General features: G+C 58.8%; 55 protein-coding genes and 7 pseudogenes (1 of these 62 only partly in view). 26 read left to right on the top strand and 36 right to left on the bottom strand.

The window, feature by feature from the left end; translation table 11 throughout:
* Positions 1-64: 64 nt before the first annotated feature.
* From R6X40_RS30175 to R6X40_RS30185, 3 genes are all read right to left on the bottom strand, one after another.
* Positions 65-802, bottom strand: a complete 738-nt coding sequence (locus R6X40_RS30175; protein ID WP_318418739.1) for a hypothetical protein — start codon at positions 800-802, stop codon at positions 65-67.
* Positions 803-839: 37 nt separating this feature from the next.
* Complete coding sequence (locus R6X40_RS30180; protein WP_318418741.1) at positions 840-1,583, bottom strand: response regulator transcription factor; 744 nt, start codon at positions 1,581-1,583, stop codon at positions 840-842.
* Positions 1,584-1,820: 237 nt separating this feature from the next.
* The gene (locus R6X40_RS30185; protein ID WP_318418877.1) at positions 1,821-2,654 is read right to left on the bottom strand and encodes an autoinducer binding domain-containing protein; all 834 of its coding nucleotides are present in this window, start codon (positions 2,652-2,654) and stop codon (positions 1,821-1,823) included.
* 240 nt (positions 2,655-2,894) lie between these two features.
* On the opposite strand from R6X40_RS30185, the gene R6X40_RS30190 reads away from it, so the two are divergent.
* Positions 2,895-3,230, top strand: a complete 336-nt coding sequence (locus tag R6X40_RS30190; protein ID WP_318418743.1) for a transcriptional repressor TraM — start codon at positions 2,895-2,897, stop codon at positions 3,228-3,230.
* 141 nt (positions 3,231-3,371) lie between these two features.
* Here the strand turns inward: R6X40_RS30190 and R6X40_RS30195 are convergent, their stop codons facing one another.
* The 14 genes and pseudogenes from R6X40_RS30195 to traI form a co-directional block, all read right to left on the bottom strand.
* Positions 3,372-4,568, bottom strand: coding sequence for an IS256 family transposase (locus R6X40_RS30195; protein WP_318418744.1), 1,197 nt, complete (start codon positions 4,566-4,568; stop codon positions 3,372-3,374).
* Between the two features lie 219 nt (positions 4,569-4,787).
* Positions 4,788-5,429, bottom strand: a complete 642-nt coding sequence (locus tag R6X40_RS30200; protein WP_318418746.1) for an autoinducer binding domain-containing protein — start codon at positions 5,427-5,429, stop codon at positions 4,788-4,790.
* Between the two features lie 410 nt (positions 5,430-5,839).
* Complete coding sequence (gene trbI / locus R6X40_RS30205) at positions 5,840-7,144, bottom strand: IncP-type conjugal transfer protein TrbI (protein ID WP_318418748.1); 1,305 nt, start codon at positions 7,142-7,144, stop codon at positions 5,840-5,842.
* Entirely contained in the window at positions 7,144-7,593 is a 450-nt protein-coding gene (gene trbH / locus R6X40_RS30210; RefSeq protein ID WP_318418749.1) for a conjugal transfer protein TrbH, read from the bottom strand. The genes trbI and trbH overlap by 1 nt, the downstream gene beginning before the upstream one ends.
* 2 nt (positions 7,594-7,595) lie before the next feature.
* Positions 7,596-8,387: a P-type conjugative transfer protein TrbG gene (trbG, locus tag R6X40_RS30215; RefSeq protein ID WP_318418879.1), complete on the bottom strand. Its 792-nt coding sequence runs from the start codon at positions 8,385-8,387 to the stop codon at positions 7,596-7,598.
* A gap of 68 nt (positions 8,388-8,455) precedes the next feature.
* A complete protein-coding gene (locus R6X40_RS30220) occupies positions 8,456-9,118 on the bottom strand; it encodes a conjugal transfer protein TrbF (protein ID WP_318418751.1) in 663 nt (220 codons plus the stop codon).
* Positions 9,119-9,129: 11 nt separating this feature from the next.
* Positions 9,130-10,320, bottom strand: coding sequence for a P-type conjugative transfer protein TrbL (gene trbL, locus R6X40_RS30225; protein ID WP_318418753.1), 1,191 nt, complete (start codon positions 10,318-10,320; stop codon positions 9,130-9,132).
* Positions 10,314-10,508 carry an entry exclusion protein TrbK gene (gene trbK / locus R6X40_RS31715; RefSeq protein WP_412178496.1) on the bottom strand — a complete coding sequence of 65 codons (195 nt, stop codon included), beginning with the start codon at positions 10,506-10,508 and terminating at the stop codon, positions 10,314-10,316. The genes trbL and trbK overlap by 7 nt, the downstream gene beginning before the upstream one ends.
* Positions 10,505-11,305, bottom strand: a complete 801-nt coding sequence (gene trbJ, locus R6X40_RS30230) for a P-type conjugative transfer protein TrbJ (protein ID WP_318418755.1) — start codon at positions 11,303-11,305, stop codon at positions 10,505-10,507. Before trbJ ends, trbK begins: the two co-directional genes overlap by 4 nt.
* Positions 11,277-13,729: pseudogene (locus R6X40_RS30235) on the bottom strand (conjugal transfer protein TrbE). The gene trbJ and the pseudogene R6X40_RS30235 overlap by 29 nt, the downstream one beginning before the upstream one ends.
* A 10-nt stretch (positions 13,730-13,739) precedes the next feature.
* Positions 13,740-14,039 (bottom strand): conjugal transfer protein TrbD, encoded by a 300-nt coding sequence (locus R6X40_RS30240; protein WP_318418757.1) that lies wholly within the window; start codon positions 14,037-14,039, stop codon positions 13,740-13,742.
* Entirely contained in the window at positions 14,032-14,412 is a 381-nt protein-coding gene (locus R6X40_RS30245; RefSeq protein ID WP_318418759.1) for a TrbC/VirB2 family protein, read from the bottom strand. Before R6X40_RS30245 ends, R6X40_RS30240 begins: the two co-directional genes overlap by 8 nt.
* A complete protein-coding gene (gene trbB / locus R6X40_RS30250; protein ID WP_318418760.1) occupies positions 14,402-15,370 on the bottom strand; it encodes a P-type conjugative transfer ATPase TrbB in 969 nt (322 codons plus the stop codon). Before trbB ends, R6X40_RS30245 begins: the two co-directional genes overlap by 11 nt.
* Positions 15,371-15,379: 9 nt before the next feature.
* A complete protein-coding gene (traI, locus tag R6X40_RS30255) occupies positions 15,380-16,006 on the bottom strand; it encodes an acyl-homoserine-lactone synthase TraI (protein WP_318418761.1) in 627 nt (208 codons plus the stop codon).
* Between the two features lie 1,137 nt (positions 16,007-17,143).
* On the opposite strand from traI, the gene repA reads away from it, so the two are divergent.
* From repA to repC, 3 genes are all read left to right on the top strand, one after another.
* On the top strand, positions 17,144-18,352 hold the full coding sequence (gene repA, locus R6X40_RS30260) for a plasmid partitioning protein RepA (protein WP_318418762.1): 1,209 nt from the start codon (positions 17,144-17,146) through the stop codon (positions 18,350-18,352).
* Between the two features lie 70 nt (positions 18,353-18,422).
* Positions 18,423-19,403 carry a plasmid partitioning protein RepB gene (gene repB / locus R6X40_RS30265; RefSeq protein ID WP_318418764.1) on the top strand — a complete coding sequence of 327 codons (981 nt, stop codon included), beginning with the start codon at positions 18,423-18,425 and terminating at the stop codon, positions 19,401-19,403.
* A 155-nt stretch (positions 19,404-19,558) separates the two neighbouring features.
* Positions 19,559-20,773, top strand: a complete 1,215-nt coding sequence (repC, locus tag R6X40_RS30270) for a plasmid replication protein RepC (protein ID WP_318418765.1) — start codon at positions 19,559-19,561, stop codon at positions 20,771-20,773.
* Between the two features lie 256 nt (positions 20,774-21,029).
* On the opposite strand, the gene R6X40_RS30275 is transcribed toward repC, so the two are convergent.
* Together R6X40_RS30275 and R6X40_RS30280 are read right to left on the bottom strand one after the other, a co-directional pair.
* On the bottom strand, positions 21,030-22,133 hold the full coding sequence (locus R6X40_RS30275) for a Fic family protein (protein ID WP_318418767.1): 1,104 nt from the start codon (positions 22,131-22,133) through the stop codon (positions 21,030-21,032).
* A 289-nt stretch (positions 22,134-22,422) separates the two neighbouring features.
* Positions 22,423-23,563 (bottom strand): annotated as a pseudogene (locus R6X40_RS30280) (site-specific integrase).
* 272 nt (positions 23,564-23,835) lie between these two features.
* Here R6X40_RS30280 and R6X40_RS30285 point away from each other — a divergent pair.
* The 8 genes from R6X40_RS30285 to R6X40_RS30320 all read left to right on the top strand — a co-directional run bounded on the left by R6X40_RS30285 (position 23,836) and on the right by R6X40_RS30320 (position 30,924).
* Entirely contained in the window at positions 23,836-25,473 is a 1,638-nt protein-coding gene (locus R6X40_RS30285; RefSeq protein ID WP_318418769.1) for a Mu transposase C-terminal domain-containing protein, read from the top strand.
* A complete protein-coding gene (locus R6X40_RS30290) occupies positions 25,470-26,387 on the top strand; it encodes a TniB family NTP-binding protein (protein ID WP_318418771.1) in 918 nt (305 codons plus the stop codon). The genes R6X40_RS30285 and R6X40_RS30290 overlap by 4 nt, the downstream gene beginning before the upstream one ends.
* Positions 26,384-27,208, top strand: a complete 825-nt coding sequence (locus R6X40_RS31720) for a TniQ family protein (RefSeq protein ID WP_412178497.1) — start codon at positions 26,384-26,386, stop codon at positions 27,206-27,208. The genes R6X40_RS30290 and R6X40_RS31720 overlap by 4 nt, the downstream gene beginning before the upstream one ends.
* A 465-nt stretch (positions 27,209-27,673) precedes the next feature.
* A complete protein-coding gene (gene blh, locus R6X40_RS30300; RefSeq protein WP_318418776.1) occupies positions 27,674-28,972 on the top strand; it encodes a bifunctional sulfur transferase/dioxygenase Blh in 1,299 nt (432 codons plus the stop codon).
* A complete protein-coding gene (bigR, locus tag R6X40_RS30305; protein ID WP_318418778.1) occupies positions 28,963-29,310 on the top strand; it encodes a sulfite-sensing transcriptional repressor BigR in 348 nt (115 codons plus the stop codon). Before blh ends, bigR begins: the two co-directional genes overlap by 10 nt.
* On the top strand, positions 29,307-29,717 hold the full coding sequence (locus tag R6X40_RS30310; protein ID WP_318418780.1) for a YeeE/YedE family protein: 411 nt from the start codon (positions 29,307-29,309) through the stop codon (positions 29,715-29,717). The genes bigR and R6X40_RS30310 overlap by 4 nt, the downstream gene beginning before the upstream one ends.
* On the top strand, positions 29,714-30,145 hold the full coding sequence (locus R6X40_RS30315; RefSeq protein WP_318418782.1) for a YeeE/YedE family protein: 432 nt from the start codon (positions 29,714-29,716) through the stop codon (positions 30,143-30,145). The genes R6X40_RS30310 and R6X40_RS30315 overlap by 4 nt, the downstream gene beginning before the upstream one ends.
* Positions 30,142-30,924, top strand: coding sequence for a sulfite exporter TauE/SafE family protein (locus tag R6X40_RS30320; protein ID WP_318418783.1), 783 nt, complete (start codon positions 30,142-30,144; stop codon positions 30,922-30,924). Before R6X40_RS30315 ends, R6X40_RS30320 begins: the two co-directional genes overlap by 4 nt.
* A 76-nt stretch (positions 30,925-31,000) precedes the next feature.
* Here R6X40_RS30320 and R6X40_RS30325 read toward each other — a convergent pair whose 3' ends face one another.
* Positions 31,001-31,921, bottom strand: coding sequence for a recombinase family protein (locus R6X40_RS30325; protein ID WP_318418785.1), 921 nt, complete (start codon positions 31,919-31,921; stop codon positions 31,001-31,003).
* An 879-nt stretch (positions 31,922-32,800) separates the two neighbouring features.
* On the opposite strand from R6X40_RS30325, the pseudogene R6X40_RS30330 reads away from it, so the two are divergent.
* A pseudogene (locus R6X40_RS30330) lies at positions 32,801-33,326 on the top strand (NUDIX hydrolase).
* 155 nt (positions 33,327-33,481) lie between these two features.
* Here R6X40_RS30330 and R6X40_RS30335 read toward each other — a convergent pair.
* Positions 33,482-34,675, bottom strand: a complete 1,194-nt coding sequence (locus R6X40_RS30335; protein WP_318418786.1) for a tyrosine-type recombinase/integrase — start codon at positions 34,673-34,675, stop codon at positions 33,482-33,484.
* Between the two features lie 69 nt (positions 34,676-34,744).
* On the opposite strand from R6X40_RS30335, the gene R6X40_RS30340 reads away from it, so the two are divergent.
* The gene (locus R6X40_RS30340; protein WP_318418788.1) at positions 34,745-34,942 is read left to right on the top strand and encodes a hypothetical protein; all 198 of its coding nucleotides are present in this window, start codon (positions 34,745-34,747) and stop codon (positions 34,940-34,942) included.
* 44 nt (positions 34,943-34,986) lie between these two features.
* Here the strand turns inward: R6X40_RS30340 and R6X40_RS30345 are convergent, their stop codons facing one another.
* From R6X40_RS30345 to R6X40_RS30360, 4 genes are all read right to left on the bottom strand, one after another.
* Entirely contained in the window at positions 34,987-35,460 is a 474-nt protein-coding gene (locus R6X40_RS30345) for a hypothetical protein (RefSeq protein WP_318418789.1), read from the bottom strand.
* A complete protein-coding gene (locus R6X40_RS30350) occupies positions 35,382-35,777 on the bottom strand; it encodes a hypothetical protein (protein WP_318418791.1) in 396 nt (131 codons plus the stop codon). The genes R6X40_RS30345 and R6X40_RS30350 overlap by 79 nt, the downstream gene beginning before the upstream one ends.
* A 588-nt stretch (positions 35,778-36,365) precedes the next feature.
* Positions 36,366-36,683, bottom strand: a complete 318-nt coding sequence (locus R6X40_RS30355; RefSeq protein ID WP_318418792.1) for a BrnA antitoxin family protein — start codon at positions 36,681-36,683, stop codon at positions 36,366-36,368.
* Positions 36,683-36,928, bottom strand: coding sequence for a BrnT family toxin (locus R6X40_RS30360; protein ID WP_318418793.1), 246 nt, complete (start codon positions 36,926-36,928; stop codon positions 36,683-36,685). The genes R6X40_RS30355 and R6X40_RS30360 overlap by 1 nt, the downstream gene beginning before the upstream one ends.
* A gap of 7 nt (positions 36,929-36,935) precedes the next feature.
* Here R6X40_RS30360 and R6X40_RS31725 point away from each other — a divergent pair, with 7 nt between their 5' ends.
* From R6X40_RS31725 to R6X40_RS30395, 8 genes and pseudogenes are all read left to right on the top strand, one after another.
* Positions 36,936-37,421 (top strand): hypothetical protein, encoded by a 486-nt coding sequence (locus R6X40_RS31725; RefSeq protein WP_412178498.1) that lies wholly within the window; start codon positions 36,936-36,938, stop codon positions 37,419-37,421.
* Between the two features lie 1,066 nt (positions 37,422-38,487).
* On the top strand, positions 38,488-38,793 hold the full coding sequence (locus R6X40_RS30365; protein WP_318418794.1) for a hypothetical protein: 306 nt from the start codon (positions 38,488-38,490) through the stop codon (positions 38,791-38,793).
* A 49-nt stretch (positions 38,794-38,842) separates the two neighbouring features.
* Positions 38,843-39,208 (top strand): cell wall anchor protein, encoded by a 366-nt coding sequence (locus R6X40_RS30370; protein WP_318418796.1) that lies wholly within the window; start codon positions 38,843-38,845, stop codon positions 39,206-39,208.
* A 54-nt stretch (positions 39,209-39,262) separates the two neighbouring features.
* Positions 39,263-39,739: an IS66-like element accessory protein TnpA gene (gene tnpA, locus R6X40_RS30375; protein ID WP_318418797.1), complete on the top strand. Its 477-nt coding sequence runs from the start codon at positions 39,263-39,265 to the stop codon at positions 39,737-39,739.
* A complete protein-coding gene (gene tnpB / locus R6X40_RS30380; protein ID WP_111564654.1) occupies positions 39,736-40,089 on the top strand; it encodes an IS66 family insertion sequence element accessory protein TnpB in 354 nt (117 codons plus the stop codon). The genes tnpA and tnpB overlap by 4 nt, the downstream gene beginning before the upstream one ends.
* Positions 40,090-40,370: 281 nt before the next feature.
* Positions 40,371-41,735: pseudogene (istA, locus tag R6X40_RS30385) on the top strand (IS21 family transposase); the annotation flags it as partial.
* Between the two features lie 80 nt (positions 41,736-41,815).
* Entirely contained in the window at positions 41,816-43,354 is a 1,539-nt protein-coding gene (locus R6X40_RS30390) for an IS3 family transposase (protein ID WP_318418800.1), read from the top strand.
* A gap of 307 nt (positions 43,355-43,661) precedes the next feature.
* Positions 43,662-43,946, top strand: coding sequence for a hypothetical protein (locus R6X40_RS30395; RefSeq protein ID WP_318418801.1), 285 nt, complete (start codon positions 43,662-43,664; stop codon positions 43,944-43,946).
* A 100-nt stretch (positions 43,947-44,046) separates the two neighbouring features.
* On the opposite strand, the pseudogene R6X40_RS30400 reads toward R6X40_RS30395, so the two are convergent.
* Positions 44,047-44,622 (bottom strand): annotated as a pseudogene (locus R6X40_RS30400) (group II intron reverse transcriptase/maturase); the annotation flags it as partial.
* A gap of 27 nt (positions 44,623-44,649) precedes the next feature.
* On the opposite strand from R6X40_RS30400, the pseudogene R6X40_RS30405 reads away from it, so the two are divergent.
* Positions 44,650-45,738: pseudogene (locus tag R6X40_RS30405) on the top strand (IS3 family transposase).
* Positions 45,739-45,893: 155 nt separating this feature from the next.
* Positions 45,894-46,358 (top strand): truncated hemoglobin, encoded by a 465-nt coding sequence (locus R6X40_RS30410; protein ID WP_318418803.1) that lies wholly within the window; start codon positions 45,894-45,896, stop codon positions 46,356-46,358.
* Between the two features lie 478 nt (positions 46,359-46,836).
* Here R6X40_RS30410 and R6X40_RS30415 read toward each other — a convergent pair whose 3' ends face one another.
* On the bottom strand, positions 46,837-47,322 hold the full coding sequence (locus R6X40_RS30415; protein ID WP_318418805.1) for a 5-formyltetrahydrofolate cyclo-ligase: 486 nt from the start codon (positions 47,320-47,322) through the stop codon (positions 46,837-46,839).
* Between R6X40_RS30415 and R6X40_RS31730 the strand changes: the two genes are divergently transcribed.
* Complete coding sequence (locus R6X40_RS31730; RefSeq protein WP_412178499.1) at positions 47,242-47,685, top strand: LysR substrate-binding domain-containing protein; 444 nt, start codon at positions 47,242-47,244, stop codon at positions 47,683-47,685. The two genes, R6X40_RS30415 and R6X40_RS31730, sit on opposite strands and share 81 nt — an antisense overlap.
* A 37-nt stretch (positions 47,686-47,722) precedes the next feature.
* Positions 47,723-48,035, top strand: a pseudogene (locus R6X40_RS30420) (HPP family protein); the annotation flags it as partial.
* 156 nt (positions 48,036-48,191) lie between these two features.
* Here the strand turns inward: R6X40_RS30420 and R6X40_RS30425 are convergent.
* From R6X40_RS30425 to R6X40_RS30465, 9 genes are all read right to left on the bottom strand, one after another.
* Complete coding sequence (locus R6X40_RS30425) at positions 48,192-49,010, bottom strand: aspartate dehydrogenase (protein ID WP_318418806.1); 819 nt, start codon at positions 49,008-49,010, stop codon at positions 48,192-48,194.
* Positions 49,011-49,102: 92 nt separating this feature from the next.
* Entirely contained in the window at positions 49,103-50,056 is a 954-nt protein-coding gene (locus R6X40_RS30430; protein WP_318418807.1) for a dihydrodipicolinate synthase family protein, read from the bottom strand.
* Positions 50,053-51,513 (bottom strand): NAD-dependent succinate-semialdehyde dehydrogenase, encoded by a 1,461-nt coding sequence (locus tag R6X40_RS30435; RefSeq protein WP_318418809.1) that lies wholly within the window; start codon positions 51,511-51,513, stop codon positions 50,053-50,055. Before R6X40_RS30435 ends, R6X40_RS30430 begins: the two co-directional genes overlap by 4 nt.
* Before the next feature lie 265 nt (positions 51,514-51,778).
* Positions 51,779-53,035: a kynureninase gene (gene kynU, locus R6X40_RS30440; protein WP_318418811.1), complete on the bottom strand. Its 1,257-nt coding sequence runs from the start codon at positions 53,033-53,035 to the stop codon at positions 51,779-51,781.
* A 42-nt stretch (positions 53,036-53,077) separates the two neighbouring features.
* Entirely contained in the window at positions 53,078-53,992 is a 915-nt protein-coding gene (locus tag R6X40_RS30445; RefSeq protein ID WP_318418812.1) for an ABC transporter permease subunit, read from the bottom strand.
* A 1-nt stretch (position 53,993) separates the two neighbouring features.
* On the bottom strand, positions 53,994-54,776 hold the full coding sequence (locus tag R6X40_RS30450; RefSeq protein ID WP_318418814.1) for an ABC transporter ATP-binding protein: 783 nt from the start codon (positions 54,774-54,776) through the stop codon (positions 53,994-53,996).
* A 67-nt stretch (positions 54,777-54,843) separates the two neighbouring features.
* Positions 54,844-55,821 (bottom strand): ABC transporter substrate-binding protein, encoded by a 978-nt coding sequence (locus R6X40_RS30455; RefSeq protein ID WP_318418816.1) that lies wholly within the window; start codon positions 55,819-55,821, stop codon positions 54,844-54,846.
* 230 nt (positions 55,822-56,051) lie between these two features.
* Positions 56,052-56,753, bottom strand: coding sequence for an ABC transporter ATP-binding protein (locus R6X40_RS30460; protein ID WP_318418818.1), 702 nt, complete (start codon positions 56,751-56,753; stop codon positions 56,052-56,054).
* On the bottom strand, positions 56,747-56,979 hold the 3' end of the coding sequence (locus R6X40_RS30465) for an ABC transporter ATP-binding protein (RefSeq protein ID WP_318418820.1). Its footprint extends 523 nt past the window's final position; the window shows 233 of its 756 coding nt (coding positions 524-756); its start codon lies beyond the right edge, outside the window; it ends in the stop codon at positions 56,747-56,749. Before R6X40_RS30465 ends, R6X40_RS30460 begins: the two co-directional genes overlap by 7 nt.

A 56,979-nucleotide genomic window follows, 5' to 3' on the forward strand; every position in this document is an offset into this window, starting at 1 on the left:
CTGGAAACAGCGATACCTGCTCAACATTCCAAGGGAGAAAACTCTTGCTCATGAATGGAGTGAATCAAATCAAAGCCTGAACGTCCACCCCTTCCGAACGAAATCGTGGACGGCCTCCTAGCTCTTCGCCCGATATCCCGTACCTTGGATCGAGATGCCGTCCAAGGACCGCATTTTTCAGGCGCCGCGCCACGGCCGGAACGACCACGATGCCGGTCTGGCGTTTGATCGCGTCTGGAATAAACTTGTATTCCTGCGCTCCGCCACCGAGCGTCTGGCCGCCACCGACTTCCCCGAGGGCCTTTGCACCCTGCGACAGCAATTCGTCTATCGTGGCCTGGAGGTGTCGCGTAGACAGTCCGGCGCCATCGACGGCAAGGGCAGCCTGGATGTTGCTTCCTGTGTGTGCCGTGGACACGTGGATGTCCATCGGATGACCCCTCCCCTGCCGATCGTCGATCTCACTGGGAAAAGCGAGACCACAGACGTTGAGTAACGTGGTGGTCCCCTGGAGGAGATGGCGATTGCGATTGTATTCGATATCACAGCTCTTCAATCCGATAGAGCCGCTCGGCATGGATGGTCCATGGATGCAGCCATGGGCGTGCGCATTGATGATCCCCGGCATGATCGTGCATCCTGCGGCGTCGATGATATCTGCGCTGCCGTCCCGACGTCTGTGGAGGGCACAAGACGCGTCGATATCCAGTATCTGGCCGCCGCTCACAAGCACATCGGCCCGCGACACCAACGTCGTTCCATCGCCGGTGATCACACATCCGTCCTGAAGCACGGTGTCCATTTCGTTCGCTCCTGTTGGCCGATGCCGCAATGATGGCCTACGTCGAGATCTCGTTGGAATCTGCGGGAGTTCTGATGACCGAATCTCCGTCCAGGGCATATCCCGCCGATCGCACCGTTCGGATCAGATCCGGCGCCCCTTCCAAACTCAGCGCCTTGCGCAGCCGCCCGATGTGCACATTCACCGTTCGCGGCTCCACGTGAATGTTCGGTGGCCAAGCGTTGGCGATGAGGTCCCCTCGCCCGCAGACCCGCTCGTGATTGCGCATCAAATGCCGCAGCAGCTTGAATTCAATCGAACCCAGATGAATGTCGACGCCATTCCGTTTCACACGGTGTGTCTCAAGATTCAGCTCGATCCCGGCGTAGAAAAGCGCCCCGTCGGCATTCATTTTCGTGAAAAACCGGCCATTTTGTCGTGTGCGAGTCCTCAGGAATTCAAGCAGCTTCGACGGAGCGACGGGCCTGACGAAACTCTCGTCGATACCGGCCTTGAGCAAATCGACGTACTGATTTTCAGCACCCGGCCCTATCAAGGCAATCGTGGAGATCCCTGCCGTGCGCGGATCGTTCTTCAACTCGACGCAGGCGGTGGATGCGGACAACGAGCCGCTCCAGGAGTCCAGCAGTATTGTATGCGGATTGCATTCCGCGCCAAGATGAACGATCTCCTCGACGCTTTTGCCAAAAACCGTGTCGAACCCGGCGGCCTCCAATATATGTTCGAGAAGGAGAAAATAGTCCGAATCCGTCGAGCCGATAAGGATCAGTGGTCGCACCATGGTAGTCCTCGCCCCTACGACTGAAATGCTGATGGGTTGTCGCGGCCGTCACCCCCGATGGTATTTCCGGCGGTCACGGCAATCTAATCAAGTCCAGACGGTACAGTGCGCGTCAAGATGGAATCAAGCGGCTGCGGGGTGGATGGTGTTCGCAATTGTGCGGTGAATGTCGGGGCTTATTCAACGGGAGCTCGGACGTTCTCCTGTAGCCCGAGCTCACTTGCCCTCACCGAGACGTTAGATCAGGTTAAGCCGCGTCGCTGTTGCGACGGCCTGGATGAGGGTGACGGCCCCAAGTTTTTCCCGCGCTTTATCGAGATAAGAGCGTGCCGAGCTGTATTTGATGTCGAGCAGTGCCGCTGCCTCATGCATCGATTTCCCTTCGGCCGCCCACCGAAGGCAGATCGCTTCTTGCGGAGCCAGTCTGATGACACTCGTGACGCTCGGTCGGGAGCGACGGACAGTGACATAGGCATGGGCCAAGGATGCAACAGTTATGGCGGGCAGCGGATCCAGCCGCGAGTGGGCGTCAGCCGTCGACCTGCCTGATGCGAAGGTGAGCATCGCCTTATGGCCGTAACCTGCCGGAATTGGGATCGTTACCCCTGAGCGTATTCCAAACTCATGTGCTTCGTTGGAAAATAAGCGCCGTTTCCCTTGCTGAAATTGCCGATCGCCCAGAGACCATTCAAACGGGGCCATCTTTCGCCCCGCGCTTTCGATGACGGGGTCGACCCGCTGGTAGAGTTTCCGGAAATATCGATCCTGCCATTCTTTCGGATAGTTCGAAATGGCGAATCCGCTTTTGGATCTTATGTTTATGTAGGCATATAATTCGAACCCTAGACCATGTGCGAGGGTTTGAAGTGAACGCCTAAAATGCCGTTCCGTCGCAACGACGCCGACGGCATCGATAAAGCGGTAATATTTTCTCCAAGAGTCAACGGGCATTTGCATCTTCTCAGCTGTTTTTCCGAGCAATTTATTCGATCGAGCGTCTGCGACAATCAAAAGCTTTTGCCCTGTGCCGACCGCCGCACCGACCGGTAAACGAACTTTTCGACTAGCCACCAGCAAGCAACGGTCGGCTCAAATTCACGACGCCTCTGGCTGGCGCCGCCGCGTAGGCCGTGGTCACCGTAGTCGGATTGCCTGCGTTTGATCTATTTCCAACCCTTTTCCGCCGAGAAAGACCCTAAATCGGTGAAATTGGGGTTATCTTTCGTGGAATCCATGCCTCATCATCGCTATAGGAGCAGTACGCACTCCTTTGCGGGGCGAACCGTAGGCACTCTTCGCTATGTGAGCACGATGACTGATAAGAATACAAACGCCAGGATCAGCGAAAGTAAAATCGTGTTGCGACCGGTGCTAGGCCTTGTCGAAGGACTTGATCCGTCTCAATTGAGAGACGTTACGATCGATGCGATTTTAAAACATCGAATCCTTCGTGACGAGGCTTCGCAGGCACATCGAGTTCTGGAAAATGTTCAAAGTGCGCAGTCGCGACCCGAGGAAATCCGTTTCGCCGAGCGTGGGTATATTGCGGCGATGATCGCAATGCATGCGCACCAAACTGCATTGTCCACGCTTCTGGATGTTCTGGGCTACGTACCTGAAGTTCCGCCTCAGCAGCCCTCGAATTAGGTTCATCTTGCGGCCGATGTCGTGTGTTGCAAGCCCGGTGCATAAAGTTCTTTCTTTCAATCGCCGGGCACCCGGATCGTGTCCCAGGAGGTGGTGTAGCTTCGGCAGTCGCCGTGCCTTCCGGACAGAGCCGGGAATGGGTCAGCTTGCCGCTGGCAGGCTGATGAGAGGATCATCGCTCATTGTGGCGATGGTCTCAAGCGTCATGTAGCGGGAACGTTGCACAGCCCATTCATCGTTCTGTTCGAGGAGCAACGCGCCGACGAGGCGGACGATAGCCTCGTCGTTTGGGAAGATACCGACGACCTCTGTGCGACGCTTGATCTCGCCGTTGAGGCGTTCGATCGGGTTGGTCGAATGAAGCTTGGTCCAGTGCGTTTTGGGAAAGGTCATGTAGGCGAGCACATCCTGTTCGGCATTATCCATCAGCGTGGCGAGTTTCGGCACCTTGGGCCTGATCTGGTCGGCGACATTACGCCATTGGGTGCTTGCAGCCTCTGGGGTGTCCTGGGCAAAGGCGGTGGCGATGAAGGCGGAGACGACGCGCCGTCCGCTCTTTCCGGCATGGGCCAAGGCATTGCGCATGAAGTGGACCCTGCAGCGCTGCCAGGTAGCGGAGAGCACCTTCGACACGGCCGCCTTGATCCCCTCATGCGCATCGGAGACAGCAAGCTTGACGCCGCGCAGGCCCCGTCTGGTCAGCTTTCGAAGAAACTCAGTCCAGATCGCTTCGGCCTCGGATGTGCCGATCTCCATACCGAGCACTTCGCGTCGGCCGTCGGTGTTGACGCCCACCGCAATGATGACGGCGACGGAGACGATCCGGCCACCGCGCCGGACCTTCAGATAGGTGGCATCGATCCACAGATAGGGCCATTCCCCTTCGATAGGCCTGTCGAGGAAGGCCTTCACCTTATCGTCGATCTCCTCGCAGAGCCGGGATACCTGGCTCTTGGAGATGCCCGACATGCCCATGGCCTTGACGAGGTCATCGACGGATCGGGTCGAGACGCCTTGGATATAGGCCTCCTGGATCACCGCCGTCAGAGCCTTCTCGGCCATCCGGCGCGGCTCAAGGAAGCTCGGGAAATAGCTGCCTGTGCGAAGCTTCGGAATGCGCAACTCGACGGTGCCCGCTCGCGTCTCCCAGTCCCGGTCGCGATAACCGTTGCGCTGGGCCAGTCGGAAGCCACTCTTCTCGCCATAACCCGCGCCGGTCTTCGTCCCGACCTCCAGCGCCATCAGCTTCTCGGCAGCAAAGCCGATCATATCCCGCAGCAAATCGGCGTCGGCGCTCTTCTCAACGAGTGAGCGCAGGTTCATCATGTCGTCGGTCATCAGTGGTGTCCTTCAGGTTGGTCTTGAACAACCCGACCCTACCGGAAAACACTGGTGACCACCGCTACGCCGCCCGCTCCCTACAGCACTATGGAAGGTGCGCTTGCGAGCGGCTTCGCTATCGCCCAGCTACACCACTCGGCGGGACACGATCGGCACCCGCCGCAAACGGTGGGTGCATTCCGAACGCCACGTCAGCCAGATGGCGTGATCAACCGGCTAAATTAGCCCCAGTGCCTTCCCAATCGCAGTTGCTTGCGGGAGAGACACAGCCCTCAATGCAGATTTCATGTTCTCCATGAAAAATCGGACATTGCCGAACGATATGCCCTCAATCTGGGCTATCATTCTCGCCGTTTTTCCTTCCGCAACCCACCGCAAGCAAAGGAGCTCCTCCGGCTTTAGGTAGATCGGCATTTGACTGGTAAGACCTGACCGGCGCAGAATAAGCCGGGCATGCAACTGCGCCACGGTCGTGGCTGCTATGATTGGGTCGATGTCCTCGGCGGAAGAGGAGGGTGCTGCGGTTGCCAAAGTCAACATGGCCATATGCCCAAAACCGGTTCGGATGGGGATCGAAATGCCCGAGCGGATCCCGAATTCCGCGGCTTCCGAATAGAACCGTCTCAGTTCCTTCGACGGGCGACGTCCGGCAGCCGAACTATCCCAGGAGAAGGTCACTTTGCACCGTTTTGCGGTCGTCACGACTGGATCAATACGGGAATAGGATCTCGCGAAATATCGCTCCTGCCATTCTCGGGGATAGTCGGAAACGGCAAAGCTCTCGGCCGCCTGCAGGTTGAAATAGGCATATCGATCAAAACCAAGTTCCTTGGCGAGATTGCTCAACGCCGCTTTCAAGGACGTTTCGTCCGATCCAATCGCAGACGCGTCAATCAGCTTTTCAAACCACCGATCCAATTCCGAGTTCCTTTCGATGCGAGCTCCAGTTCGCGATAGCTCTCGCGAAAATCTCCGTTCAACATCCTCTCGTGACCGATTTGGTATCGATAGAGCCGACAAAGAAATCCGCCGCGGGGCTGTACGATGACAATCGATAGCTGTCACAAATTCGTCGCGCAACTGCTATGATTTGGAACCGTTCGAAGGTGAGATTAAGAGCGATAGCTTATGAATACGCGTTCAAAACTATCAATTTGATTTTGCAATAGAAGTCAGTAGGCACACCAGAACGCAACTGCCGATATATGGCGACCCGTCCGATCTAAACTTTTCGTGATCGGTCTTTTTGCCACATATGAAGGGGCAACTCATCCCGCTTTATAGGGCGGGAAGATGATGTCGTGATCCACGAGAACGTTGAATTTGTAGCCGGGGCGGATTTCGAGTGTGGGCTGAACATCCAGATTCTTGTTGATTGTACGCTCGACGACGCGCCCGAAGGTCTCGGCAAAGTTCCGGCGCGCTGCGTCAGAGGCCGTGTCCTGGGTTGCCAGCGTCGAGCTTTCCGGGACGGCCATATCGATACCGGTTCCGATGATGGCGAGGAGCGCGGCCGATCCGAACGTTCTTAGATAGTGCCGATCGACCTTGTCCTTGAACCCACCATAGCCTTGCGCGTCGGTTCCGGCCATGCCGCCGATCTGCAGCGTCGACCCGTTCGGAAAAATGATATCCGTCCAGACGACAAGGACGCGTGATTGACCGAACGAAACGTCGGAGTCGTAGCGGCCGAAAAGTTTCGCACCTTGGGGAATGAGAAGCCTGTGACCGGTGGCACTGTCGAACACGTGTTGGCTCACCTGAGCGGTGATGCGCCCGGGAAGGTCGGAATTGATGCCGGTGATCAGCGTGGCGGGTACGACCGATCCGCGCTTTAGCTCGTATGGTGAGAGCTGCGGGACCACGCTGTTTGGGAGATAGCCCAGGTCCTTGATGTCCTGATTGAAGAAATCCGCCTTCTTCATCTGACCATTGGGATCGATATTCTGCCCTCCTAAGCCAGACCGCAGCGCTGCGGAATAAAGATCTGAAGCGCTTCGAGGAGAAGCCTCTTGGCCGGGTATATTCAACGGCGCATCGCCTGCCGCGTCATTGGCGTTGGCATTGCGGACATCCACCGTCAGAGGTGAATCGAGCGCAGCACTTCTCGCCTGCAATTTTGCCATCCTCTGGCGTTGCTGTTCACGCAGGTACTGGTCCCGCTGTTCGCGCTCCAACCGTGCCAGCCACTCCTTCTCTGGCTCAAGCCTGGTTTCCGTCTCTTCGTGTTCCGATGGGTTGATTGTTGGCCGTTCCTCGGATCGATCAACTGGATCCTGAATGGCTGGAGTGGGCTGAAACACTTGGGTTTGCGCCGGTTCGCCAATGATCCCGTCGGTGACACCACGTTTTAGTTGATCGGCATAGGTCGAGGCCGGGTTGTTCGATGCCGCATCGACGCCCGTGTCGCTCTGGAAATACAGACCGCGCGACGAAAGCCCGTAGATGATCACCGCGAAGAAGAGGACCGCGAGGACGATGACGATGATGATCGGCAGGCGGTTTAGCCGGCGGATGTCGCCTTGTTGCTCATCCTGGGAGGGCGTACCGCCGAGTTGCAAGGATTGCACCATTACTGTCCCCTCCCCTGGTCGCGCTGCATGACGGACAGTGGACTGGCAGGCGAGGCGCCGGCCGCCGTCGTGCTATAAGCCCGGGTAAGTTCTACCTTTTCGGTCGAAAGCCGTGCGAGCGTCTGTTCCTCGAAATCATCGATCATATAGGCCAGATGGATGACCGTCTTTTTGTCATCGGTCTTTTGATCCGTCACCACTGCATAGCCCCAGCCCTTCAGGGCCGCGGCGAGTGCCTGCCCGAAAACCGAGGCGTCTGCTTTGAGAGCAATTGTGCCGGTACCCTGTCCCACATGTTCTGCAAACCGGCTGACCATGTCGCCGGCAATGGCGCTGGACGCGGCCGCTGAAAGTCCGGGTGGGGTGGCGCTTGTGGTCAGCGCGTCGGTATCCGTCTGGCAACCGGACAGTAGCGATACGGCAACAGCAATGACTAGCAGGCTTCGCATAATCACCCTCCCCTGCGAATGGTGATCTTCTCTTTTCGCCAGCCGACGCCGGAGACAAGTACAGCGCGGTCGACATTGTAGTCGACCACCATCATGTCGTTCTTCATGCGATAGTTGACGACGCGGTTTTGGCCGCCCGACACGACAAAGAGAACCGGAGCATCCTGACCGGATATGGAACGTGGAAACTGGATGTAGGTTTTCTGTCCGTCGGAATAGACCCGCATCGGACGCCACGACGCCCGACCACTGATCGAATAGGAGAAGTTCAATCCTTCGACTGGAACGCCTGCCCCTGGGATGGTGCTTGCCTCAAGGCGGGCGTTGATGTCGGCCAATTTGGTCGAGACATCCTCCGGATATTCAAATCCGACCCGGGCCATGTATTGGTTCGGATGTGATTTGAGCTGGATATGATAGGTCCGGCGCGAGGTCGTGACGACCATGGACGTGACGAGACCCGGCTCGGATGGTTTGACGATCAAGTGGATTGCCTGACCACCCGCGGCACCTGAAGTGGCCGGCTCTACTTTCCATCGAACGGTGTCGCCGACGAGTACGTCGCGCACGACCTCGCCACCCTGCAGTTCGATGTCGCAAACCTGCAACGGTGAGCAAACGACGGATGGCTGGATCTCGCCAAACAGAAAGATCACCTTCCCGTCGGCGCCTTTTGTCACCAGACCAGTGCTCCCACGCCATTTGCCGGAAATAACGGTGCCCTTGGCTTCGTTTGACGTCATACTTTGCGCGGCCGCTGTTCCACTGAATAAACCTGTGGCGATTGAGAGCATGGCGCATAGGCTAAGGCAGCCGGCGTGAGAGATTTTGCTTTTGTTTTTCATGTGGCGTTTCAGACCCCTCAAAGTTGTGCAGTCCAATCGAAGTCGCGGAGATAGAGACCGATCGGATTGAGGCGGATGACGCTCTCATCCTGCGGTGCGGTCAGAGTGACCGTCGCGATCCCACGAAACCGCCGCAGACCGGTTTCCTTGCCCTTGCGATCGCGTTCGAACTCCGTCCAGTCGATCTGATAGGATTGGTTCGACAGCGCGACGATGTTGTTGACCTCGATCGCCACCGTTGCGTTTTTGGCCTTTTCAAAAGGTGAATTCCCGCGAAACCAGGCGTTCACTTTTTCCGTCGAGGGATCCGCCGTGCGCAGCAGGGCATACGTTCGATCGATGTACTGCTTCTGCACAACAGCATCCGGACTTACAGACCGGAAGCTCGACACGAAGCTTCCAAGCGTGGCGCGTACGACCCGCGGATCGGCATATTCGATCTGCTGCGGAAAACCCGAGCTCACCGACGTGCCGAGCTTGTCGACTTCGACGATGTACGGGACCAATTTGACCTGCGAACTCTGATAGAGTGCGTAGGAAAAGCCGATTACCGCCATGGTGAGGCTGGCAATGCCCACGATCCGCCATGCCGCCGCTGCCTTCACATAGGAGCCGTATCGTTCGTTCCATTCCTGCCGAGCGGCAAGGTACGGGTTATCAGGTGGGTGTCGCACTGCCATTCCTCAGATCCTCAATGTCGTTTGTTGTCGTCGCGAAGCGGTGGGGGCGCTTTTCCGTTGCCACTACCACTGGCTTGATCGAGTTTTGCGTTGGCAAGACCCATGATCGACCCGGCATAAGCGCCAGGAGAGCCGATAGCCTTTTCCTTTGCGGCCGATCCTGCTGCTCGGCCAGCCGCACCGATACCGGATGCCATGCCCTTCAGCGCCGAGCCAGCTGCCGAGGATCCTGCTGCCCTTGCGGCACTTGCTGCCGCAGCGCCAGCGGCCACACCGCCGGCGGCAAGGACGCCGACGCCGGCTGCAAACGATGCCGCCTGCCCGCCATGTCGGATTGCCTCCATGCCACCGGTGACGGAGGCCCCCTGGACGACACCTTGCATGATGTTCGGCACGTAGATGGAGATAATGAAGACAACCACGGAGATACCCGCGATCGCCAGGCTTGTTATGAATTGTTGATCCTCTGCGGTTGGAGCCTCCGCTAAGCCAATCAACACATCTGATCCGATACGCGAGATCATAACCAACGCCATCATCTTCATACCGACGGAGAATGCGTAGACGAGGTATCGAACGGCAAAGTCTTTCGTGAAGGATGAGCCGCCAAGCCCCAGCATGATCATGCCAGCAAGCAGACCGACATACATCTCGACGATGACCGCGACGAAGATTGCGGCCACAAGTGAAAACGCGATCACCACAACGACCATCGCGAACACGGCTGCGACCGCCAGCGAATTGTCTTCGAACAGGCCGAATTGTACTTGTTGGGACATCTTCGAAGCAACTTCGATCCCAGCATCGAAGATAGCTGCAGGAGACGCGGAACCGCCTTCGGCCCCCAGCTGAAATAGGCTGTCGACAATGGCTTTCGCGAATGTCGGCCCCTGATCGAGAATGAAGGCAAATAGACCGATGAACATGATCCGGCGCACGAGCTCAGCGAACCAACTATCGAGCGACGCCGCCTGGAGCGCCAACCAAACGGCCGCGATGCCGATCTCAATCCCGGCAAGGATCCAGAACAGCGACCGTGCGGCATCCGCTACGGTGGACTCCCATCCGCGTGCGGCGGTGACCACCTGGTTCTCCAGTGTTGTGAGCACGCTGCCTTGCTGGGCGAGCGCCGGGAAGCAGGTAATCAGCACCAAGCAACTGGCGATAAAAGTGTCTCTGAATATACTCCTCTTGCCTACCATCGCGGACGCATCTCCTGACCGCTGCGCAGGTCCCGCTTCGGGGCGGGTTTAAAAAAGTCCCTCGTCTTTTGGCGCTGCTCGTCGGAGGAAAGATGCGGACGGCTCCCATCCTCACCGGCCAAGAATGCGGCGGCTGACGTGATGCCAATGGCTCCCACGACCAGTGCGATGATCGCGAATTTACTCACCAGCGTGGCTCCATTTTCTGGCCTTCCGGGATGCCCCTCCCCGCGGGTGCGAAGAACCTCTCCCGCCGTGCCTGCGCCAGATCCTTGTCCGTCTGTTCTGATTGGTACCAGGTCCCCATCATCGTCATCTGCTGCGAGACGAGGCCGCGCAGCTTCTGCATCTGCGCGACCTGCTGCGCGGCGATCTGATGGCCGACCTGCAACGCTTTCATCTGCCCGTCGGCGGTCTCCGACATCGACCGCAGGGAGCCCATCGTCGATTCCTCGTTCGAGAACTGTTTTGCGGTGAGGTTGGCCGCCTTCAGCGTTCCGGCAATCGTGTCGCGATTGGTGTCGGACCAGCTCTGGTAGCTTGACGAGAAGGTTTCGCCATTCGGCAGGTTCGATTTCAGGTCGGCGAAGCTCTTGAAACGCTGCTTCAACACGTCGTCGGCATTGCCCATGGAAAAGGCGATCCCCTCTCCTTGCGACACGACGCTTTGCAGCTTCTTCAGGTCGCCCTCAACCTGACCCCAGATGTGACTGGGGAGTTGCGCGGTGTTCTGTAGCATGTTGTCGTAGATTTTCAGCTGGTTCTGGATCTGCTCGGCCAGCTGACTGATCTGGGTGAGCTGGTTCTCGACCTGAACGCCGGACTTTTCCAGCAGATTGATCAGCTCGGCATTATTGGCGAGCTGTGTGAATTCCGTGGCTTCGCCGGTAACACCGCCAGCGACTGAAATCTCGGGCAGCGTGGCTGCCGTGGCAAAGAGTACCGCTATGAGCAGCTTAGTTTTTCTTGAGAAGCGATGCGGCATCGTGAATTCCTCTCGTATGGAGCCAATGGGCCGGCCATTGAGGGCCGTGTTCGGATTGAAGAGAGCGGATACGCTTCAGATCGTCCTTGCCGGTGGCGCCGACGAAGGACAGCGTCAGCGGACCGAGCGCCATGTCGAACAGGCGCCGACCTTCCGGCGAGGCGACGTAATATTCCCGCTTGGGAATGGCGGTGGCGACAATCTCGATCTGCCGCTCGTTGAAGCCGATCCGCTCGTAGAACTCCCGCGTGCCCGGTTCCCTGGCAGCACCGTTGGGCAAGCAGATTTTTGTCGGGCAGCTCTCCTTGAGAACGTCGATGATGCCGGAGCGCTCGGCGTCCGAGATGGATTGCGTTGCCAACAGGACGGCGCAGTTGGCCTTGCGGAGCACCTTCAACCATTCCTGATCTTGTCCCGAAACACAGGATGGTCAAGCATGAGCCAGGCCTCGTCGAGAATGATCAGGCTCGGTAGACCGGTGAGGCGTTTTTCGATCCTGCGGAACAGATAGGTGAGCACCGGCACGAGATTGCGCTCGCCCATGTTCATCAGGTGCTCGATCTCGAATGTCTGAAACGATCCGAGCGATAGTCCGTCTGTTTCAGCGTCGAGCAACTGGCCCATCGGTCCGTCGACGGTGTAGTGACGGAGCGCCTCCTTGATTTCCCGAAGCTGAACGCCGCTGACGAAATCGGACATCGAGCGACCGGGCGCACTTGCCATCAGCCCGATCTGTCGGGAAATCGCATTGCGATGGTCCGGGGTGATGGTGACGCCCTGAAGAGCGACAAGCGTCTCGATCCATTCGGACGCCCAGGCGCGATCTCCGTCGGTCGTGAGATCTGAGAGCGGGCAAAACGACAGCCGTGCCCCCTCCCCTTCCTCGCCGCCGACATCATAGTGATCGCCACCGGCTGCAAGCGTCAGCGGCAGCATCGACTGTCCCTTGTCGAAGGCAAAGATTTGGGCGTTTTCGTAGCGGCGGAATTGTGCGGCGATGAGCGCCAGCAAAGTCGATTTGCCGGACCCGGTGGGGCCAAACACCAGAGTATGGCCGACGTCGTCGACATGCAGGTTCAGGCGGAAGGGTGTGGAGCCGGACGCGACCCGCATCAGGGGCGGCGATGCTGGGGGATAGAACGGGCATGGCGCGTTCGGGCTTCCCGACCAGACAGAGTTCAGCGGTACGAGGTCGGAAAGGTTGCGAGTGTTGATCAGGGGCTCACGAATGTTGCAATACCAGTTGCCAGGAAGGCTCCCGAGATAGGCGTCCGTCGCGTTGAGCGTCTCGATCCGTGCACCAAACCCCTCGGCCTGGATCAGGCGGCGGATAGCCTCGGCTTTCTCCTTCAGTCGTGCTCTATCCTCGTCGAACAGCACCACGACTGGCGTGTAGTAGCCGTAGGCGACCAGCTGGGATGACGCTTCAGCAATCGCATCCTCCGTTTCGGCGACCATCGTCATGGCGTCCTGGTCGACAGACCGGCTCTGGGTCTGGAACAGCTGATCAAAGAATGGCCGCACCTTCTGCTGCCACTTCTTGCGGGTGCGCTCGAGGCGTGCCTTCGCTTCCTCGGCATCGAGGAACATGAAGCGGGATGACCAGCGATAGGTCATGGGCATCAGATCGAGACTATTGAGTATGCCGGGCCAACTTTCGGCCGGCAGCCCGTCAATGGCCACAACGCCAAGGAACCGGTTCTCGACCGTCGGCGTGACGCCATGTTGCAGCTCGGCTGTTGCGACCCAGTCCAGGTACATCGGAATATCCGGTAACCGGACCGGGTGATTGTCACCAGTGATGCAGAAGCGGATGAACTGCATCAGTTCGTCGTAGCGCGCCACCTTCCTGCCGCCGCGCTCTTGCGTCTCTCGCGTGGCCATCCGCCGGATGGAAATCGTGTTGGCGAGATACTGCTCGATCTCCCGGATCGCATTGCGAAAAACGAGCAGAACAGTATCCGCATAGGATTGCGTCCGGCTCGTCTCGTCGGAGTAGATGTATTTGCTAAGGCTGGACCGGCGTTGCTCAGCCGGGCGATAGGTCAGTATGATGGCGTGGCGGCTTTCGAAATGGCCCTGCTCTCGTTCAAAATGAGCCCGGCGTTCCAGGTCGATGGCGCGAGTGACTGGATCGGGAAAGTGGGATGCACTGGCCAACGTATAATCGACGGTCGAAACCCTCACCGCCTCCACTTGGATCATCCAACCAGATCCGAGGCGGGAGAGGATGGCATTGATCTGACGGGAGACCTCGTTTCGCTCGACATCGGTCGAACTTTCCGAGTCGGGGCCGGCGAAATACCAGCCTGCCATCAACGAACCATCCTTGAGCAGGATGATGCCGTTGTCGACGAGACCGGCATAAGGAACGAGATCGGAGAAGGATGGCCCCGTTTGCCTGAAGGTGCGAAGTGCGACCATTTGCGCCTCCTCAATATCTGCGCCACGGGGTGGACGTCGCCCGGTAGGTCGGCTTGTAGGAGATGTGGCGGATATAGACGCGCCGGATCATCGGATCTGCCTTGGCCATCATCCGCAAAGCAGCCACGACAACGATCCACACGGCGATCCCAAACAGCGCCGAATAGACGGTCAGGACGACGAAGATCAGGATGATGGCCGCAAGCCCGGTGATCAGCACCAGTTCTCGGTCTGCGCCCATCAACAGGTTCGGCCGCGACAGCGCCCGGTGGATACGATTGCGCTGCAGATTGGAAACAGGATCAGCCACGGTCCGCCTCCCCTCCCCTCTCGGGCGGAAAAATTGGCGCTGTTTGTGAGGCGGACCCAATGGATGCTCCTGTTGCACCAAACAGCCCGACGATCTGGGTTGCCCCAAGCAGGATGCCGGCCACAAGCACGACGTACATGAGACGCCGCGCGAAATCGTTGAGCTCGCCACCGAAGATCAACATGCCGCCGGCAATCGCGACTGCCGCCAATGCGATGAACCCGGCAACCGGTCCGGTGATCGATTCCTGGATCTGCTGGAGAGGCGCTTCCCAGGGAAGACCGCCACCCGAGCTTGCGAATGCTGGTGCCGCCAATGCGGTGATCGACAGGACGGAAACTAAGACGACTTTTCGCCGGTGATTATGCAGCATCTCTTTCTCCTTCGGCTGCATAGGATTGGATCTGGTACTGGCCTGCACTGGATCTCTCGACGTGCAGGATGTCGTTTACGCGCCGCCCCTTCCCCGTTCGCTCGATCGAGATGATGAGATCGACGGCGTCGCCGATGACCGCTTGCATCGGTTGTTGGCTGACTTCGGCCGTCAGTTGCTCGAGGCGCTGCAAGGCTGAGCTTGCCGTGTTGGAATGGATAGTCGTTACCCCTCCGGGGTGACCCGTGTTCCAGGCTTTCAGAAGGGTCAAAGCCGCGCCGTCACGTACCTCGCCGACGATGATGCGATCGGGTCTAAGCCGCATCGTGCTCTTGAGCAGCCTTGCCATATCGACGCTATCGCTGGTACGCAGCGCTACGGCATTCGCCGCAGCGCATTGGATCTCGGCCGTGTCCTCCAGGATGACAACCCGATCGTCGGGCGCCGTTTCGACGATCTGGGCAATCACGGCGTTCGCAAGCGTGGTCTTGCCTGACCCGGTACCGCCCGAAACGACAATGTTGAGACGAGACTGGACCGCGTTGCAGATGATCGACGCCGGATGAGACGTCATGACTTTGTTGGTCACGTATTCGCCCAATGGGATGAGCCGAGATGCGCGGCGTCGGATCGTGAAACACGGGGCGGATACGATGGGCGGAAGAAGCCCCTCGAACCGGTGGCCTCCAATGGGGATTTCGCCAGAGACGATCGGTCTATCGTCGTCGGCCTCGGAATTGAGAACGTGCGCAACGCTTCCTATGACGATCTCGGCAGCGCCCCTGCTCATTTCGCCGGCCGGCGCGATGCCGTGCCCAAGTCGCTCGATATAGAGACGGCCATCGGGATTAAGCATGATCTCGACGACTGTAGGGTCGTCCAGGGCAACACAAAGATGATCTCCGAGCGCGTCCTGCAGTTTGCGGATCAGGCGTGGAAGCGAACGTAACTGGTTCATGGGGTGCTCCTATGCGGCGTTGTGTGCGGAGAAGTTGAAATAGGATCGATAGTTTCCCGGGCGAACGCGCTCGAAGCTTGGCTGATCTGCCGGCAGAATGCCGGCGACGCTGTTCGTCTCGTTGATCAGTGTCGGTTGACCAAGTCGGCGCATGGGCCAGCCCGCGCGGCTCAGGATTCGCTCAAAGCGGACATCGGTTGCGGTGACTATTTCCGTGAAGCCGTGGATCATGCACCACTCGATGATGCCGGCGAACATCGCCAGTGTGGCATCGTGGAGCAGTTTCCTGCCTCTTCCCTCAACGATCGCGGTGTCAACGCAGAAGCGGGAACTCTCGATCATTTTTGGATGGGCTTTCAATCTTCCGTCCGCCAGCAGTTGAGGGAATACTAATTCCAACATCGTCGGTCCGGTCGCAGGCAGAAGCCGCACGCACCCGGCAATCTCCGATGCGGCCGACAAGGCTATGATGTATGTTGGATTCAGCAGGTCGAATTCGTCAGACTCTCGGCCGTTTTCGTTGACGACGTCCCAAGCCAGTCGCCCCCCGAAGACCCTCAGCCTCAGGCGGTGCATGGCGTCTAACAGGTGTAGCTGCTTGTTTGAGGATGGGTTTCTCAGTGCTGTCAGATTCATGCGCTGCCTCCGTTTTGATGTTCACGAAAGCAGGTGTGCGCGAGGTGATCGATCTTTTCTACTCGTCAAAATGCGAGCTGATTCTAGCGGGTGATGGTCACCCGCACTTTGGAGCAACAACGTTGTCCGATTGCGGGGTGCGGGAGCGACTAGTCAAAATACGAATGGGATACTCCCCTCCCCTTCCCTTTGCATCGGACGCGAGAGGAATAAATGTTCTCTACAAGGAGAATGTTTATGTCAGCTTCAGTCCGAATGTATACCGCCGCGGAAGCCGCAGCTGCAGATACATCGCCGTGAAGGCGGTGCATAATGTGATCGATAAGCGCATCATCCAGCCTCGCTGTGCGATAGGGAACCGATCCACTCGGTCTTCATACCGCGTTTTGAACGCGCAGGACCTGCTGGATTGAAACTTTGGTATGGGTCGGTTCTATCGTAAGCGCTGACCGGCGCAAACGCCTGTTCGATGCCATTAAAGCCAGACCATCGGCGGATACGATTAATGCGATGACCTTCTGATCGTCGATGTCGCTGAGGCCCCGCGTCAGGTCGAGTCCCGAATCAAGGAGCTCGAGGAAGCAGAAAAGATCTTACACAGCGTGAAAAGGCGTCAGTTGGGCGCTGGTTCGCAGAAGAGGAATGTCTCCTCAACCATCGTCTGCTTGATTTGTGGCAATAGCCCCCCACACGCAGCGATTTGCGGAGTGCGGACTCCGCCGGGATGCATTAGGTGTGGATACGTCACTGAAGATCGGTCCTTCAGTGCCGTTGCGTTCATGGACTGCCTTGGTTGCGAGTTCGGTTCTACTCGCCGAAATATGAGTGACCGATTCTACCCAGAAAGAGCATCCTACCGAATTTGCAGCGCACCATCCTGCGCCGCGGCCCGGGTTTCCGGGGCAATCCACTAGTCAAAATGCGAGCAGGGTCGTGGCCGGGTGACGACGAGAACGTCGACTAACATACTGGAACAATTGGGTATTACGGCGTATTGCGGCTTGTAAATTGACGCGGACTCAATCTGCGCCGGGCACTTGTCAACTTTAATTTTCTTGTCACGCTTGTAGAATCGGAGATAATAACGGTTAACGGGCTAGATTTGCCTTTAAATCGTTATCTGGACATTTTGCTATAATGAACGCTAATTCGATGCCCTCGACAAAGCTGCCACTGCACTTCGAAGATCAGATCCTTGAACAAGGAGACCTGATTTCGAAAAAGCTGCATTTGCTGAGCGTGCAACGATTCCCGCCAAACGCCCGAAAGACACTTCGTACCTTTTCGTTGGCAGAGGTTGCAACCTATCTTAACGTGTCCCAAAGCACACTGAAGAAGCTACATCTCGACGGAAAGGGTCCCCTCCCCCAGACATCGACGTCTGGCCGCAGATCGTATACCGCCAGTCAGATGCTTGAACTGCGGCACCACCTTGATCAGCACGGCCGGTCGGAAAGCCGCATGTATGTGCCGCATCGCCGGCCCGGTGAAAAACTCCAGGTGATTGCCGCCGTGAACTTCAAAGGGGGGTCCGGCAAGACTACGAGCGCTGCCCATCTGGCCCAGTACCTGGCCCTGACCGGCCACAGGGTACTTGCTATCGATCTCGACCCCCAGGCGTCTTTGTCTTCCCTACATGGATTTCAGCCTGAACTCGATCAGGTAGCGTCGATCTATGATGCGATCCGCTACGATGGTGAAAAGAAGCCCCTGTCGGAGATCATTCAGCCGACGAACTTTCCAGGCCTGGATATTGTTCCGGCGAACCTCGAATTGCAGGAATACGAATACGACACGCCTTTGGCTATGACGAACCGTTCGTCGAACGAAGGCAAGACGTTCTTCACGCGGATATCGCGAGCGCTGCAAGAAGTCGATGATCGCTATGACGTCGTTGTTGTCGATTGCCCTCCTCAGCTTGGCTATCTGACCATAACGGCGCTGACGGCTGCAACCAGCGTCTTGATCACCATTCACCCTCAGATGCTCGATGTCATGTCGATGGGGCAGTTCCTGCTGATGCTCGGGGGGATTCTAAGGCCAATCCGGGCGGCCGGTGCCGAGGTGAATCTCGAATGGTACCGCTATCTTATTACGCGATACGAGCCGACGGATGTGCCTCAGGCACAGATGGTGGGATTCATGAACTCCATGTTCCACGAGTTCATGTTGAAGAACCAGATGTTGAAGTCCACGGCGATCTCCGATGCGGGGATCACTAAACAATCGCTGTACGAAGTGGAGAAGTCCGCGATAACACGTTCGACATATGAGCGCGCGATCGAATCCATGGATTCTGTGAATAGCGAAATCGCATCGCTGATCCATGCATCTTGGGGGCGATAAGATGTCAGCTGACAAAAACACGCTTTTCTTGCATGAAAACAATGAACTATGCAGAAACGGGAGCAGGTAGATGGCTCGCAAGAATTTTTTAGCAGGCTTGGTCGATGTCGACGTTCCGCTGGAGCAGGAGCCGACATCCTATCCCATGCGCGGAGCATCGAAAACGATGATCCGTTCAATCGACGAAATGGCAAAACAGGCTGACAGGTTCCTCGAAGGAGAAGCTATCGTCGAGCTCGAGCCAGATCAGGTCGATGGTTCATTCATCTCCGATCGGCTCGATGATGATCAGGCCGAGTTCGAGGCACTGGTTGAAGCGATCAAAGCCCAGGGACAAAATACCCCTATTCTTGTCAGGCCACATGCCAGTATCGACGATCGCTATCAGGTCGTTTTCGGTCACCGACGCCTAAAGGCCGCCAAAGCACTCGGGCTCAAGGTGCGGGCAGTAGTCAAGCAAATGGATGATCGAACGCACGTTATTGCGCAGGGTCAGGAAAACTCGGCGCGTGCAAATTTGACGTTTATCGAACGTGCGCTTTTTGCACGACGGCTGGATGAGAGAGGATACGATAGAGAGGTGATCTCGGCCGCGCTCGCGACCAATGCGGCGTCTCTATCAAAGATGATGACTGTTACGGAGCGCATTCCGTCAGCGTTGATCAGTGCAATCGGAGCGGCCCCAGCGGTGGGCCGCGAACGATGGATTGAGCTTTCCCTCCTTGTCGGCAAAGCGTCGAGCGCAGACAAGATCGATAAGCTGAAGAGCGACGCAACGTTCCTGGAACTGCGTTCGGACGATCGCTTTACTGTAATGTTGAATGCGTTGAACAAGACCGCGCGGCCGGTCAAGAAGACAGAACTGCCGGCTAATATTGCGAAGTGGCAGCCCGTCGATAAGGCAGTGGCGGCTGAGATCAAGAATACTGGCAAGTCGTTTTCGCTGTCCATGAAGGCAAAGAACGCCAGCCGTTTTGGAAATTATCTCTCGTCGAAATTGGACGTCCTTTACGCCCAATTCCTCGATGAGGAACAGAAGCACGGAGACTAAACCGCAAAAAGAAAAAGGCCCCCAAACGACCTTAATCGTGGAAGCCTCTCTCGTATCCTAGCAGACCGAGAATCGCATTTCCCCGAATCATAGTCAAGAGTCTTGGGCACCGTTTTGGTGGGCATATCCTTTTTGCCTAAAGAAGGTGACGGAAAATGCAGACGGGATTTGTGACGACGCCCTTTGGGCGGCGGCCAATTACGCTTGCCTTGGTAAAAGGCCAATTCGAATCGGCCTATATCAAGTCAGGCAAATCAGTTGATAAGTGGAAGGTCTATCGCGACGTCTGTGACGCGCGTGCGGTCCTGGGGTTGAGGGACCGCGCCTTGTCCGTCCTCAACGCACTTCTGTCCTTTTATCCGGAGACAAACCTTGTCGATGGAAAGAAGCTTGTTGTTTTTCCATCGAATGCGCAGCTCTCCACGCGGGCCAATGGGATCGCGGGAACGACGCTTCGCGAAAACCTGGCAATCCTCGTGAATGCAGGCATGATCCACCGCAAAGACAGCCCTAACGGCAAGCGATATGCCCGGAAAGATCGCGAAGGCGACCTTGAAGATGCCTTCGGGTTCAGCCTGGCGCCGCTCCTGGCCAGATCAGAGGAACTGGCTCGTTTGGCTCAGCAGGCCGCTGCTGAACGGCAACAGTTGAAGGTCATCAAGGAGAAGATCTCGCTTTGCCGGCGCGATATCCGCAAGATACTCACCGCAGCCATGGAAGAGGGCGCATCAGGCGATTGGGGCAAGATCGAAGCCCATTACGTTGGTGTCGTTTCTCAAGTCTCGAAGGCTCGAACCGCTGAAGCTCTGAGCGGCATTCTGGATGAATTATCGATGCTGCTCGAAGAGACACTCAATGCGCTGGAAAATCAGCTAAATTCGGGAAAAACCGCCACCAATGCTGACGTAGGCCGTCAGCACATACAGAATTCAAATACCGAATCCATCCGTGAATTTGAACCTCGCTCAGAAAAAGAGCAGGGCGGAAAATCCAGGCAAGCCATCAGGCAGTTGAGCGAGCCGATCAAGGCGTTCCCACTCGGTCTCGTGCTGAGGGCCTGCCCGGAGGTGGCGATGTATGGGCCCAATGGGTCCATCAGCAGTTGGCGCGAGCTGATGTCGGCGGCGATTACGGTTCGATCGATGCTAGGTGTCAGCCCCTCGGCGTATCAGGATGCCTGCGACACCTTAGGCCCCGAAATGGCGGCCGCGGCGATGGCCTGCATTTTGGAGCGGGGAGGGCACATCAATTCGGCGGGAGGGTATTTGCGGGATCTGACACGGCGGGCTGAGAGGGGAGAATTCTCGCTCGGTCCGATGCTGATGTCGCTGGTTCGAGCCAATGGCAGCGCGGAACGGCAGGCGGGATGAGAGAGCGGGGGGATGGCCGGGGACATTGAGAATGGCCTACGTTGACGCCTGGATTAGCATGTTTCAAATAGTCCCGGACCACAGGTATCTTGGGATTCCTGGAGGCTACGCGCAGCGGGTCATAGGGAAGGCTGACTCGTGGCGATATTGGATTGGCAGCGATGATCGGCGCCCACAGGAGGGGCATTTGTCCAGCTCGCCCCCGAATGGCCGAACCTTGAATAGATCATCATCTTTGCATTGGCCCTTAGGGGCGCTAACGCAAGTTCAGGGTGTATCGGGCGTGTCGGCGTTCTCCGGTTCGCGTCAGCGCACCCTTGACCACCAGGTCGAGAAGGTCGCGCGTTGTCGTCGCTCGTGAGGTCTGTGTAATCGCAATGTAATTCTCAGCGCTCAAACCGCCCCGGAACCCAGCGGGACCTTCCCTGAACATGCGGGCGATGGTTTTCTCCTGGCGTTCATTGAATTGACCTCTGAACCGGTCGTAAAAATGCGCCTTGGCAATATAAAATGCGACCCGCTTAAGGGTGGTTTGCTGCGCCTCGAGAACAGTTTCGGCGAAGTAAACAAGCCATTCGGTAATATTCATGGTGCGTTGATTGCGTTCTAACTGGTCGTAGTAGGCCTTGCGGCCATTTTCGATGGTGTGAGCCAGTGCAATGAGGCTTGGTCGCTCGAGACTCTGCGCCAGCGACTTTTCCGCAAGCGCACGGCCAATCCTTCCGTTCCCATCTTCAAACGGGTGGATGCTCTCAAAATAAAGATGGCCTAGACCGGCGCGGGTCAAAGCGGGCAGGGGAAAATCACCATTGGGCGCTGATCTGTTGAACCACCTGACGTAAGCTTCCATCTCCTGGGGCACCTGCTTGGACGGTGGAGCCTCGTAATGAATGGTTGGTTTGTCGTGCCGGCCGGAGATAATCTGCATTGCATCGTCATGGGTCCGGTACCCGCCGATCGTTCCGATGTGGCGGTTTGGGCTCATGAGCATGCCATGCCAACGAAACACCGTTGTATGATCGAGCGGAAGAGGCCAGGAATTATAGACATCGATCATCATCTCAGCGATGCCGCGCTCTTGCGGCTTGACCGGCCGACTGTCCGCATCGAGTCCGAGTTGGCGACGCAAGGAGGACTGCACACTCAGACGATCTAGCATTTCGCCCTCGATCTCTGACGTCTTCACCGCTTCGTCGCTTAGGAACTCGATACGCAAAAGATCGCGTTCCTCATCGGTGAAGTGACGAACCGCCCCGATTACTTCGCCGGAAGAAGAAAGAAATCGGTCTTCGAAGTGCGCAATTTGAGCGGCGTCATAGGTAAACTGCGGCCAGCTTTTTTGTGTCCAATTCCAAGTCATGAGTTATAGAAATCTCCGCTATAACTCATGATTATCTGGAATTGTGATTGATAGCAATCTTACCTATCGATCAGGTCGTTCAAGACGCGTGACGGCGAGTTCGCGCGGGGCGATGCATCAGCGCGAAAGCGATCTTGATGTACTCACTGCGTGGGTCAACATCGACTTCGCCGCCTTTTAGGTCGTTTTTCGAGCGTGGTTGAAAGTCTCAGCGTTGCCACTCACCTGAAAAGCCAACGGATCGCACTGCATACGCCGCGTAGCTGTATGCAGTAGTTGATAGCGGCTCTTAAATCATGCGCGCGGCTCGACCACTCCGGCGCGTGGCGTTGTTGTAGTAACTGGAGGCCTGTTGCAGCGATCGGTGTCGCGACTGCTCCATTGCTTCGGGGAGGGGGATGCCGCGGTTGGCTGCCTCGGTGAGATATCCCGACCGCAGTCCATGTGCCGAAAACTCCCCAGGCTCCAGCCCGGCCATTTCGGCGCGCTGCTTGACGATCTGGTTGATCGCACTCGGCTCCAGTGCCCGCGTCGAAACATTGCCCCAACGATCAACCTTCCGAAAAATGCTCCCGCTCTCAACTCTGGCGGCGGTCATCCAAGCATTCAGCGCGTCCACCGGCCGGCCTGTCAGATAAACGACCTCATCGTGTTCAGCCCCTGACGTTTTGGTGCGACCCAGATGGATCGCAAGCGAGGGGAGGGCTGCCCTCGACGGTGATTGGCGGCTCGACCGAGAGCTGTTCCTTGCGCAAACCGGCAATCTCACTACGGCGGCGTCCGCCGGACGCAAACGCCACCATCAAAATTGCTCGGTCACGGATGTCGCGAAGCCCGTCGGTGCTGCAGGTCCCGAGCAGCTTGGCAAGGACATCTCCGGTGACCGCCTTGGCGCTCTTGCGTTTCCTCGGCCGCGGTGTCGCCCGCACGGCAAGGCGGATCGCGGATTTTAGCGAGGGGGAGGCGAAGACACCGGTCAGGCCGCGCCATTTCGTCAGCGTCGACCAGCTGGCAAGCCGCCGGCGCACCGTATCGGGCGCATGCGGCCCGGACGAACGAAGAAAGCGTTGCTCGCGCAGGCTCTGCTCGACATCAACTGGAATGCCGTGGTGAGGATCGATGTCGCGCTGTTCGGGCTGCCAGAGATGGTGGGCGACGAATTTGAGCAGCAACGCCTCGGGCGCGGGCCAGGGAAGGGAGGCACCGGTGGCGGCCAGCGACCAGGCCTCCAGATAGGCGAGGTCGGAGGTCAGCGCGCGCAGGGTGTTTTCGCCCATGCCTTCATTGACCAGATGGCGTAGTGTTTCGATGTCCTGGTCGGTCAGCAGTTCGGCCAGTTCGTCGCGGCGGTCGATCGGCAGCACGCTGGCGATGGTGTCGAGTTCATCGGCACGGCGATCGACGGCGGTTTTTGAATGGGATGACTTCATCACAGAAACGCTCCGGATCGCCGGTTTTGACGGCCGAGCGGCCGTGGATTTACCGGATTCTTTCTTGTCGGCATTCTTAATCGAGTGGATTCTATCTCACTGTTTTCTCAGGACAAGGCGTTTTCCCATTTCGCCGGACTCGCCCTAATTCTCCGGACTCCTTTGTCACTCAAAGTGCTGTCGCGGCACTGTTACGATCCCGCGTCATCTTAGCTGTCGATGAAATTGGCGCAAAGCTCCACTCGAACCGTGACGGGATGGGGAGATATAGGATGAACAAGAGACCCGATAAAATGGTGGCGACTGAGGTCGCCTGGACTAAGGCGGTCACTCGCGAGGCGTTGATCCGACCGCTGGCAACGGCGAAGCGTATACCAGCGGTCGGCCTTGCGCGAGTGTGCCGGGAACTTGGTTTGAAGCGGTCGCGTCTCTACGAACTGATCGCCCTTTATCGTGCGGCGCCGGTAGCCAGCTCGCTTCTTGATGGCGTGGCGGGTCAAGAAAAGGGCGGCCGTCGATTGCGTGACGATGTCGAAGAGACCATCGAGGTTGCAATCCGTGACACCTATCGAAGTCGCGAACGGCCGACTGCGAAGGCACTTCACGACCGCGTCCGCCAGCTGTGTCACGAGGCCGGTATCCCCGCACCTTCCTTGAAAGCTGTCAGAGGTCGTGTCGATCAAGCGGACCAAAAGGCGCTGTATCGAGATAGGGAGGGAGCCACGGCCGCCCGCCAAAGGTTCGCACCGGTTGTCCAGGAATATACTGCAGACTATGCATTTCAGGTCGTGCAGATCGACCATACGCTCGTGGACCTTTTTATCGTCGATTCTGTCCATCGCCGCCCTTTGCAAAGGCCGTGGCTGACACTGGCCATCGATATCGCAAGCCGGATGGTGGCCGGTTTTCATGTCAGTCTGGAAAGCCCTTCATCGACATCCGTCGCCCTCGTCGTTCAACAGTTGGTCTTGCCGAAGGAACCGTGGCTCGAAGATCGGCGCATCGAGGCCGATTGGCCGGCCCATGGCCTTCCGGATATCATTCATCTCGACAACGCTCGAGAGTTTCACGGCAAAGCTCTCATTCGCGGGGCGGCAGAACACGGAATTTCCCTCGTTCATCGTCCGGTTCGCCGTCCGCACTATGGCGCGCATATCGAACGGCTGATCGGCACTATGATGGGGGCGGTGCATATGCTGCCGGGTTCGACCTCAAGCAACGTCGCGGATCGCGGCTCTTATGACTCCGAGAAACATGCCGCGATGACCTTGGATGAGTTGGAGAGGTGGCTCACACTCGAAATCACAGGCCGCTATCATGCCGATCTTCATCGCAGGCTAGGCGTGCCCCCGCGGCTGGCCTGGGATGACGGCCTTGCTGATCGTCCATACCCGTTAAGGCTTCCCCACGATCCCGGCCAGTTCCTGATAGATTTCCTGCCGTTTGAAGAACGGTTCGTCCGTAGAGACGGGATCCATCTGTTCGGGTTTCGCTATTGGGACGATGTGCTCAGCCCATGGGCGGGCCGGGGCCAGCGGGTGCGCGTCAAGTACGACCCCCGAGACCTGTCGCGCGTTCAGGTAGAAGGGGCCGACGGCTTCGTCTGGACGGTTCATTTCGCTGATCTTCGGCGCCCGCGTATCACGCTTGGCGAGCATCGTCTGGCCATGGCTGCATTGCGGGCAAGAGGCGTACGGGCCGTCAACGAAGAGCTGATCTTTTCGACGATTGCCGAGCAGCGGCAACTTTTGGCGGACGCTGCAGTGAAAACACGAACCGTGCGCCGGAATGCCGAGCGGAGCGAGCGCGCATTGTTCGCAAGTCGGGATTGCGACGCTCTTCCCGACGACCAGCCCGTTCCGGAACTTTTCGAGGATCTGCCACCATTGTCCGTGGAGGAGTGGTCATGACAGCATACGAGCACCTGCAGCCGGCGTATCGCCAGTATGCCGATCTCGATACCGATGAGCGCATCGCCTGGCTGCGTGCGGATAGATGGCTTGAGACTTCGCAAGCAACGGCGGTGATCAGGCGGCTAGAGGATCTTCTGTCTTACCCTCCGCGCGACCGAATGCCCTGCCTTCTCCTCTATGGTGACACCGGTATCGGCAAGACCAAGATCATTCGGAAATTCCTACGTGATCATCCGCCTCGGTTCGACCGGAGCACAGGCGTCACGACGATGCCTGTCGTTGCCATGCAGATGCCGGCCGAGCCGATCGAGCGCGATGTCTATGGTGAGCTGTTGAGTGCACTGGGAGCGCCGGGTCCCCAGTACGAAGCCGCATGGCGCCTGAAGGCCATTTGCCGAAGCATGATGCGTGACATGGGCGTTCGGATGCTGGTCATCGACGAAATCCACGCCGTTCTAACCGGCACATTTCGCCAGCAGCGAATATTCCTCAACGTCATCCGGTTCCTGGCCAATGATCTGAAGGTGCCCATGATCTGTGCGGGGACGGACCTTGCCCGGCAAGCCCTTCTAACAGACCAACAGCTCGCCGAGCGGTTCGATGCTTTTCATCTAAACCGTTGGTCCAACGATAAGCATCTGGCCCAGCTTCTGTCGAGTCTGGCCGGCATTCTCCCCCTCAGGGAACCATCCGATATAGGCACTGCCGCAGTCCGCCAACGTGTCCTTGAGTTGACCGATGGTGTAACGGTCCGGATTTTCCGGTTGATTGAGACCGCAGCGGTCGAGGCCATCCGAACTGGTAACGAGCGCATTGCCATCGAAAGCTTCACCGGCGGCGAGCTGGTTTTGCCCCTGATCTCGATGACGCGATACTCGGAGCGGCAGCTGCAGAGGCGGATCGCCCGGTGAGGATTACGCCGCTTTTGCCGCTGGCACCGCGGCCCCATTGCGACGAGCTCGTCTCCTCGTGGCAGGCGCGGGTTGCGGTACGGTATTCCCTGCGGAGGGCAGATGTTGACGCTTGGCTAGACCTCGACAGCTCAACCGATAGCGACTTCGATCGCAACCCGGTAAGTGTTTGGAGATGGAGCCGCGCTTGCAGGATCCGACCCGCCGTGGTCGAGGCGCTCGCACTTTCGAGGCATGCTGCCCCACTTGGCTATGTCCTACGGGCCCGATGGCGCGGCATTTGCCCCGCCTGCCTGGAAGGCGACCGGCGAAACGGCCGCGATCAGTACATTCGCAGAAGCTGGTCGCGCGCTGAGGCCGTGGCTTGCCCCATCCACCGAGTTCGCCTGCGCTTCTCCTGCTGGAAATGTTTCACGCGATGCGACTTCCGGTATGAATACCGGGACGGGTTGGCCGAGCTGATTTGCTCCGGCTGTATGAGAGCTGTGTCGCGTGGTCCGCCGGCTCCTTTTGAGCTCCGTCACGCTGACCTGCTGATTGCGACGATGGAGGCGATAGATGATGCCGAGAAGGGAAGGGGCGGGCCAGATCTTGCTGAGTTCGAAAAGGCCATCCGCTTTCTTTGGAGTGATTCCGCAAACAGCGGAAAGCCCGAGATCATCTTCTTCGATGTTCCAAAGCACGCCCGGGCCGGTTTCCATCCCGGTGAACGCGGCTGCGCCATTGACCTGCTTGTCTATGACATGGAGGTCCAACACTCTTCTGACGATGGCGCAGATGCTGGATATTGGCAGCGCGCATTCCGAGTTCGGCCCTCCTAGCGATTGGTTGACGTTCGCCTTCCAGCAGTTTGAGAAAAATATAACTTCTAGTCAGTCCCCGCCCACTCGGCCGTCTACGGGGAAAAAATGCAGAATCGATCTACCGCTTCGATCCAATGGTGAATATTTTAGAGCTGTCGCCGCGATGACGAACGATGAGAGGTGGCACGCCATTTCGATGCTTAGAGGACGTCAACGCTCAATCGCGCTCTCGCGACTAGCTCGTAGTCTCTTGAACCTTCTTGAGGGGTGACGCGCTCCCTGTACTCGCCCTGTAAAACTGCTGCTTCCGCCGTTCTTCGGCGTCCGGTTGGCGCGACACGGTAGCGAGAAAGCTCCTTTGGGGTCGGAGCGCATCTCTTTGCTCCTGAGTCTGCTGCGACGATAAGGTCACTGGGCGGGCTTGAAAGATAAACATTATACGTTATATTAGAATGTATAATGTAATGGACTAAGGAGTCAGTCATGTCCGTCATCAGGATTTCAGAGAAGCTGTCGGTCTCGCCGCAGCCGAGTGCCGGCGACATCGGGTCCTTGCGTGGACAGGGATTCGCGACGCTGATCAACAACCGCCCGGACGCCGAGGACGCCGCCCAGCCCGGAACAGACGTGGAAATCCAGGAAGCCGAGCATTGCGGCCTGTCCTACGCTTATGTCCCGGTCACGCTCGGTACGATCACTGAAGCCGACGTCCGTGCCTTTCAGAAGGCGGTCGATGCGTCCGAAGGCCCGGTGTTCGCCCATTGCAAGTCGGGCACGAGGTCCCTCACCCTCCATCTAATCGGCGAGGTTCTCGACGGGCGAATGGCTGCCGAAGACGTCGTCGAATTCGGCCGCGCCCGTGGCTTCGACACCAGCGCGGCCGCGGGCTGGCTCAAGCTGCATGCCGCGCGTCGTCCGCAAGTGAAGGGCTTCTTCGACAAGCGCACCTGGAGCGTCCAGTATGTCGTTTCCGATCCCACGACGGGCAAGTGCGCGATCATCGATCCGGTTCTCGACTTCGACGAGAAGGCAGGCGCGACAGCGACGATCAATGCCGACGCGATCCTCGACTATGTGCGGGACGAAGGCCTGACCGTGGAGTGGATCCTCGACACCCATCCGCATGCCGACCACTTCTCCGCGGCCCATTATCTGAAGGAGAAGACCGGCGCCAGAACCGCGATCGGCGAACGCGTCGTGGACGTGCAGACGCTGTGGAAGGGGATCTACAACTGGCCCGAGCTTGCCACCGACGGCTCGCAATGGGACCACCTTTTCGCACACGGCGAAATGTTCAAGGTCGGCTCCATCGACGCGAAGGTGATGTTCTCGCCCGGTCACACGCTCGCCTCGATCACCTACGTGGTAGGCGACGCGGCATTTGTCCATGACACGCTGTTCATGCCCGGCAGCGGCACGGCGCGAGCAGACTTCCCCGGCGGCGACGCCCGCATCCTCTGGAAGTCAATTCAGGACATCCTCGCCCTCCCGGACGAAACCCGCATCTTCACCGGACATGACTACCAGCCGCACGGTCGTGCGCCGCGCTGGGAAAGCACTGTGGCCGAGCAGAAGAAGTCCAACGAGCATCTTGCCGGAGTGACGGAAGACCAATTCGTGGCGCTCCGGACGGAGCGTGACAAGACGCTGCCGATGCCGAAGCTCATCCTGCATGCCCTGCAGGTGAACATCCGGGGCGGGCGTCTGCCGGCGCCGGAAGCGAACGGCAAGCGCTACCTCAAGTTTCCTCTCGACGCATTGCAGGGAGCCGCATGGGAATGAAAACTGATTTAAAGAAAATGATGAAGGCGCGGCTCTCTCCCGCCGAGATGGCCGGCCGGGCCGGAGAGGTCGCCAATCTGCTGAAGACTTTGTCGCACCAGGCGCGTCTGATGATCGTCTGCACGCTCGTCGAGGGTGAGTTCTCCGTCAGTGAGTTCGAGGAAAAACTCGACATCCATCAGCCGCATCTTTCCCAGCATCTAACGGTGCTGCGAAACTCCGGGATTGTCGAAACACGACGCGAGGGAAAGCAGATCTTCTATCGCCTGACGGAGGAGAAGGCGGCTCAGCTCGTCGGCGCCCTCTATGACATCTTCTGCGCAAAGGAAGAGACATGAGCACCTATCTCGCCTCATTCGCCGGCGGCATTCTGATCGGCGCGTCCGCGGTTATGTTCCTGCTTCTGAACGGCCGGATCGCCGGCATCAGCGGCATCGTCGGGCGCCTCGCCCAAGGAGTCGGCCTGACGACCAACCTTGCCTTCGTGCTCGGGCTGCTGCTCGGCCCGCTGGCCTATCTGCTGGCGTTCGGTGAGTGGCCAACGGTCGAGATTACCGCGACCTGGCCGCTGATCATCGTTGCCGGCCTGCTTGTCGGCTTCGGCTCGCGGATGGGATCCGGCTGCACCAGCGGACACGGCGTGCTCGGGCTTGCCCGCCTGTCTCCGCGATCGATGGTGGCCGTCGCTACATTCCTGTCGGCCGGCGTGATCGCCGTCACGGTTCTTCGAGGTATCGGACTATGAACAGAAACACCTACCAGTTCTCCGCCGCCCTCATGTCCGGCATCGTCTTCGGTTTCGGCCTGTCGCTTTCTGGCATGCTGAATCCGGTTCGAGTCCAGGGCTTCCTCGACGTCTTCAGTGACTGGGATCCAAGTCTGGCCTTCGTGCTCGGCGGCGCCGTCATCGTCGCTTTCCTTGGCGTTCAGGTCATGAAGCGGATGCGGCACCCCGCTTTCGACGACAGCTTTCACGTACCCACGAACCGGAAGATAGACCCGCCACTGGTCATCGGATCGGCGCTGTTCGGCCTTGGGTGGGGGATCGGCGGCTTCTGTCCGGGGCCGGCTGTCGCTTCCCTGTCGGTCGGCATTCCCCAGACGGTGCTGTTCGTCGTCGCCATGCTGGTCGGCATGACACTTTACGACCGGGTCTGGAGCAGAAGGACATGAGCGCTTCCATGCTCACGGCCGTCGGATCTGGCGGGATCGTCGGCTTCATGCTCGGCCTACTCGGCGGCGGGGGATCCATTCTGGCGACGCCGCTCCTGCTTTATGTCGTCGGCGTCACGCAGCCTCATATCGCGATCGGAACCGGAGCGCTCGCAGTCTCGGTGAACGCGTTCGCCAACTTCGCCAGCCACGCAATCAAGGGCCACGTCTGGTGGCGGTGCGCAGCCGTCTTCTCCGTGCTCGGCGTCCTCGGCGCGCTTGCCGGCTCCAGCCTCGGCAAAGCGATGGACGGAGACCGCCTGATCTTCCTGTTCGGCGTCCTGATGGTCGTCGTGGGCGCCCTGATGCTCAAGCCCAGGAAGCCGACGTCCGTAAAAAGCCGGCCGATCGACCTCAAGATGTGCCTTGTGACGGCAGCCGTGGCGCTCGCCGCCGGAGCGGCGTCGGGTTTCTTCGGGATCGGTGGCGGCTTCCTGATCGTTCCCGGCCTGATGCTGGCGACCGGGATGCCGATGATCAACGCGATCGGTACGTCGCTCCTCTCCGTCGGAGCGTTCGGTCTGGCGACCGCGCTGAACTACGCCGCCTCGGGCCTTGTGGACTGGTGGCTCGCCGCCGAGTTCATTGGCGGGGGCCTCGCGGGCGGCCTTGCTGGCATGATGCTGGCAGTTCGCCTCAGCGCGTACAAGAACATCCTCAACCGTCTGTTCGCTGGGCTTATCTTCATAGTTGCGGGCTACATCTTTTATCGGAACTGGGGGTACATGACTGCGGGATAAATGGTGCACCTATCTTGGAGCATCGGCGCGGTATTGTGACGGACGGCGCCGGATGGACTCAGCGCCCATCAAGACTTCATTCACCCCGAAGAAGCCCGAACCGAAACGCTTCGTCCATCAGTGCTTTCACGGACGAGGGCTGCCACTTTCGGCCGCCGCGGACGGGGCGCTCCCCCATCTGGTCGAGCTGGCCAGCAATGTCGCGTAGCGACAAGGTCGGATCCGCGATGGCGATCGCTGCCACCAGTTTCATCAGGTGATCTTCTGGCGGCCGGCGCGGCGAGCGGGCCAGCAGTTCGGCGTCCGCCAGTTTTTCATGGACCATGCGATGGACAGCGCGGCGTAGCCTCTCGACGGTCCAATCATGGCCCTTGCGGTTGAGGACCCGCACCACGTTGTCCCAGCTGTGCTGTGGCCGAAGCTGCTTTACCGTCGGAAGCCAGGTCTGTGCCGAGGTGATCAGCTCTTCGAGATATGCCTGGTTCTTCGCTGCGGCCGCAGCCCGTATCGCTTCGGGGCGCCGCTCGCGAAGGCCAGGGTTGCCTGCTATCCGTCCCCGCGCCTTGGCTGCCTTCATCCCCGATTTCGTCCGCTCGGCAATCAGGGCACGCTCGAGCTGGGCGACGGCGCCAAGCACCTGCAGCGAGAACATGCCCTGCGGCGTGGAGGTGTCGACCGGGTCGCGCAATGAGCGGAAATGGACGCCGCGCTTCTCCAGGTCTTCGATGACATCAAGCAAATGGCTGACCGAACGCGCCAGGCGGTCCAGTCGAACGACGACAAGGACGTCGCCGGCGGAAAGCTCTTTCAATACCCTCGCGAGAACCGGCCGTGCCCGAGACGCACCCGAACCTTGCTCCTGGTGGATGCGATCGCAACCGGCCGCACGAAGTTCATCGACTTGAGCGTCATGGAGCTGATCGTCTGTCGAAACCCGGGCGTATCCGATCAGTCTTTGGGCGAGGGGAGGGGGAATGGCCTTTATCGCTTTCGCCATTGATTTTTCGACCTGTTTTTAGAGGCGTTTGTACAGATAAGGAATGCGTGAGAAAATGGTCCTTTGCAAGCGTGTTTTATAGGTGACATGCGAGTCCGTAGAGCGCGATTTATGACCCTTCACTGGTATCTGGCCATCCAGCAGGTCGAGCGCGCGCCAGCGGCGATCTGAGGCAGAAACGCTGGAAAATAAGGCTTCTGATGGCATGACGTTCGCTGGTCGGCTCGCCGAGGAACAACGCCGAAAGAAATTCGCTTCGGAGGCTGCGGCGAGTGCGCCTGTAGGTGAGCAGGCCAAGCGCGAAGGGCGAGTTGAATCCGCCGAATTAGGGCGAAATAGCGCCGAGATCGCCGGAAATGTGGGGAATCCGCTGAATTAGGATGGCCGACATTTCTGATTTGCGACTGGAAATCAATCACCTCCGATAACCCATACCTATCGATAGTGATGGCACCGGCTGGATAGACCATGCACTGACGGTGTGGCTTTTACTTCCCGATTTCAATGGAAGCGGTAAGGTGAAAATCGAGCACTTGGTTTTGACCTAACGGCTTCACGTCGGGAGGGGAGGAACTTCAAAGCCCGGAGGCAATTGCCAGATTGATCAGAAAGCGGTGACGTGGCGGACGATCTTTCCGCGTTATCTCCGCGCTGGTAAGACCAAACTGCTTCTGGGCTTAGCGCTCATCGACCTCGTCCGAGGAGGCAAGACCGGCCTACAGCGGACGCCCAGATTTTTTCTCGCGCTTTCAGCTTCACCCTGCTGTCCTCTGTCGCGAAGAAGCAGTGCTCACTGCGGTGTGGATTTCTGTCATAAAACTGTCATAAAACGTCCCGGGCAATTGAGATAGAAAAGAAAATTTGACAGGCTCAATTGTCATGACCTCTGAGAAACCAGGCAGCCCGCCCGCGGCGGGCAACTCACCGACACTGCTCCAGCAACTTGCTCGAACTCCGGACAAGCTGTTCGGAAAAGCATTTAGCCAGCAATACGGTGCTCTCTGCTTTCGCTACAAGGAGGGCGGCCCTGAGATTGAAATCCTGGTCATCACCTCGCGCGAAACTCGGCGGTGGGTCATTCCCAAGGGTTGGCCGATGAAGGGCAAGAAGCCCCACGAGGCGGCAGCTATCGAAGCATGGGAAGAAGCCGGCGCGCGCGGTAGGGCGAAAAAGAAGGCGGTGGGCCGTTACACCTACCTGAAAGATCTTGCTGACGGCAATGTTGCTTTCTGCATTGTGGACCTGTTCCAGATCGAAGTGACTGAGATCAAGACCGATTTCAAAGAGCGGGGGGCAACGCGTTTTAAACTGGGTGAGCCCGAGCGAGGCAGCCAGGCGCGTTCGCGAAATTGAGCTGAAGTCCCTGCTGATCAACTTCAAGCCGAATGTGAGAAAAGCCCGCTAGTGACATCTTACGGTCAACAGCATGTTTTTCGTTAGAGGGCTCTCATGCGCCAGCCAGTTGATGGCTTACGGCTGAATCGCGGGAGCGCGCTGGCGCGTCTGTAGCCCACGGACTTGATAGCGACCTGCTGAGAACTTAGTAAAAGTCGGGCGGATTCACAGCCCTGACGCCTTGGTGAGATTGGTGCGGAAGCGGTCGCGCCGCCGCTGATATTTGCGGGTCATCTCGGCTGAGGCGTGGCCGAGTTGTTTCTGAACATAACGCTCCTCAATGTCGGCCGAGGAGGCAAGACCGGCGCGTAGTGAGTGCCCTGAGAACAGCACCGCACGTTCTCCTTCCGGAAGATCGGAACGGACGCCGGCGGCGAGGGCGGTCTGCTTGACCAGGCGGGCGACATGCTTGTCGGAGAGCCGCTCGACGTCGACAGTCTTGTTGTCCTTGAAGATTCGCCGGAAAAGCGGGCCTCTGGCGATCCGGCCGAAGCGGATCCAGCTTTCGAGGGCAACAACGGGGCAGGTCTGATCGGAGGCGCCGCGGCCGACCTCGACCTCGCGCCATCCGGTCTTGCCGCGCAGCGTCACCAAAACCCCCTGATCCGGAAAAATCTCGATCCAGCCATGGCCGTCGCTGTGGTTGCCATCCAGATGGTCGTTGCGGGCAACGTCGAGGCCGACGATCTCGGAGCGGCGCAGGCCGCCCGAAAAACCCAAGAGCAGGATGGCCCGGTCGCGCAGACCCCGCAGATCATGGCCGAGCGTGTTGAGCATCGCCTTGATGTCGTCGCCAAGCACGGCCTCCTTCTGCCGTGGCGGTTTTGCATGCTTGCGGCGAATGCCGGCAAGCACCGTCGCAATATGCCGATCGGAACGATCGAGGCAAAAACCGCGCTGGGCAAAATTCCAGGCCAGGCCGGAGAGACGCCGCTCGATCGTCGCGACCGAGAGGGCAGGGGCGCTGCGTTTCGGATCGCCGGCAGCGGTGTCAATGACACGGCCTGAGGCCGTGCCTGAGACAGTGCCTGAGGCACAGGCGCCGATGTAGAGGCCGATGACCTGGCTGGAGGGCGGCAGCGGCTCAAAACCTTCCCGGCGGCACCAGGCGGTGAAATGCGAAAAATCCTTGGCGTAGGCGTCGCGCGTGTTTTCGGAACTGGCGGCGTTGGCGTAGGCTGTCGCAGTCTCGACCAGGGCCTCCAGCCGCGCCGGGACCCGGGGTGTCGCCTGCCGGGCGACCGTCACCTGCGAGGCGGGAGGTGAGGCACTCATTTCCATGACGACATTTACGTCTTCGGCCAGAGCGTCCTGGGCGAACTCGTCGATTTTGGGCGTGTTGGCCGGGGGATTTTGCATGATTTGAGAGACTATCATCATATGTCCGGTAATGGAAGGTTACCGGACATAAAACAGTGACGACAGGCCGTGCGGTTTATGCGCGTTTGCGGCATCAAACTGCACGCGCTCTCTACCCTGACCGGCATGGATTCGCTCCACCGATCACCACTCTCGATCCTACTGCGCACTGCCGGAACGTCGCTGATCGGTACCGTTGCCGACATTGCGAGATTTGCCCTGCTCATCTATCTCGATGGCGGGTACGCGGCGGCAGTCTGTGGCTAAGTCCGCGTCGCACGCGTAGTTTGCCGGCTCGTAATCACGGTGGATCAGGGGCGGCGGGACGCTGTCGATACCTTCGTCATTATGATCCGAATATCACCGTGTTTTGCGAGAAGGGATAGTATCTGTTTCTGCGTCCGCCATGCGATCAATCCCAAGGCCACGCCACCAACAATGGCAAGCCCGGAAAAGACCGGGGCGGGGATTTTTCCGGCGATGGGGAGAAGGAGCAGTTCCGGCACAAAACGATGCATGAGGTAGATGTGAAAACCCGCTGCGGAAACCGGCAGAACCAGCGCCTTCAACCATTCCGGAACGGGTACCCTCGGCAGGAACAACAACAGGGCCAGAACCGGGATTTGCATGAAATATTTGACCCTCGTGCCGATCCAGACACTCTCGTAGAAAGCGAAGAAGAAAAACACGGCCGTACCGACCGTCATCAGCAGCAGCCGTTTTGCGGTGGTGTCCGCAAACCCCGCCAGAAAGCCGATGGCCGGGAGATAGAGAAGCCAGGGCAATGTGAAATCTGACGGTTTCCAGCCATTTGCCAGAGTTCGGGAATGATCAGACGCGCAAGCAGCGCCGCGCCCAGCAGCACCAAGCCGGCCGAAAAGGGCGACTGCCTGGCCAGCTTTCGAACCGGTGGAAGGGCGAAGAAGCCGGCAAACACGACAAGCATCTGGCAATAGGCTTCGACGAACCAATAGAGGTAGGGAAGCATCGTGTGCCGTTCCGGATCGGCGAAACCGAAATTGCCGGCCATGACGACCGAGGCGAGCGGCACCTCGCCCCAGGCAACGGCATAGGCTGCGACGATCAGATAATACGGGATCAATATCTGCAGCGCCGATCGGAAGAGGCGGGCGATATCGAACCCGGAAATCGCCCGCTGTTGATTTCCACGCGGAACTGAGCCGGGGGGGGTGCGGATATGCGCTAACCCGGCTCAGTTCCGGGTGGAAATCAACAAAATGCGGCACCCATGTCGGAAGTTCGCAAGTATACTAAGCACATTGACGGTGTGAACTGGATTGTCGCAGAACTCATCCCGGCACGGGATCCGTCCACGACGATATGAGTCCGGTTCACAGGTTCTTGGAATGGAGAGATGGGCTTAACTGCCCGGTTCGCCGATGTCCCGTAATGCCAGTTCCGAACACGCCAAGAACGAGATGTCTCAATCCAAGCTTGGATGCCAATCTGACCGACCTGTAAGGACACACCGGACAACCCATCCGATTAGAACGCAAATGCTGGCGAGTAGAACAGCCGGTAAGGGCTGCCCTTCCAACATGATAGTCAACAGCACCAATACGGCAATAGCAAGCGCGGTCAGGTAAACCACGTTGCCGACACGAACGACCGTTTCAATCCCCCAAGTTTGCACGCCCGAAGTTCGCTCAGGTGTTCGCCAAAGGCAAGATCAAATCCCGGCCGCTTTGCGCAGGGCATCGTTCATTCGAGACTGCCAGCCTTTGCCAGCAGATTTGAAGGCATCAACAACATCAGGATCGAGCCGGATGGTGACCGGCTTCTTTGTCTGCTCAAGGGTAGGGCGGCCGCGCTTGGCAATCTCCTTGTCCATACCGGCCGCTAGGTCAGGAAAGACCTCACGGAATGGCTTTGCCTCAGCAAGCTGTTCAGCAGTCAGCTCTGGATTATCGGAAACCGCATCCCAATCGGCTTTGCTGTAGCCGCGCCCAGGTTTGAATTCGTCCTGCTTCGTATACTTGATAGCCATCAGATCAGGTTCCTTTCGTCCTTACGGGCAGGGCGCATCGAGATAACCGACAGGCCTTCCGTGCCCAGCGTCATGAAGATCACCGAGATCGTGCCGTCTGCGAGACGACCGACTGCCTGAAACCGGCCAGCCTTGGCAGGACGGATTAGCGAACCAAGGAAGAACTCGAAAGACAGGGTTGCGAAGTCGAGACCGTGTTTCTCGGTGTTTGCAATCCGTTTGTGTTCGTCCCAGATGATTTTCATACATTGTATGTACGATAATTATGCAGTTATCGCAAGGATTATTGTACGTACATTGCGGATTATTTGTACCACACATGACCGAGGAGTGACTATCGTTGCCGCGCCCTTCTGGATCACCGAAGAGATCGCTGATGCGATTTGTGATCGCTTGACCGCTTGTCTGAGCCTTCGCAAGATATGCCGAAACAAAGGCATGCCGTCGAAGACGTCGGTGTTTAAATGGCTTGGTCAAAACGCGACCTTCGCTGACCAGCACGCACGTGCGCGGGAGGCGCAGGCTGACGGCCTTGTCGATGAGATGGTGGCTATCCATCCACACCCGACGAGGCATTCAAGGCAGCGAAGGAAGGGTCATACTTCGGCGCAGATATGCGGGCATAGCACCAGCCTGGTAGATCGGCAGCTTTCCCTACGTGCCGAATATCGTGGTCAACACTTTTTGCAATTTCGGTCTCGGCGATGCTCAGACGCTCTGGCTTGGCGATCCTTATAGTCTTGGTCCTCAGCTCGATCAGTGGGTCTCCGATAACCCGGCAATCCCGATCGGGCCTTACGAGCCGCCACCGCTCCCACCGGAAGAAGTCCGGTCGCGATGACTGCGCTAGGGCGCTTTGATTTCAAGACACGTTTCAAGGGAAGCGGCATGAATGCGACGGAAATCAGCGCCTTCATAGCCAGCGTTCAAGACGAAAGCGTCCAGGGCGACATGCAGAATTACTATGACGAAACGCTGAGTTCACCCGTTTGTCACCGTTCGTCGTTGATCTCGCTGGATTTGCCGGAAAGACCCCGTCGCAGATCGACAGCTGGATCGCCTGAAACCCGGTCGCCGCCTGACCGAGAGCGACCGGGTTCATTGCCTTCACGTATCACGGCATGAGGGCAGAGTGGGATATCATTCGGCGGGCAGTTCCTCAATCTGAAAAAGGCGAGGCCTGGTCGCCCAGGCAGGCGATGACAGGCCTCTGACCGGCGTTCGGGAGAGTGGGACCGAAGCCAGCTGTATAGAAACTGCCACGCCGCTCTTTTGTTCTCAAAATTAAAACGAATTTTTGTGAACACCGCCGCTCGACGTCGGGGCGAGGCCTGACTCCGCTGGGGGCAGCGGCAGTTCAGGCCTCTAGCCGACCCGTGGGGATCCAGTCCTCAAGCCAGCTGCTCCACAACGGGCGTCAGATTTTTTAGTTCCAACATCAAAGGACATCATCATGAAAACGATCGCTGACATCCAGCCGCGCTTGCTGGCGCTTGGCTATTAAATAGGCGCGACTGGTGCGGACGGTATCGCAGGCCGGATGACAACGGTCGGAGTGTCTAATTATAAGTTCCAAGCCGACAAGAAAGCTGGATATTCAATATCCCGGCACGGTCCAAAGACATTGGCCGCTCGCGGTGTTGACGAACCGGCCGTTGAACTTCTGGCGCAATGGATCGATCTAGCCAAACGAGGTGCGAGATAACAAGGCGCTCAAGGAGTTGCCCTGGGCGATCCGGCAAAACTGCCGTGGTGCGGCGATTTCGTGGAAACGTGCGTTGCGGTGTCTCTCCCGCGTGAGCCAATGATCAATAATCCCTACTGGGCGCTCAACTGGCTGAAGTTTGGCAACCCCGTCCTGAAGGATAAGCCCGTCATGGGAGCTATTGGTGCGGCAGAGCGCGGCGGCGGCGGGCATGTGTTTTTTGTCGTGGGCCATGACAAGGAAAACTACCACGCCCTCGGTGGCAATCAGTCGAACACCGTCAGCATCGTCAAGATGCCCAAAAGCCGGGTGAAGGGGCTTCGGTTCCCCTCCACCTATCCATTGCCATCGAGTGCCCTGGCTTACAGCACCTATGACGGCAAGATTTCTTCGAACGAAGCATAAACCCTCCCACCATCAAAGGAACCACCATGCGCTGCGCTCTCTGCTCATCATGGCAGTGGCACGCCTTGCGCTGTCCGCTTGCACCACAACGTCAATCGATACCGCCATCCAGACCAACCTTCCGAAGGCCGGCCAGATTGTCGAGACGGCGCATGTCGCGTTCCCGGCTGTTGCTGCCACCGGCAAGGTCAAAGCTCGCACGGTGGCTAAGGTCGAAGCTGCCTATGGCGGCGTTGCGATCATCTGCGTCAACCCTGCCGGCGTCACAGTGGCTGATGCGCTTGGAAAACTGCAGGAGGGGGTCACTCTTCTTCGGATCGATGTCCAAGATGAAAAACGAATGGCCCATGAGAGTCGCGCCGTCATCCACCAGCGGCTCGACAACCGTAAGCGTTGCGAACGCCCCACATTTTAAGTCCGTTTCAGCTCGCGCATAATCTTGATCTATCGAAATTTGAGGGTCGGATTTATGGGTTTGGTATCAATCGAGGACGACGAGAAGGCGACACCGCATAGTGCTGATGATCGTCATCAGCACTATGCGGAAGGCGATATCGGGAGTGATAGATCAGGTCCGCGCCGCGTCGAGGTAATTCTTGGCAAAGAGCGCCGGCGTCGCTGGAGCCCGCAGGATAAGGCGATGATTACGGCGGCCAGTTTTGTGCCTGGCGCCAATATCTCGGCCGTTGCGCGTCAATACGGCGTGAGCCAAGGCCTATTACACTATTGGCGGCGCTGCACCCGCGATCGCGTATCGGATGAGCAAGACATGCGTTTCGTGCCAGTGGTCAGGGTCGATGAGGGCCAGTGTGAACTGGCCCATCCGGCTATTCTCACGAAGTTGGCCGTCCGCATTGAGATGAACGGTGCTTGTGTCGTGATTGATGGCGGCGTTGATGAGGAAGCGTTGCGTACGGTGTTCAATGCGCTGCGAACATTCGCGTGATCTCGCTTGGATCGGATTTGCGGATCTTGGTTGCTTCAAAGCCGGTCGATTTTAGGAAAGGCATCAATGGGCTGGCGGCGCTGGTATCGACAGCGCTCGGTGCGAACCCCTATTCCGGTGATATCTATATCTTCCGCAGTAAGCGCAACGATCGATTGAAGATGATTGTTTGGGATGGCAGCGGCATGGTGTTGTTGACGAAAATTTTGGAAGACCGGCACTTCACTTGGCCTGCGGTTCGCGACGGGGCGGTTCATCTTGGCGCGAGCGAATTAGCGCTTTTGCTCGACGGGCTGGACTGGACGAGGGTGGAGAGAAAGCCGGTGAAACGCCCCACAAAAATAGCGTGATGCCATTGTAATCTATCGATAATTCTTTGCGCATTTGCTAGGGTTGGACATGTTCGATCGTGGCCGATACCTGCCTCGGGATCCCGATGCAAATTCCGAGGCATGTCGCCCCCTGATTCCGAAATGATGTCGCCCCCCAATTCCGAGAATTAGCCGCCCCCTTATTCCGAGATGATCTCGCCCCCTGATTGGGGTGTTTGTCGGGGTGTCCTGTTGGTGAGACGTTCGACCTTTCAGTTGCACTGAGAGGAAGGAACGCGATGCCAGCGGAGAGACTAAAGATGCGGCGTGTCCCCGAGATTCTGAGATACAGATTTGCAGAAGGGCTCGGCCACAAGTCGATTGCGCTGCGTGTCGGTGCGGCTCCCTCGACCGTGCGGGAGACACTGCGCCGTGTGGAGATCGCTGGTCTTTCGTGGCCTTTGGGCGACGATGTCAACGATGCGGTGCTGGAAGCAGCGCTTTACAAGTCCTCCGGCACGAAGACGGGGCACCGTCGCAGCGCCGAGCCGGATTGGGGGCATGTTCATCGCGAGCTGAAGCGCAAGCACGTAACGCTTCAGATTTTGTGGGACGAGTATATCGGCCTCCACCCTGATGGATATCGCTACAGCCGTTACTGTGATTTGTATCGCGGTTGGGCATTGAAGCTGCCGGTGACGATGCGCCAGGAGCATATGGCTGGCGAGAAGCTGTTTGTCGATTATGCCGGCGACACGGTGACGGTGGTCATCGACAGATTGTCGGGAAAGACACGACAGGCGCATCTGTTCGTGGCCGTACTCGGGGCATCGAGCCTCTCCTTTGCTCATGCCCGCTGGAGCGAAACGCTTCCGGATTGGATCGAATGCCACCTGCTTGCGCTGGAGGCCTTTGGCGGCGCGCCGGCATTGCTTGTCCCTGACAACGCCAAGGTTGCCGTCATCAAGGCCTGCCTTTTTGATCCGCAGGTCAATCGCACCTACGCCGGAATGGCGGCTCACTACGGCAGTGCCGTTCTGCCGACGCGGCCGCGCCGACCGCGTGACAAGGCGAAAGTCGAAGCCGCTGTTCGCATCGTCGAGCGCTGGCTTCTCGGACGGCTGCGTCACCGTGTGTTCTATAGCCTTGCCGATGTAAACGCGGCGATCGTCGAGTTGCTCACTGATCTCAACGATCGGCGCGTTCTACGCCGTGTCGGGCGCACGAGGCGACAGTTGTTCGAAGAGCTTGATTACCCGGCTCTGCGTCCGCTGCCCGTCGAGCGATATGTCTTTGCGGAATGGAAAATCCGCCGGGCTGGCCTCGATTATCATGTCGATATCGACAAGCATTATTACTCCGTACCCTACCGGTTTGCCCGTGAGCAGGTCGAGGCGCGGATCACCGCCAACACCATCGAGGTCTTCCATAAAGGTCAGCGGATTGCCGCCCACCGGCGCTCGAGCGGCAATGGCAAGCACACCACGACGCCGGAGCATATGCCATCATCCCATCGTCGCTTTGCCGACTGGACGATCGAGCGCATCAGCCGCGAGGCGTCGGCAATCGGATCGGACGTTGCGTTGCTTTGTGAGCGTATTCTCGCCGACCGGCCTCATCCGGAGCAGGGTTACCGGGCCTGCCTGGGCATCATCCGCCTCGTTAAGGCTTTTGAGCGCGAAAGGTGTTGATTTCCACGCGGAACTGAGCCTTATGCGCTAACCCGGGGTTGCGGACGAAAACTTGGACCACCAGGAGGTAGTTCATGTATTCCTACGCAGACAGACTTCGAGCCGTTGAGCTTTACATCAGGCTTGGCAAGCGACTTAACGGGACCATTCGCCAGTTGGGTTATCCCACAAAGAATGCGCTGAGGGGCTGGTACCGCGAGTACTTGCAGCATCTCGACCTGCGTATTCAGCCGGTAGCTCGAGCGCCGAAGTATTCCGAGAGTCAGAAGCAGGCGGCACTTGAGCATTACCGCACCCATGATCGTTGCATCTCTGCGACGATGAGGGCGCTCGGCTATCCTGGTCGAGGAACTCTGACCGCATGGGTACGGGAGGCCTTTCCGGAGACGCGAACATCGATGGTCGGTCGATCGTGGCGCCCTGCCTATCCCGCAGCGGTGAAGCAAGCTGGTGTCATCGGACTATGTAGTGGAGATGAAAGCGCCCAACAGGTGGCTGACCGGCTGGGCGTCTGCAGGCCGACGTTGTACAACTGGAAAGACCAGCTACTCGGTCATGAGGCTCCTTCCTCCATGAAACGCCGCAAAACCACCCCGCAGGCGCCGGAACGCGAGGAACTCGAGCGACAGCTTGAAGCCCTCCAACGTGATGTTCGCCAGTTGCAACTCGAGCATGACCTCCTGAAGAAGGCCAATGAACTCCTAAAAAAAGAACTGGGCGTCGATCTGCAGATCCTGAGTAATCGGGAAAAGACACAGCTGGTTGACGCCCTTAAAGACACCTATCGCTTGCCAGAACTGCTCGCCCAGCTGCAAATTGCGCGAAGCTCCTACTTTTATCATCGCACGCGCATGTGTCTGGCAGACAAGTATGCCGCCGTCCGGCACAGCCTTGCGGAAATCTTTGAAGCGAACCGTCGTTGTTACGGCTACCGCAGACTACAGGCGTCACTGGCCCGGAAGAGCGTGATCATCTCGGAAAAGGTTGTCCAGCGCTTGATGAAGCAGGAGCACTTGATCGTGGCCAGACCGAGCCGACGGCGTTTCGGATCATACTTGGGAGAAATAAGTCCGGCACCCGAGAACCTGATCAATCGCGACTTCCATGCGAAAGCGCCGAACGAGAAATGGCTGACAGACATCACCGAGTTCCAGATCCCAGCCGGGAAGGTGTATCTCTCGCCCATCATCGATTGCTTCGACGGAATGGTCATCAGTTGGTCGATTGGAACGCAACCAGATGCGGGGCTGGTCAATACTATGCTGGATGCAGCTATTGAGACCGTGACCGACGCCGAGGAACGGCCAATCGTCCATTCCGATCGCGGAGCCCATTATCGCTGGCCAGGCTGGCTAACGCGGATCAGCGAAGCGAAACTGGTTCGCTCGATGTCCCGAAAGGGCTGCTCACAAGATAACGCCGCATGCGAAGGCTTCTTCGGCCGATTGAAAACGGAACTCTTTTATCCACGAGATTGGAAGGCCATCACAATCGAACAGTTCGTTGCCGAGGTAGACGCTTACATCCGCTGGTACAATGAGAAGCGTATCAAGATATCGCTGGGATCACTCAGCCCGGTCGAATATCGCAAGAGCCTCGGCCTTAACTTATAAAGCAGTCCAACTTTTTATCCGCATCCCCCCCGGCTCAGTTCCGGGTGGAAATCAACACTCCACTGTTTCTCGCCAGCCGAGATGCGACAGGCCAACCGCTCGCCGACACGTTCCTAAGCAGATTCTAATTGGTTGACCAACGCTTGTGTGTCTGATTCTGTGCCGGCACTGATTTTGAGGTGCAGGACATGACGGGACGTTCACCACTTTCGGCCACTGATGCGGAACGTACTGCGCTTGGTGTGCTTGCAGGCTCGCGTGATCGCGGCGAGGCGGACCGGGCGCGCGGATTGCCGAGGCGTTTGGCGTGCGTGAGGACACGGTTCGCTTTTGGCGCAGCAACTTCATGAGCGGCAGGGTCGATGCTCTGAGGGCCCGCGTGGCTCCCGGCCCGGCAGCGATGAAGAGCCAGGCGGCCTTGCGCGTGGTCGCGCCTCTGCTTGAGGAACCCGTAGCCGACCGGCCCAACTGGACGATCGCCCGGCTGCGCGCCGAGATCGAGGCGCAGTCCGGCGTTTGCATCAGCCGCTCGCAATTGTCCAAGGCGTTGCGCAAAAAAAGTTCCGTTGGCGGCGGCCGCGGCACAGCCTGAAGGCGCGCCAGATCGCTGCCGAGGTCGACCGTGTCGGCCTGCGCCTGAAATTGCTCGAACAGCAAGCCGAAGCTGGTGATATCACTCTGCTCTACGGCGCCTTGTGCTTCACGATAAACCTGCCATCACGGGTCACTCCACAGTAGTGAATGAAGCCCAGGAAGGCGAAGGTCTCGGGCTTTCGCTCGCCACGCCGCTGCCGAGTCAAAGCCGCGAACCGGCCAAACTCGATCAGTCGCGTCTTGCCTTCGTGAAGCGCTAGGCCAAAACTGCCTAGTCGCTCCTTGAGGGCCAGAAGAATATTCAGCGCATCATCCTTGTGGCGAGGAGCGGACTAATGCCAGCTCCTTGCGGGGTACCCTTGTCAGTCTCATACGTCTCGCCGCTCTCAAGGATTCCCGCCCGCAGCCACAGCTTGATAAGCTGGAGGATACGGGGATCGGCTACCATAGGAGAACCCGCAAAAGTCGGCATCATAGACGGCACTAAGCACTTCAGCGACCGCGCCCTGGACGATCTTATCCTCCAGGGTCGGCACTCCAAGTGGCCGTTTTCCGCCATCGGCTTTTGGAATGTAAACACGTCGCACCGGCTGTGGCCGGTAGCGACCCGTGTGGACCCGTTCGCAGAGATCGTGAAGATTTTGCTCCAACCTCTCTTCGTACTTCGCCACAGTCTCACAATGATTTTGGAGAAGATTCCGATGAAGACATCACGATTCAGCGACGCGCAGATCATGGCTATCCTGAAGCAGGCTGAGGACGGCATTCCGGTTGCACAGCTTTGCCGGGAGCATGGGATGAGCGATGCCAGCTTTTACAAGTGGCGAGCGAAGTTCGGCGGCATGGACGCGTCCATGGTCAGCCAAATGAAGAGCATGGAGGATGAGAACCGACGGTTGAAGAAGATGTATGCGGAATTGAGCATGCAGAACGATCTTCTGAAGGAAGCTCTTGGAAAAAAGCGCTGAGGCCGTCTCAACGAAAGGAGATGGCCATGCAAGCGGTCCAGAAGCATAATGTCAAAGTCGCGCTCGCGTGCCGGACGTTCTCGATCAGCGAGACGTGCTACCGCTATGGACGCAAGCTCGACAGCGAGAACGAGGAGATTGCCGACTGGCTACTGCGCCTGACGGCAGCCCGGAAGGCTTGGGGGTTTTGGCCTGTGCTTTCTTTATCTGCGCAATATTAAGGGCTTCGGTTGGAACCACAAAAGGGTTTACCGTATCTATCGCGAGCTGGAGCTGAACCTTAGGATCAAGCCCAGAAGGCGTCTGATCCGGGAGCGGCCCGAACCGCTGGCAGTACCAGAACAACCCAACCGGACCTGGTCGATGGACTTCATGGCCGATCAACTCGCTGACGGTCGCTCGTTCCGGACACTGAACGTGATCGACGACTTCAACCGCGAGGGGCTCGGCATTGAGGTCGATTTCTCATTACCAGCCGAGCGCGTCGTTCGATCCCTCAACCGCATCATCGAGTGGCGTGGCAAGCCGGATATAATTCGCGTCGATAACGGCCCGGAATATATCAGCGGCACGCTTCTGGCATGGGCGGAGAAGCGAAACATCACCATCGCCCATATCCAGCCGGGTAAGCCGCAGCAAAATGCCTATATCGAGCGTTACAACCGCACGGTCCGGCATGAATGGCTGGGATGCTGCATGTTCGATACCATCAAGGAGGTGCAGGATCACGCCACACGCTGGCTCTGGACATACACCAATGACCGACCCAATATGGCTATCGGCGGCATCACGCCGAGGCAGAAACTGAAAATGGCAGCGTAAATTCTACTGATCGGCCCCGTTAAAAACGGGGGGATTACCGGAGGCGATCGATACGCCCAACGAGTGAATAATGGCAGCTCGAAGGGATCGCTGCGCTCTGTTTGCGCATTGCGAGTAGCATAGATACAGTGCAACGCTTTGCGATGGTGACGAAAATGGAAAATGAATTGCAAGGTCGCGTCGCTCATATCGCGGATATCCAACACCGCGCAGAGGCAAAAATGAAAGCGCTGGGCGTCGATCGCGCTTTCATCAGCGGCTTGGTCGATACATTTTATGGGCGGGTTCTGGAGCATCCCGAACTCGGTCCCGTGTTCGACGCGCGTCTTTCGGGGCGTTGGTCGGAGCACACACGAAAGATGAAAAGTTTTTGGTCGGCCTTGGCATTCCACGATGGGTCCTACGGGGGAAAACCGGTTCAGGCGCATGTGGCCGTCGCGAATCTGACACCAGAGCTTTTCCCAAAATGGCTCGAGCTTTTTTCCGCAACGTTGGACGACGTCGCTCCGAACGAACAAGCCAAGGCATGGTTTATGACGACGGCAGAGCGCATCGCGCGAAGCCTCACGCTTTCGCTCTTCTACAATCCAGCGCTCGATGACCCGGCGAAGAAAACCTGACTGGCGAGGTGTTCACCAGCGGAATCGCGCTTTTATCTGCCCAGAAATATCAAGTATCCTGCGTGTCACGGCTCTGTTATCGGCAGCGGGCAATTACAAAATAGCGACGACGGTTATATGAATTGGGATTCATACTCCTGTGGATATCGGGATGCATGCCTGAGCAAGATACCGTTCGTCTGCAGGCCGTAATGTTCGGTATTCCCTATGGCCGTTCGAACCTCTTCGTCGATACACGGATCTCAAGCCAGGACAATGTGTCGTCACGCGGCAGAACGGGATACCATGCGTACCATGCAAACCAAATGTTTCCTGGGCGTTCATTGTCCATCATCATTGATCCAATCCTATCTTTGAAGGACACCGGGCAGGGCACTGAACGTGACAAACCCGTTGCCAAAGCCAACGTGCCTACGTTTTTGGCAATCGCTGCTGCCGGACGTAAGGCGACAATAGCGGCCCGAAGGGGGTTCATCGGCTACTTCTTGAACATCCGTGTGATGGGTGCATCGTTCCCCTCACGAAACCGAATTCCACCGTCCGTGACGATCGCATCCATCGGAATGTCGTGGTGTTGGGGGCGGATAGTGTCGATCTCCTGGAAATCGAAGCCCACCCCGATCACAAGAGGTTTAGGGTGCAGTACAGCTAACGTTCTGTCAAAATACCCGCCTCCGAAACCAAGCCGGTAACATAACGCGTCAAAGCCAACGACCGGAGCAATGACAAGTTCGGCTTGAAGCTCCTCGCCGTGAAGCGGAACCGGAATATTGAGAACGCCGCGTATAAGCTCATCGCCGGCTCGCCAGGATCGGAAGGTGAGGGGCTTGTTCTTTTCAGTCACCATCGGCACGCGCAGCCGCCGGACCAGCCGGAATGGGCGATGTCCGACCGGCAACAGCAGCCGCTTCACGCAACGCGGGTCTATCAAGAGGAACTGCTTCTCATCCTGCCGCCAAATCATCCGCCGGTCCGCGATGCAAGCGATATCCGACCAGCGGCTTTGGCCGCGCTCGAACCCGGCTGCACTTATCGCCGTATCGCCGAGCGCTGGGTGAGGTTGGCCGCCGATGTCCCGACCGTGGAATTGACATCGTACCACTCCATTCTCGCCCACGTCGCTGCGGGGAATGCTGTGGGGGTCATACCCCGCTCTGTCCTTGACGGGCTTCACTGGACGGTGGATATCGCAGTACATCCACTTGGAACGGTCGATACGTTGTTGATTTCAAGAAATGACAGAAGGTCCGATCCGCTCCTCGGTTTCGAGGATATGCTCCTGGCGTCAACTCCCGGCGGCACTCCCTCACTTCATCCCTTGTCCTAAATCCCGCATTGCAGTTTTCAGGTTTATCCATGTCTCCATCCCACCCCAGAGGAACGGTCCAGAAGCGCGCGCTTCTGTCTCTGCGGCTGTTCCGTCCCATTCTTGCCGGTGCGACGTTGCGAGACCGACTTCTCGCATGCCTTGGAGCACTCGCTGCAATCGCCTTGACGGGGCTGAGCAGTAGCTACCTATTCGGAGAAGGCTCGCATCTACCGCTGATTGTCGCCCCAATGGGCGCCTCGGCTGTGCTGCTGTTTGCCGTCCCCTCCAGCCCGCTCGCCCAGCCATGGTCGATCATCGGCGGCAACACGATCTCCGCCATCATGGGGGTACTCGCCGCCTTGATCCTCGATAGCGTGCGCAAGCGCTGGCCCTGGCTCAAACATCTCTTCGCCGATGGCGCCTAAGACCCTACAAAGCTCAAGGGGTGCAGCTCTACCTGCCACCGCGGGCAGGCTTACGAGCACATTTTCAGCTGTGCTCGCCGACCGGTCATGAGCGCACATTCAAACGACCAGGCCAGCCTTTCGGTTACCGATCAGGCGGACCAGATTGAGCGCGGTCATCGCGGAGGACTTCGGGTTTTCCGGCAGGGGCCTGTTGGCAATCTGTACATCCAAGGTTCCGAAATCGCCCGAGGCGGTGATCTCGTGGCGGTTCAAGGTGGCGGCAGGGTCTGCAATCAGCGTGATGCGTGTACGTTCCGGGCCAATCCCGGCGAGAGCCGTGGTTAGCGCGACGTTGGCGTTCTGTGGAAATCGCGCTGCCGCTTCGGCTGCTGTCCCGGTAAAGAACGCTACGGGGGCGTCCAGTGCGTTGAGCGCGCAGAGGCTTTCCGCCTCAGTTCCGGCCCACGCATGGGCAGGCTTGACGATGCGGTGTTCGACCCTCGCCAGCCCCATGTGGCGCGCCGCCGCAAGGGCATCGACGCCGCCCAGCGCACCAGGTTGGACAATGAGTTGCGCACGGTTCGTTCGCGCCAGCCCGCACAACTCGTCGAGCAGTGCCGCCTCCGCCAGCGCCGATGTCGATGAAACGACGAAATCCACCCCCGCACCCAGCGCCGCCCGCGCCCAAGGGGCGACGCTGTCGCGGCCGGCCGCCTCGATGACGAGGTCGGCATCGACATCACTGAGCTCGGCGGGCCTAGAAATCAGTCGCGCGCCATCAGGCAAGGTGGAACGAGGTCGCGCAGGATCGCGCACCGCCACCGCGACGATGCGCGCTTCCGACTGCACTTCCGCCAGCAGACGGGCGACCGCCGTTCCGATGGCGCCCCAGCCGATCAGGACGACGCGCTCGCAGTTGCGAGGAGAGACGGTCACATGCGCACCTTGAGACAAACTTTCCTTGTCATTAGACTCTCCTCGATACCCTCATGCTGCAGCAGTTGACTGTCAAAGCGTTCGCAGTGTGGCTAGAGTTTCAAGCCGCAACTTTCAAACGCCGCGCGGGTCGCCGCTTTTTCGTCTTCCGTAAGTTCCAGCAGGGGCCGGCGCACAACCCCGCCAGTCTGGCCCAGCAGTTCCTGCCAGTATTTCTGGTGCGAATGTGGTTTTTCGGCCGGCCGGGTATCCCGCAGCGCGCGCCGCACCGGATCGAGACTGTCGCGAACGGCCCGTGCCTTTTCAGCTTCGCCATTGAAGGCGAGCTGGGTGTATTCGTGCATCCGCCGATCCTTGGTTGTCTGGATCAAGTAGGGCGGCGACGAGCACAGATAGAGCTGCCAACCCAGTTCCAGGATATTGTCGAGCCATTCTTCTTCGGACGCCGTGCTGACCAGGATACGGTCACCCGCAAGCCGCGTCAGTTCCGCATACATGGGGCGCGGGACCGAATACTTGATCGCAACGACGGTTTCCAGATCGGCCAGCCGGTTGCACAGTTGCGGGCTCATCAGATAGCCGCTGTCGGGATGGCTCCACAGCGCCACCCCGATGTCGACAGCATCGGTAACGGTCTTGTAATAGTTGAAGAGCGTCTCGTCCTGCGCCTTGAAGAAATGCAGGATCGGCGCGTGGACGACGACATAGTCCGCGCCGCAATCCTGCGCATGGCGTGCCAGCTCGATCACGGTGTCCATGTTCTGGTCGGACACCGACATGATCGTCTGCCCGCGTCCGCCGGTAGCCTTGACCGCCAGCTCGAAGCTGCGCTTGCGTTCGTCCAGCGACATCGAGAAGAACTCGCCCTGCTTGCCCGTGATGAACAGGCCCTCGATACCCAGATCCTCGGTCCAGTGGCGGACGTTCTCCGTGAACCCGTCCTCATCCATCTTCAGATCATTGGTAAAGGGCATCAGTGCTGCGGCCCAGATGCCTTTCATGTTCTGGCGGGCGTAGGACTTGGCGTCCTTGCGGCTGTATTTCATTGCGTTTGTCCCTTGTTGGCCGGCTCGATCTGCATGAAGTGCGAGACGTTCTTGATCGTCATGTAATGGTGCAATCCTTCGTTCCCGCCCTCGCGGCCGTAGCCGCTGGACTTAACGCCGCCAAAGGGGGTTTCGGGCAGCGAAGCCTCAAGCGTGTTGATCGACAGATTGCCGCATTCGACACCGTCGACCATGCGATCTACATTGGCGGCGTTGTGGGTGAAGCCATAAGCCGCCAGAGCATACTGCACCGAGTTCGCACGCTCTATGCCCTCGTCTAGCGAACGGACGGGATTGATGACCGCAAGCGGCCCGAACGGTTCCTCGCCCATCACGCGGGCGTTGTCGGGCACGTTGGCAAGCACGGTCGGCTGGAAGAAATAGCCCCGGTTGCCGAGCCGCTCACCTCCGGTCAGCAGCCGCGCACCCTTGGCGGTCGCGTCGGAGACCAGCTTGCCGAGCGCTTCGACGCGGCGACCATTGGCAAGTGGCCCCATCTCGACCCCCGGCTCCATTCCGCTGCCGACCCGGATGTCCCGGGCACGTTCGACGAATTTCGTTGTGAATTCCTCGAAGATGCTCTCGTGGACGAAGAAGCGGGTCGGGGAAGTACAGACCTGGCCCGCATTGCGCATCTTGCGATTGGCGGACATGATCGCCGCATCGGTCACATCCACGTCGTTGCAAACGATTACCGGCGCGTGGCCGCCAAGTTCCATCAGTACCGGGGTCATGTGTTCCGCCGCGAGGGTCGTAAGGTGCCGGCCGACTGCGGTTGACCCGGTGAAGGCGACGAGCCGGACCTGATCCTGCGGGATCAGATAGCTCGAAATCTCCGCCGGATCGCCGAAAACGAGGTTCAACACACCGGGTGGTAGCCCGGCGTCGTGGAAGGCGCGTGCGATATGTAACGCACCGGCCGGCGTCTCCTCGGCCGCCTTCAGAATAATCGAACATCCCGAAGCGATGGCGCCGCCGATCTTGCGGGCCGGCTGGCTCATCGGGAAATTCCAGGGTGAGAAGGCAGCTACCGTTCCGATGGGCTGGTGGTGAACCATGTAGCGCGTGCCCTGTGCGCTGGGGATGACGCGGCCGTAGGTTCGAACGGCCTCGCCAGCGTCCCATTCGAGGAACTCACAGCCGCGGATGACCTCTAGTCTGGCCTGCTGAAATGGTTTGCCGTGTTCGAGTGTAATCGAATGGGCGATGTCGTTGATTCGTTCGCGCATCAACCGCGCGGCTGCGATCATCACGTCGGCACGATCGCGTGGGGATGTGCGGCTCCAGGTGCGAAAGCCGGCGGCGGCTGCGCTGAGTGCATCGTCCAGGTCGGCCTTGCTGGCGCGAGGCAGGCGGCCGATCTGCTGTTCGTCGGCCGGGTTCACAACCGGCATATCCTCGCTTGTCTTTCGCCAGGCGCCGCCGATGTAGAGCTGAAGGTCGGGGTAGTCGGTCATCGATTGGTCCTTGCTGCATGGCGGCCGGTCGCATCCTTTTTGCGCAGATGGTTCGTTGCCGCTTGGAACAGTATCGGGTGGAGGTGGTATTCTTCCAAGTGAATTGCGGGAAATCAGATATGATGGAAAGTACTATCAGATCCGCACTGAAGACGACGGAAGCGCGAACGCAAGCTCATCACGGATATCCAGTTGCCCGCATCCGCTCTCTTGTCGCGCATTTGCCGCAGAATCGAGGCCCGCCTGGTAAACACCGGGCCTGCAGTCAGGTCACCGCCTTGACGGTGCGATACTCCACGGTGTCCCAAAGACCCTTGTCCATGACATCGCGCAGGATGGCCACCGCATCCCAGACATCGGCGAATCCGACATACAGCCCGGCAAAGCCGAAGCGTAGGATATCCGGCGCACGGAAATCGCCAATCGCCCCGCGGGCGATCACAGCCTGCATGATCGCATAACCTTGCGGATGGGTCAGCGAAACCTGCGATCCCCGCACCGCTGCGTCGCGCGGGCTGGCAAGGCCGAAACCGTGGCCTGACAGTTCCTGATCGACCAGCCGGATGAAGAGATCGCCGAGCTCCTGTCCCTTTCTTCGCAACGTCCGCATGTCGAGGCAGGCAAAGACGCCAAGCGCTGTTTCCAGCGCAATGAGACCAAGTTGCGGGGCGGTACCGACAAGCATGCGCGCAATCCCGGGATCGGGGGCATAGTCGTGGCCGAAGGAGAAGGGCTTGGCGTGTCCGTGCCATCCCGCGATCGGCTGCCAGAAATCGGCGATGTGACGCTTCGCAACGAACACGAACGCTGGGGCACCAGGGCCACCGTTCAGATACTTGTAGCCACAGCCTACCGCGAGGTCCACGTTACAGCCGTTCAGGTCAACCTCTAAAGTCCCCGCGCTATGGCAGAGGTCCCAGATCACCAGACCGCCTTGGGCGTGAACGGCCGCGGTGATCCCGGCCATGTCGTAGACGGCACCAGTCTTGTAATTCACATGTGTCAGGTGGAGCACGGCTAGATCCCGGCCAGCCTCGGCGATGGCGGCGGCAATCCGGTCCGGGTCGACCGCGCGCAGTTCGACACCCCGTTCTTCGGCGACGCTGCTGCTGACATAGACATCGGTGGGGAAATTACCGCGCTCCGATAGGATGATCCGGCGGCCAGGACGCATTTTCAGCGCGCCCATCAGCACCTTGTAGAGATTCACCGAAGTTGAATCGCAAACGATGACCTCGTCCTTGTCGGCGCCGATCAGTTGCGAGATCATAGCGCCCGCCCGCTGCGGTGCCAAGTACCAGTCGGCCTCGTTCCACGACCGGATCAGGCCGTTGCCCCATTCGTGATCGATCGCGGTGCGCAGGCGTTGCGACACCCGGCGCGGCAAAGCGCCCAGGGAGTTCCCATCGAGATAGATAACCCCCTCGGGCAGGGCGAATTCATCCCTATAGTGTGCCAAAGGATCGTTGGCATCCATCGCCTGGCAATTGTTGTGCGACAGGAGGCCGATCGGTTGCTGCATTGTGGAGTTCCTTTCTTGTGTGCTATTCCGGCCGGCGCCGGCTCAACGTTCGCGGACCGTTTCGGCCGGCATGCGCCCGGACCGGCCTCGCCGGAGGTTGGGTATCGCCAGCATGGCCAGGACAAAGAGGCCGGTAGACAGCTTCAGATCCGGCGGCGGCATTCCCGCGGCCAGGCACAGCGAGACCAGCTGGTAGTAGACAATGGCACCGATGAAAGGGGCGAGCAATTGACGAACCAGCGTCTGCTTGCCGATGATCGCCTCACCGATCATCAAGGCTGCAAGTCCGTTGATGAGGACGCCGATGCCCATGCTTACGTCAGCGAAACCCTGGCTCTGCGTGATCAGCCCGCCGCCAAACCCCGCTGCCGCCCCGGCAAGCCCGACGCCGGCGATGGTGGCGGCCCAGACGTTGATGCCCTGTGCTTCGGCCATGTCGGCATTCGCTCCCACTGCGCGGAAAGCAGTCCCCTTCTCCGTGCGGAAAAAGGCGATCAGCAGGAAGAAGACCAGCAACACCAGCAGTCCCACCACGGCGATCTTTGCATAGTGACTGCCGGCCTCCGTAAACGGAACACCGTCAAACACGCTGCTCATGCCGTAGACCGACAGGTTCGAGCGCCCCATAATGCGCAGGTTGAGGCTGTAGAGCATCGTCATCATCAGGATACCCGCCAGCAGCGTATGAATGCGAAAGCGCAAGTGGATGAATGCAGTGCAGCAGCCGGCGGCAAAACCCGCTGCCGCCGCCGCAACCAGCGCAACCGGTGCGGGGACGCCAGCGGCAAGGCAGACTGCACAGACCGCGCCGCCGAGGGGAAACGCGCCTTCGCTGGTCAGGTCGGGAAAGCTGAGCATCCGGAAGGGAATCATGATCGCCAGGACCACGAAGCTGAGCATCAGGCTTTGTGCCAGTGTCACAGGGATCAGCGAAAGAAAGCTTTGCAAGATGTCCATGTCAGTGCGCTCCAAGCAGCATACGGTCGGTGGTCACCGAAAAGTGCCGGATCAGTTCCGGAACGGTGACGTTGCGCTTATCCTCGTGCGCAAGTTCCAGCCGCACCTGGCCTGCATCCATCATCACGAGCCTGTTGCCGTAATCGATGGCGTGCTGCATGTTGTGCGTCACCATGAGGGTGGTCAGGCCGAATGCCTCGACGGCGCGCACGGTAGCTAACATCACGTTATCCGCGGTGCGCGGATCAAGCGCTGCAGTATGTTCGTCGAGCAGCAACAGATCGGGCGAGTTGCCGACTGCCATGAGCAAGGACAACGATTGGCGTTGCCCGCCCGACAACAGCTCGACCCGTGTGTCCAGGCGGTTCTCCAGCCCCAGCTGCAGGATCGCCAACCGCTCCCGGTATTTCGCAAGCCTCCGCGCGTCCAGCCCGGCGCGCAGACGGCGCGGCTGCGCGCGCAGTTCCGCCAGGAGCAGGTTCTCCGCCACCGTCATTGAGGCCGCAGTGCCCTTCATGGGATCCTGAAACACCCGCGCCAGCCGGCGCGCCCGGCGATGCACCGGTTGGGCGGTCACGTCTTCGCCCCCGATCGTGATTCTTCCGGCATCGAGCTGCATCGCGCCCGAGATCGAGTTCAGAAGGCTGGATTTCCCGGCCCCGTTCGAGCCGATGACGACTGCGAAATCGCCTCGATCCAAGCACAGGTGCAGCCGGTTCAACGCGATCTTCTCGTCAGCGCGGCCGGCGTTGAAAGTCTTGAGCGCACCGCAGATGCCAAGCATGCTATTCTCCTTGGTCTATAGTCTCGCGGTGCTCCGCAAGCGGAGCGCCGCGGTGGCAATGCAGCTGTCAGTCGACGATGCAGCCGCAACCGGCAAGTGCTGGCGGCAGTTCCAGGCCGAAAGCGGCCAGTCCGCGACGCGAGATCAGCGGCTTGTGATCGGCAGGGCTAGCCTTGACAGGCGCAATTGTCTCCGGATCGGTACCGTTCACGATCTCAATTGCGATCTTGCCGGCGTTGTAGCCGACCTGTTCGTAGCTGACGGAGATCGACGCAGGCAGCACTCCCTCGATCACCGGCAGGTCATTCGAGTTGACCACCGGCGTCTTCGTCTGGCGTGCGGCGGACGCGACGGCGCTGGCCGCCGGCTGCAGCAGGTTCGACGTAGGCAGGTAGATGACATCGGCCTGCGAGGCGAGCGAGGTGATGCGCTGCGGGATGTCGTTGACCGCATCGACGCCGACGGACACGACAGTTAATCCTGCGTTTTCCCCGGCCTTCTTGGTGACCTCCAGAAGCGCAACATCATTTGCTTCGCCCGGATTGTAAGGAAGGCCGAGGCTCTTGGCCGTCGGGGCGAACTTGCGGACAAATTCCATCACGACGTCCATATCCATCCGGTCCGAAGCCCCGGTGAGGTTTGGCGCGCCCTTGTCCCATGAGGGTACCAGACCCGCAGAAACTGGATCGGTGACCACGCCGAAGACGATTGGGATGCCTGTGCCAGCAAGCGTCTGCCGGGCGATCTGCGTCACCGGCGTCGTCTGGGTATAGATCAGCGCGGGCTTTTCCGATGCGAGCTTGGTGATCATTTGCGGCACGAGTGACGAGTCGAAGTTTGTGTGGCTGGCGGAAAAGACGACCTTGTCGCCCTCCGTCATGCCGGCGTCACGGAATGCCCGCTTGAACCCTTCTATTGCCTGGTTCAGCGCAGGGTCTTCGCCGAAGTTGGCGATGCCGATGCGAACGGGTTCGGCCGATGCCGTCCCCGCAAAGCCGGCGCAGATTGTCAGGACGGCACCGAGCCCCTTGAAGCTTTTAGACATGTTTCCTCCCCTTGTGGATTTGCCTCCACGCGCAAGCCTCGCGCTTCAGTTGCATTCTCGCAAGTGAATAAAGCTGCATTAGGTATTGCCTGGGGGAATAGCTGAGGCCGAGAGGATTGGCCTCACGATAGAAGCCGGCTTTTCAAGGAACTTGGTCTCCGTCTTGTCGCAACACTTGACGAACTCCCCGGGCGGCCGAAAACGAGCGCCGGCCCAGTTCCGTTGCGCAATCAGATGCCGACGAGACGGTGCACCAGTTCCGCATCTCGCGTCATATCCTGGCCGGTTCCCGACCAGACCGTCCGTCCCTTCTCGACGATGTAGTGTCTTTCCGCCAACCGCTTGAGCACATGGAGGTTCTTGTCGATCAGCAGAATCGACTGGCCTTCCTTCTTGAGCGCCTCGATGCAGCCCCATATTTCCGCGCGGATGACAGGCGCCAATCCCTCGGTCGCCTCGTCCAGGATCAGCAGCTTCGGATTGGTCATCAGTGCCCGGCCGACCACCATCATCTGCTGTTCGCCACCCGATAGCGTGGCCGACGTCTGGTTGGCCCGCTCCTTCAAGCGGGGAAACAGCGCGTAGACACGCTCCAGCGTCCAGGGATCCTTGCGCATCAGCCTGTTGCCCGCCGTTGCGACCAGGTTTTCGCGCACAGTCAGCGTCGAGAAGATCTGGCGCCCTTCAGGGACGAGCCCGACGCCCAGGCGAGCGATGGTTTCCGGCTTCACGCCAGCCACGTTTCGTCCGGAAAAGGCAATTTCGCCGGCCAACGGCGGCAACAGCCCCATGATCGAGCGGATAGTGGTGGTTTTTCCCATGCCATTTCGGCCCAGCAAGGTCACCACTTCCCCCTCGCCGACGCTCAGCGAGATATCGAAGAGCACCTGACTTGACCCGTAGCCTGATTGCAGGTTGGCAACGCTCAGCACAGTTCGTCTCCCTCGCCCAGATATGCCTCACGGACGGCCCGATCATTGCGAATTTCCTCGACAGTGCCGCTGGCGATGACACGACCGTAGACGAGAACCGAAATCCGATCCGCCAGTGCGAAGACCGCCTCCATGTCGTGCTCGACCAGAAGCATGCTCACACGGCTGCGCATCACGCGCAACGTATCGACCATCTGCTGACTTTCGAGGTGACCGAGACCGGCCA

Origin of the sequence: Rhizobium sp. PL01 (genome assembly GCF_033447125.1) — a bacterium.
GTDB lineage: Bacteria > Pseudomonadota > Alphaproteobacteria > Rhizobiales > Rhizobiaceae > Pararhizobium.

Excerpts from the sequence above, each read along its gene's own strand:
- trbG (WP_318418879.1), bottom strand. The coding sequence starts at position 8,387 with ATGCTCTCAATCGCCACAGGTTTATTCAGTGGAACAGCGGCCGCGCAA.
- R6X40_RS30175 (WP_318418739.1), bottom strand. The coding sequence starts at position 802 with ATGGACACCGTGCTTCAGGACGGATGTGTGATCACCGGCGATGGAACG.
- trbJ (WP_318418755.1), bottom strand. The coding sequence starts at position 11,305 with ATGCCGCATCGCTTCTCAAGAAAAACTAAGCTGCTCATAGCGGTACTC.
- R6X40_RS30220 (WP_318418751.1), bottom strand. The coding sequence starts at position 9,118 with ATGGCAGTGCGACACCCACCTGATAACCCGTACCTTGCCGCTCGGCAG.
- R6X40_RS30435 (WP_318418809.1), bottom strand. The coding sequence starts at position 51,513 with ATGACCGACTACCCCGACCTTCAGCTCTACATCGGCGGCGCCTGGCGA.
- R6X40_RS30365 (WP_318418794.1), top strand. The coding sequence starts at position 38,488 with ATGATCAATAATCCCTACTGGGCGCTCAACTGGCTGAAGTTTGGCAAC.
- R6X40_RS31725 (WP_412178498.1), top strand. The coding sequence starts at position 36,936 with ATGTACGATAATTATGCAGTTATCGCAAGGATTATTGTACGTACATTG.
- R6X40_RS30190 (WP_318418743.1), top strand. The coding sequence starts at position 2,895 with ATGACTGATAAGAATACAAACGCCAGGATCAGCGAAAGTAAAATCGTG.
- R6X40_RS30315 (WP_318418782.1), top strand. The coding sequence starts at position 29,714 with ATGAACAGAAACACCTACCAGTTCTCCGCCGCCCTCATGTCCGGCATC.
- R6X40_RS30410 (WP_318418803.1), top strand. The coding sequence starts at position 45,894 with ATGGAAAATGAATTGCAAGGTCGCGTCGCTCATATCGCGGATATCCAA.
- kynU (WP_318418811.1), bottom strand. The coding sequence starts at position 53,035 with ATGCAGCAACCGATCGGCCTCCTGTCGCACAACAATTGCCAGGCGATG.
- R6X40_RS30370 (WP_318418796.1), top strand. The coding sequence starts at position 38,843 with ATGGCAGTGGCACGCCTTGCGCTGTCCGCTTGCACCACAACGTCAATC.
- R6X40_RS30415 (WP_318418805.1), bottom strand. The coding sequence starts at position 47,322 with ATGATTTGGCGGCAGGATGAGAAGCAGTTCCTCTTGATAGACCCGCGT.
- repA (WP_318418762.1), top strand. The coding sequence starts at position 17,144 with ATGAACGCTAATTCGATGCCCTCGACAAAGCTGCCACTGCACTTCGAA.
- R6X40_RS30390 (WP_318418800.1), top strand. The coding sequence starts at position 41,816 with ATGTATTCCTACGCAGACAGACTTCGAGCCGTTGAGCTTTACATCAGG.
- R6X40_RS30180 (WP_318418741.1), bottom strand. The coding sequence starts at position 1,583 with ATGGTGCGACCACTGATCCTTATCGGCTCGACGGATTCGGACTATTTT.
- traI (WP_318418761.1), bottom strand. The coding sequence starts at position 16,006 with ATGAATCTGACAGCACTGAGAAACCCATCCTCAAACAAGCAGCTACAC.
- R6X40_RS30430 (WP_318418807.1), bottom strand. The coding sequence starts at position 50,056 with ATGAAATACAGCCGCAAGGACGCCAAGTCCTACGCCCGCCAGAACATG.
- R6X40_RS30195 (WP_318418744.1), bottom strand. The coding sequence starts at position 4,568 with ATGACCGACGACATGATGAACCTGCGCTCACTCGTTGAGAAGAGCGCC.
- blh (WP_318418776.1), top strand. The coding sequence starts at position 27,674 with ATGTCCGTCATCAGGATTTCAGAGAAGCTGTCGGTCTCGCCGCAGCCG.
- R6X40_RS30455 (WP_318418816.1), bottom strand. The coding sequence starts at position 55,821 with ATGTCTAAAAGCTTCAAGGGGCTCGGTGCCGTCCTGACAATCTGCGCC.
- R6X40_RS30290 (WP_318418771.1), top strand. The coding sequence starts at position 25,470 with ATGACAGCATACGAGCACCTGCAGCCGGCGTATCGCCAGTATGCCGAT.
- R6X40_RS30355 (WP_318418792.1), bottom strand. The coding sequence starts at position 36,683 with ATGGCTATCAAGTATACGAAGCAGGACGAATTCAAACCTGGGCGCGGC.
- trbL (WP_318418753.1), bottom strand. The coding sequence starts at position 10,320 with ATGGTAGGCAAGAGGAGTATATTCAGAGACACTTTTATCGCCAGTTGC.
- trbI (WP_318418748.1), bottom strand. The coding sequence starts at position 7,144 with ATGGTGCAATCCTTGCAACTCGGCGGTACGCCCTCCCAGGATGAGCAA.
- R6X40_RS30285 (WP_318418769.1), top strand. The coding sequence starts at position 23,836 with ATGAACAAGAGACCCGATAAAATGGTGGCGACTGAGGTCGCCTGGACT.
- trbH (WP_318418749.1), bottom strand. The coding sequence starts at position 7,593 with ATGCGAAGCCTGCTAGTCATTGCTGTTGCCGTATCGCTACTGTCCGGT.
- tnpA (WP_318418797.1), top strand. The coding sequence starts at position 39,263 with ATGGGTTTGGTATCAATCGAGGACGACGAGAAGGCGACACCGCATAGT.
- R6X40_RS30275 (WP_318418767.1), bottom strand. The coding sequence starts at position 22,133 with ATGACTTGGAATTGGACACAAAAAAGCTGGCCGCAGTTTACCTATGAC.
- trbB (WP_318418760.1), bottom strand. The coding sequence starts at position 15,370 with ATGAACCAGTTACGTTCGCTTCCACGCCTGATCCGCAAACTGCAGGAC.
- R6X40_RS31730 (WP_412178499.1), top strand. The coding sequence starts at position 47,242 with ATGTCCGACCGGCAACAGCAGCCGCTTCACGCAACGCGGGTCTATCAA.
- R6X40_RS30320 (WP_318418783.1), top strand. The coding sequence starts at position 30,142 with ATGAGCGCTTCCATGCTCACGGCCGTCGGATCTGGCGGGATCGTCGGC.
- R6X40_RS30450 (WP_318418814.1), bottom strand. The coding sequence starts at position 54,776 with ATGCTTGGCATCTGCGGTGCGCTCAAGACTTTCAACGCCGGCCGCGCT.
- R6X40_RS30310 (WP_318418780.1), top strand. The coding sequence starts at position 29,307 with ATGAGCACCTATCTCGCCTCATTCGCCGGCGGCATTCTGATCGGCGCG.
- repB (WP_318418764.1), top strand. The coding sequence starts at position 18,423 with ATGGCTCGCAAGAATTTTTTAGCAGGCTTGGTCGATGTCGACGTTCCG.
- R6X40_RS30335 (WP_318418786.1), bottom strand. The coding sequence starts at position 34,675 with ATGCAAAATCCCCCGGCCAACACGCCCAAAATCGACGAGTTCGCCCAG.
- R6X40_RS30245 (WP_318418759.1), bottom strand. The coding sequence starts at position 14,412 with ATGCTGCATAATCACCGGCGAAAAGTCGTCTTAGTTTCCGTCCTGTCG.
- R6X40_RS30360 (WP_318418793.1), bottom strand. The coding sequence starts at position 36,928 with ATGAAAATCATCTGGGACGAACACAAACGGATTGCAAACACCGAGAAA.
- bigR (WP_318418778.1), top strand. The coding sequence starts at position 28,963 with ATGGGAATGAAAACTGATTTAAAGAAAATGATGAAGGCGCGGCTCTCT.
- repC (WP_318418765.1), top strand. The coding sequence starts at position 19,559 with ATGCAGACGGGATTTGTGACGACGCCCTTTGGGCGGCGGCCAATTACG.
- R6X40_RS30325 (WP_318418785.1), bottom strand. The coding sequence starts at position 31,921 with ATGGCGAAAGCGATAAAGGCCATTCCCCCTCCCCTCGCCCAAAGACTG.
- R6X40_RS30445 (WP_318418812.1), bottom strand. The coding sequence starts at position 53,992 with ATGGACATCTTGCAAAGCTTTCTTTCGCTGATCCCTGTGACACTGGCA.